Annotated in this window: 56 protein-coding genes and 1 pseudogene (2 of these 57 only partly in view); 38 read left to right on the forward strand and 19 right to left on the reverse strand. The window is 35.4% G+C overall.

From position 1 onward, the window contains the following. From NG806_RS04890 to NG806_RS04905, 4 genes are all read right to left on the reverse strand, one after another. Nucleotides 1-96: the start of a rhodanese-like domain-containing protein gene (locus NG806_RS04890; protein WP_214825053.1), read on the reverse strand. It extends 264 nt beyond the left edge of the window; the window shows 96 of its 360 coding nt (coding positions 1-96); the start codon lies at nt 94-96; its stop codon lies off the left edge, out of view. Beyond that, nucleotides 93-395: a DUF3817 domain-containing protein gene (locus tag NG806_RS04895; RefSeq protein WP_214825050.1), complete on the reverse strand. Its 303-nt coding sequence runs from the start codon at nt 393-395 to the stop codon at nt 93-95. The genes NG806_RS04890 and NG806_RS04895 overlap by 4 nt, the downstream gene beginning before the upstream one ends. A gap of 2 nt (nt 396-397) precedes the next feature. Then, nucleotides 398-856 carry a hypothetical protein gene (locus NG806_RS04900; RefSeq protein ID WP_214825047.1) on the reverse strand — a complete coding sequence of 153 codons (459 nt, stop codon included), beginning with the start codon at nt 854-856 and terminating at the stop codon, nt 398-400. 70 nt (nt 857-926) lie between these two features. Next, complete coding sequence (locus NG806_RS04905; protein WP_214825044.1) at nt 927-1517, reverse strand: TetR/AcrR family transcriptional regulator; 591 nt, start codon at nt 1515-1517, stop codon at nt 927-929. Nucleotides 1518-1714: 197 nt separating this feature from the next. On the opposite strand from NG806_RS04905, the gene NG806_RS04910 reads away from it, so the two are divergent. The 3 genes from NG806_RS04910 (at nt 1715) to NG806_RS04920 (ending at nt 4724) form a co-directional block, all read left to right on the forward strand. Then, nucleotides 1715-2944, forward strand: coding sequence for an MFS transporter (locus NG806_RS04910; RefSeq protein WP_261512153.1), 1230 nt, complete (start codon nt 1715-1717; stop codon nt 2942-2944). Nucleotides 2945-3067: 123 nt separating this feature from the next. Then, nucleotides 3068-3649, forward strand: a complete 582-nt coding sequence (locus NG806_RS04915; protein ID WP_261512154.1) for a 5'-methylthioadenosine/S-adenosylhomocysteine nucleosidase family protein — start codon at nt 3068-3070, stop codon at nt 3647-3649. A gap of 181 nt (nt 3650-3830) precedes the next feature. Continuing rightward, complete coding sequence (locus NG806_RS04920) at nt 3831-4724, forward strand: MBL fold metallo-hydrolase (RefSeq protein ID WP_261512155.1); 894 nt, start codon at nt 3831-3833, stop codon at nt 4722-4724. 21 nt (nt 4725-4745) lie between these two features. On the opposite strand, the gene NG806_RS04925 is transcribed toward NG806_RS04920, so the two are convergent. Then, nucleotides 4746-5204 (reverse strand): PPC domain-containing DNA-binding protein, encoded by a 459-nt coding sequence (locus tag NG806_RS04925; protein WP_261512156.1) that lies wholly within the window; start codon nt 5202-5204, stop codon nt 4746-4748. A gap of 710 nt (nt 5205-5914) precedes the next feature. On the opposite strand from NG806_RS04925, the gene NG806_RS04930 reads away from it, so the two are divergent. After that, nucleotides 5915-6256, forward strand: a complete 342-nt coding sequence (locus tag NG806_RS04930) for a helix-turn-helix transcriptional regulator (protein ID WP_214825034.1) — start codon at nt 5915-5917, stop codon at nt 6254-6256. A 7-nt stretch (nt 6257-6263) separates the two neighbouring features. Here NG806_RS04930 and NG806_RS04935 read toward each other — a convergent pair whose 3' ends face one another. Continuing rightward, on the reverse strand, nt 6264-6995 hold the full coding sequence (locus tag NG806_RS04935) for an MBL fold metallo-hydrolase (protein ID WP_214825033.1): 732 nt from the start codon (nt 6993-6995) through the stop codon (nt 6264-6266). Nucleotides 6996-7164: 169 nt separating this feature from the next. Here NG806_RS04935 and NG806_RS04940 point away from each other — a divergent pair, with 169 nt between their 5' ends. Continuing rightward, nucleotides 7165-7686: a GNAT family N-acetyltransferase gene (locus tag NG806_RS04940; protein WP_261512157.1), complete on the forward strand. Its 522-nt coding sequence runs from the start codon at nt 7165-7167 to the stop codon at nt 7684-7686. Between the two features lie 3 nt (nt 7687-7689). On the opposite strand, the gene pdeM is transcribed toward NG806_RS04940, so the two are convergent. The 4 genes from pdeM to NG806_RS04960 all read right to left on the reverse strand — a co-directional run bounded on the left by pdeM (nt 7690) and on the right by NG806_RS04960 (nt 13486). Further along, on the reverse strand, nt 7690-8334 hold the full coding sequence (gene pdeM / locus NG806_RS04945) for a ligase-associated DNA damage response endonuclease PdeM (protein ID WP_214825031.1): 645 nt from the start codon (nt 8332-8334) through the stop codon (nt 7690-7692). A gap of 100 nt (nt 8335-8434) precedes the next feature. After that, the gene (locus NG806_RS04950) at nt 8435-10885 is read right to left on the reverse strand and encodes a ligase-associated DNA damage response DEXH box helicase (RefSeq protein WP_251040451.1); all 2451 of its coding nucleotides are present in this window, start codon (nt 10883-10885) and stop codon (nt 8435-8437) included. Nucleotide 10886: 1 nt separating this feature from the next. Further along, entirely contained in the window at nt 10887-12467 is a 1581-nt protein-coding gene (locus NG806_RS04955; RefSeq protein WP_261512158.1) for an ATP-dependent DNA ligase, read from the reverse strand. After that, nucleotides 12464-13486, reverse strand: a complete 1023-nt coding sequence (locus NG806_RS04960) for a ligase-associated DNA damage response exonuclease (protein ID WP_261512161.1) — start codon at nt 13484-13486, stop codon at nt 12464-12466. Before NG806_RS04960 ends, NG806_RS04955 begins: the two co-directional genes overlap by 4 nt. Before the next feature lie 217 nt (nt 13487-13703). Here NG806_RS04960 and NG806_RS04965 point away from each other — a divergent pair, with 217 nt between their 5' ends. From NG806_RS04965 to NG806_RS04980, 4 genes are all read left to right on the forward strand, one after another. Continuing rightward, on the forward strand, nt 13704-14492 hold the full coding sequence (locus NG806_RS04965; protein WP_214825025.1) for an SDR family oxidoreductase: 789 nt from the start codon (nt 13704-13706) through the stop codon (nt 14490-14492). Between the two features lie 80 nt (nt 14493-14572). Next, a complete protein-coding gene (locus NG806_RS04970; protein WP_261512162.1) occupies nt 14573-14974 on the forward strand; it encodes a GlcG/HbpS family heme-binding protein in 402 nt (133 codons plus the stop codon). 18 nt (nt 14975-14992) lie between these two features. Further along, the gene (locus NG806_RS04975) at nt 14993-15796 is read left to right on the forward strand and encodes a helix-turn-helix domain-containing protein (protein WP_214825019.1); all 804 of its coding nucleotides are present in this window, start codon (nt 14993-14995) and stop codon (nt 15794-15796) included. 28 nt (nt 15797-15824) lie between these two features. Beyond that, entirely contained in the window at nt 15825-16328 is a 504-nt protein-coding gene (locus NG806_RS04980) for a hypothetical protein (protein WP_261512163.1), read from the forward strand. A 61-nt stretch (nt 16329-16389) separates the two neighbouring features. On the opposite strand, the gene NG806_RS04985 is transcribed toward NG806_RS04980, so the two are convergent. The 6 genes from NG806_RS04985 to NG806_RS05010 all read right to left on the reverse strand — a co-directional run bounded on the left by NG806_RS04985 (nt 16390) and on the right by NG806_RS05010 (nt 21042). Then, nucleotides 16390-17304 carry a helix-turn-helix domain-containing protein gene (locus NG806_RS04985; protein WP_214825013.1) on the reverse strand — a complete coding sequence of 305 codons (915 nt, stop codon included), beginning with the start codon at nt 17302-17304 and terminating at the stop codon, nt 16390-16392. A gap of 17 nt (nt 17305-17321) precedes the next feature. Then, complete coding sequence (locus NG806_RS04990; RefSeq protein WP_251040450.1) at nt 17322-17576, reverse strand: Atu4866 domain-containing protein; 255 nt, start codon at nt 17574-17576, stop codon at nt 17322-17324. A 9-nt stretch (nt 17577-17585) separates the two neighbouring features. Next, nucleotides 17586-18437 (reverse strand): SDR family oxidoreductase, encoded by an 852-nt coding sequence (locus tag NG806_RS04995; RefSeq protein WP_214825010.1) that lies wholly within the window; start codon nt 18435-18437, stop codon nt 17586-17588. A gap of 213 nt (nt 18438-18650) precedes the next feature. Continuing rightward, entirely contained in the window at nt 18651-19106 is a 456-nt protein-coding gene (locus NG806_RS05000; protein WP_214825007.1) for a PPC domain-containing DNA-binding protein, read from the reverse strand. Between the two features lie 18 nt (nt 19107-19124). Next, nucleotides 19125-19970: an NAD(P)-dependent oxidoreductase gene (locus NG806_RS05005; protein ID WP_214825006.1), complete on the reverse strand. Its 846-nt coding sequence runs from the start codon at nt 19968-19970 to the stop codon at nt 19125-19127. 88 nt (nt 19971-20058) lie between these two features. After that, nucleotides 20059-21042 (reverse strand): aldo/keto reductase, encoded by a 984-nt coding sequence (locus NG806_RS05010; RefSeq protein WP_261512166.1) that lies wholly within the window; start codon nt 21040-21042, stop codon nt 20059-20061. A gap of 250 nt (nt 21043-21292) precedes the next feature. Here NG806_RS05010 and NG806_RS05015 point away from each other — a divergent pair, with 250 nt between their 5' ends. Together NG806_RS05015 and NG806_RS05020 are read left to right on the forward strand one after the other, a co-directional pair. Beyond that, nucleotides 21293-21982, forward strand: a complete 690-nt coding sequence (locus NG806_RS05015) for a chloramphenicol acetyltransferase (protein ID WP_251040449.1) — start codon at nt 21293-21295, stop codon at nt 21980-21982. A gap of 103 nt (nt 21983-22085) precedes the next feature. Beyond that, on the forward strand, nt 22086-23273 hold the full coding sequence (locus NG806_RS05020; protein WP_214825002.1) for an MFS transporter: 1188 nt from the start codon (nt 22086-22088) through the stop codon (nt 23271-23273). 54 nt (nt 23274-23327) lie between these two features. Here NG806_RS05020 and NG806_RS05025 read toward each other — a convergent pair whose 3' ends face one another. Further along, nucleotides 23328-23693 (reverse strand): winged helix-turn-helix transcriptional regulator, encoded by a 366-nt coding sequence (locus NG806_RS05025; RefSeq protein WP_214825000.1) that lies wholly within the window; start codon nt 23691-23693, stop codon nt 23328-23330. Between the two features lie 159 nt (nt 23694-23852). Here NG806_RS05025 and NG806_RS05030 point away from each other — a divergent pair, with 159 nt between their 5' ends. From NG806_RS05030 to NG806_RS05055, 6 genes are all read left to right on the forward strand, one after another. Then, nucleotides 23853-24551 (forward strand): alpha/beta hydrolase, encoded by a 699-nt coding sequence (locus NG806_RS05030; protein WP_261512170.1) that lies wholly within the window; start codon nt 23853-23855, stop codon nt 24549-24551. A 25-nt stretch (nt 24552-24576) separates the two neighbouring features. Continuing rightward, entirely contained in the window at nt 24577-24798 is a 222-nt protein-coding gene (locus NG806_RS05035; protein WP_261512171.1) for an alpha/beta hydrolase, read from the forward strand. After that, complete coding sequence (locus NG806_RS05040; RefSeq protein ID WP_261512172.1) at nt 24795-25964, forward strand: MFS transporter; 1170 nt, start codon at nt 24795-24797, stop codon at nt 25962-25964. Before NG806_RS05035 ends, NG806_RS05040 begins: the two co-directional genes overlap by 4 nt. 70 nt (nt 25965-26034) lie before the next feature. Next, nucleotides 26035-26733: a DsbA family oxidoreductase gene (locus tag NG806_RS05045; protein WP_261512173.1), complete on the forward strand. Its 699-nt coding sequence runs from the start codon at nt 26035-26037 to the stop codon at nt 26731-26733. Between the two features lie 120 nt (nt 26734-26853). After that, entirely contained in the window at nt 26854-27648 is a 795-nt protein-coding gene (locus tag NG806_RS05050; protein WP_261512175.1) for a helix-turn-helix domain-containing protein, read from the forward strand. A gap of 71 nt (nt 27649-27719) precedes the next feature. Next, a complete protein-coding gene (locus NG806_RS05055) occupies nt 27720-28718 on the forward strand; it encodes a S41 family peptidase (protein WP_261512177.1) in 999 nt (332 codons plus the stop codon). A 98-nt stretch (nt 28719-28816) separates the two neighbouring features. Here NG806_RS05055 and NG806_RS05060 read toward each other — a convergent pair whose 3' ends face one another. Beyond that, on the reverse strand, nt 28817-29914 hold the full coding sequence (locus tag NG806_RS05060; RefSeq protein WP_261512184.1) for a Fe(II)-2OG oxygenase family protein: 1098 nt from the start codon (nt 29912-29914) through the stop codon (nt 28817-28819). Nucleotides 29915-30127: 213 nt separating this feature from the next. Here NG806_RS05060 and NG806_RS05065 point away from each other — a divergent pair, with 213 nt between their 5' ends. Genes NG806_RS05065 through NG806_RS05105 form a run of 9 tightly spaced genes read left to right on the forward strand, consistent with a single transcriptional unit; the run spans nt 30128 to nt 43899 of the window. Further along, nucleotides 30128-31651 carry a pyridoxal phosphate-dependent decarboxylase family protein gene (locus NG806_RS05065; RefSeq protein WP_261512186.1) on the forward strand — a complete coding sequence of 508 codons (1524 nt, stop codon included), beginning with the start codon at nt 30128-30130 and terminating at the stop codon, nt 31649-31651. After that, nucleotides 31623-34049, forward strand: a complete 2427-nt coding sequence (locus NG806_RS05070; protein ID WP_261512187.1) for a GNAT family N-acetyltransferase — start codon at nt 31623-31625, stop codon at nt 34047-34049. Before NG806_RS05065 ends, NG806_RS05070 begins: the two co-directional genes overlap by 29 nt. Further along, entirely contained in the window at nt 34042-35361 is a 1320-nt protein-coding gene (locus tag NG806_RS05075) for a lysine N(6)-hydroxylase/L-ornithine N(5)-oxygenase family protein (RefSeq protein ID WP_214824975.1), read from the forward strand. Before NG806_RS05070 ends, NG806_RS05075 begins: the two co-directional genes overlap by 8 nt. 8 nt (nt 35362-35369) lie before the next feature. Continuing rightward, nucleotides 35370-37184: an IucA/IucC family protein gene (locus tag NG806_RS05080; protein WP_261512188.1), complete on the forward strand. Its 1815-nt coding sequence runs from the start codon at nt 35370-35372 to the stop codon at nt 37182-37184. After that, nucleotides 37181-38584, forward strand: a complete 1404-nt coding sequence (locus tag NG806_RS05085; RefSeq protein ID WP_261512189.1) for an MATE family efflux transporter — start codon at nt 37181-37183, stop codon at nt 38582-38584. The genes NG806_RS05080 and NG806_RS05085 overlap by 4 nt, the downstream gene beginning before the upstream one ends. 1 nt (nt 38585) lies before the next feature. Beyond that, the gene (locus NG806_RS05090; protein ID WP_214824969.1) at nt 38586-38831 is read left to right on the forward strand and encodes an acyl carrier protein; all 246 of its coding nucleotides are present in this window, start codon (nt 38586-38588) and stop codon (nt 38829-38831) included. 4 nt (nt 38832-38835) lie between these two features. After that, nucleotides 38836-40224, forward strand: coding sequence for an AMP-binding protein (locus NG806_RS05095; RefSeq protein WP_261512195.1), 1389 nt, complete (start codon nt 38836-38838; stop codon nt 40222-40224). Next, nucleotides 40211-42697 carry a TonB-dependent receptor gene (locus tag NG806_RS05100; RefSeq protein WP_261512196.1) on the forward strand — a complete coding sequence of 829 codons (2487 nt, stop codon included), beginning with the start codon at nt 40211-40213 and terminating at the stop codon, nt 42695-42697. The genes NG806_RS05095 and NG806_RS05100 overlap by 14 nt, the downstream gene beginning before the upstream one ends. 2 nt (nt 42698-42699) lie before the next feature. After that, nucleotides 42700-43899: a PepSY-associated TM helix domain-containing protein gene (locus tag NG806_RS05105; protein ID WP_390882573.1), complete on the forward strand. Its 1200-nt coding sequence runs from the start codon at nt 42700-42702 to the stop codon at nt 43897-43899. A gap of 329 nt (nt 43900-44228) precedes the next feature. Here the strand turns inward: NG806_RS05105 and NG806_RS05110 are convergent, their stop codons facing one another. Continuing rightward, the gene (locus tag NG806_RS05110; protein ID WP_261512200.1) at nt 44229-45716 is read right to left on the reverse strand and encodes an aminotransferase-like domain-containing protein; all 1488 of its coding nucleotides are present in this window, start codon (nt 45714-45716) and stop codon (nt 44229-44231) included. A gap of 65 nt (nt 45717-45781) precedes the next feature. Here NG806_RS05110 and NG806_RS05115 point away from each other — a divergent pair, with 65 nt between their 5' ends. The 12 genes and pseudogenes from NG806_RS05115 to NG806_RS05170 all read left to right on the forward strand — a co-directional run. Continuing rightward, nucleotides 45782-46399 carry a hypothetical protein gene (locus tag NG806_RS05115; protein ID WP_214824954.1) on the forward strand — a complete coding sequence of 206 codons (618 nt, stop codon included), beginning with the start codon at nt 45782-45784 and terminating at the stop codon, nt 46397-46399. A 2-nt stretch (nt 46400-46401) separates the two neighbouring features. Next, nucleotides 46402-47513 (forward strand): annotated as a pseudogene (locus tag NG806_RS05120) (aminotransferase class I/II-fold pyridoxal phosphate-dependent enzyme). Between the two features lie 79 nt (nt 47514-47592). Further along, the gene (gene bioD / locus NG806_RS05125) at nt 47593-48201 is read left to right on the forward strand and encodes a dethiobiotin synthase (protein ID WP_261512203.1); all 609 of its coding nucleotides are present in this window, start codon (nt 47593-47595) and stop codon (nt 48199-48201) included. Beyond that, nucleotides 48194-49189, forward strand: a complete 996-nt coding sequence (gene bioB, locus NG806_RS05130; protein WP_214824947.1) for a biotin synthase BioB — start codon at nt 48194-48196, stop codon at nt 49187-49189. Before bioD ends, bioB begins: the two co-directional genes overlap by 8 nt. Before the next feature lie 143 nt (nt 49190-49332). Then, nucleotides 49333-50616 carry an adenosylmethionine--8-amino-7-oxononanoate transaminase gene (bioA, locus tag NG806_RS05135; protein WP_261512204.1) on the forward strand — a complete coding sequence of 428 codons (1284 nt, stop codon included), beginning with the start codon at nt 49333-49335 and terminating at the stop codon, nt 50614-50616. A 321-nt stretch (nt 50617-50937) separates the two neighbouring features. Further along, entirely contained in the window at nt 50938-51864 is a 927-nt protein-coding gene (locus NG806_RS05140; protein ID WP_261512206.1) for a helix-turn-helix domain-containing protein, read from the forward strand. A 111-nt stretch (nt 51865-51975) separates the two neighbouring features. Next, entirely contained in the window at nt 51976-52716 is a 741-nt protein-coding gene (locus NG806_RS05145) for an SDR family oxidoreductase (RefSeq protein ID WP_261512207.1), read from the forward strand. A 158-nt stretch (nt 52717-52874) separates the two neighbouring features. Continuing rightward, nucleotides 52875-53630 (forward strand): SDR family oxidoreductase, encoded by a 756-nt coding sequence (locus NG806_RS05150; RefSeq protein ID WP_214824942.1) that lies wholly within the window; start codon nt 52875-52877, stop codon nt 53628-53630. Between the two features lie 107 nt (nt 53631-53737). Next, entirely contained in the window at nt 53738-54577 is an 840-nt protein-coding gene (locus tag NG806_RS05155) for an SDR family oxidoreductase (RefSeq protein ID WP_261512210.1), read from the forward strand. 133 nt (nt 54578-54710) lie between these two features. Beyond that, nucleotides 54711-55631 carry a helix-turn-helix domain-containing protein gene (locus tag NG806_RS05160; RefSeq protein ID WP_214824938.1) on the forward strand — a complete coding sequence of 307 codons (921 nt, stop codon included), beginning with the start codon at nt 54711-54713 and terminating at the stop codon, nt 55629-55631. Nucleotides 55632-55679: 48 nt separating this feature from the next. Then, nucleotides 55680-56387, forward strand: a complete 708-nt coding sequence (locus NG806_RS05165) for a DUF421 domain-containing protein (protein WP_214824935.1) — start codon at nt 55680-55682, stop codon at nt 56385-56387. Nucleotides 56388-56566: 179 nt separating this feature from the next. Beyond that, nucleotides 56567-57671, forward strand: the 5' portion of a protein-coding gene (locus tag NG806_RS05170; RefSeq protein WP_214824933.1) for a chloride channel protein. 743 nt of this gene lie beyond the right edge of the window; the window shows 1105 of its 1848 coding nt (coding positions 1-1105); it begins with the start codon at nt 56567-56569; the stop codon falls past the right edge of the window.

Below are 57671 nucleotides of genomic sequence, written 5' to 3' on the forward strand. Positions count from 1 at the left end.
TTGGGGTAATCCGTTATCCAATGTTTGGTATCGGTAAACGCGATAGCTTACATAGATAACAAGGAGAATTCCCCAGAAAATCAATAAGCTTTTCATAACTTACTTAATATTTTCTTGTCGATATAAAAGGTTCCAAAGGGAATAAAACATGCAAGTAAAACTTTCCATGTGGTTTCTTTAAACTTCCAATGCTGTTCAACACCGACACTTAGGGTATTGAAAAGAAATAAAAGAAACAATGTCCCATGGATAGGTCCCATTATCCTTACAAAAGTGGGATTTCCCATCCAATGTTTCAATGGGACAGCGATGAACACTAACGTTAATAATGAAATTCCTTCCAGGATAGCGAGAATTCGGAGACGTCCGATTTTAGTTTTAAATAAATCTGTCATAATTATCTGAAATAAGGTCTGTTTGCAAGAGGTGAGAAGGGCCAGGGAATGGCGATAAAAATGATAAGCAACCCGATACCAAACCATATAAGCATCGTTTTAAACTTGTCCTTATCTGTTTGTTTACGTTTTGCTAAAGATGATCCTACTGTTATAAGTACAATGGAAATGAGCATCAGGAAAATGTGGATCAGTCCAAAAAATAACAGATCAAAACTTTCTTTTGCTGTCGCAAAGTTTTTCCAGAAATAGGAAACAATTGGACTTTGGGAGTAGAGTGTAATTCCTAAAACGAGCTGAATATGCGCAATAGTAGCTGTCCAATGTCTTAATGAATCATCACTTTTAGAAAACTCTTTGTCCGAAGAGTATCCTTTATAAGCTCTGAATATGGTGTAAATAAGACTTAGTAAAACCAACCATCGGAAGATGGAGTGGAGGAAAGTAAGCGTTTGGTACATAGATCATTTTTAATACGCAGACAAAGATATAACAAAAACATACTAATTAGTATGTTTTTGTTGAAAAAAATTATTGCATTGTGCTAAAATAAGCCTTAAGTTGCTTTAAATAAGTTACATAGACTGATTTGTTATTCTCCAGTTTTCCTAAATTTCTGACTCCCCAATACCCTGACATTACGAAAACAGCAATTCCTTTAGAATCCACATTTTTGTTCACCTTTCCGGTTTCTTTTGCATGATCAATGGATTTAATCATAGCTTCTTCCCATTGCTTTGAAAGATCATTCAATGCTTTTGTAAACTCAATATTCCATGGAGCCATTTCCTGAGTGAGATTAGCTGTAGGACAACCATATTGGACCTTCAAAAATTCATTTTCCATCAGCATAAAATTCATTAACTGATAAATAGTATCCAACGGATTATCGGTATTTTGAAATGGATCTATAAAAGTTTTCTTAAATGAAGATCTCATTAACTCATTAATGATAGCGAGCCCCATTTCATCTTTTGTTTTAAAATGATAATAAAAAGCACCTTTTGTTACCTGAGTAGTGGCAATGATTTCATCTACACTTGTCGTCTGATATCCATGAGAATAAATGAGCTCAAACGCCTTTTGCAGAATATTCAGTCGGGTAGCTTCAGATTTTTTCATTTAGATACTGGTTGGTATTTTCTACAAATAAACAATTTTTTTTAATCATTTCAAATTCAATTCACAGATAAAGCAGTAGTAGGCTTATTTTTTATCTATTATTTTTCTGATAATAAACTACTATTTAAGTTATTTTTATAATACATTAATTCGTCGGAAATTTGTCCTGTTAAAATAACAGTGAAAAACATAATACAATGAACTATCAAAATGAAATTTCAGTTTCTGATAAAACAGGAAACAAAAAGATAAGAAAAGGACTTCCTACTGCATTATGGGCATTAACGATCAGCGCATTCGGTATTGGAACTACAGAATTTGTTATTGTAGGGCTTTTACCTACCGTAGCCGGAGATCTTGGAATATCCATACCATCAGCAGGATTACTGGTAAGCTTGTATGCAATAGGAGTTGCTATCGGAGCACCTGTATTAACAGCATTAACAGGAAAGGTACCTCGCAAAACACTTTTAGTTTCAATCATGCTATTGTTTGTAATCGGAAACGGATTAGCTTCTATAGCACCAGGATTTGTCACTTTAATTTTAGCCAGAATCTTAACAGGTTTTGCACATGGCGTTTACTTTTCCATTGGATCTACCATTGCTGCATCTTTGGTTCCTGAAGAAAAAAGAGCGACGGCAATTTCCATTATGTTCGCGGGATTAACGTTGGCTATTGTAACCGGGGTTCCGCTGGGAACATTTATAGGGCAGCATTTTGGATGGAGAGCAACCTTTATTGGAGTGGCTATTCTGGGAATTATTGGTTTAATAGCCAGTATGATCCTTGTTCCTGGTCATTTACAAAACGGAAAGACAGCATCTCTCCAACAACAGCTAAAAGTATTGACGAATAAACGTTTGATTTTTGCTTTTCTAATGACCGCAATGGGATATGGAGGAACGTTCGTAGTCTTCACCTATTTGTCTCCAATCCTACAGGAAATTACAGGATTGAAAGAATCTTTAGTTACACTTATCCTGCTGATCTACGGTATTGCTATCGCGCTAGGAAATCTTATCGGGGGAAGATTAGCCAATAAAAATCCTTTGAAAGCTTTATTATGGATGTTTATTGCTCAAGGTATCGTACTTTTCTTATTTTACTTTACAGTACACAGCCCAATACTAAGTATTATAACATTATTTTTCCTTGGAGCATTATCCTTTGCTACTGTTCCGGGATTACAACTTTTGGTCGTTCAGATAGCAGAAAAGGAATTACCGGGAACAGAAGATGTTGCATCAGGAATTAATATTGCCGCTTTTAATATAGGAATTGCTATTGGTTCTTATTCCGGAGGACTTATCGTAACATCATCTTTAGGAATAGGTAGTACACCCTGGATAGGAGCCTTATTCCTTGTGATTACAGTATTTATTACATTGTATAGTATCAAGCTTGGTAAGAAGCTTTTGAGATAGTTATTACCATATTTTACAATTAAGGCTGTTCAACGATTTGTTCAGCTTTTTTTATGCCCTTTTTGATGAATACATCCTGTTATTATAATATATTTGCAACCGTTATTTCTAAATTATTCACTCATGATAACAATCAATACTGAACATACATATTCCATTTCTGATATCCTTTTTGTTTTTGCTCTGGAATCTGAAGCAGCTGATCTTTTTGATGACACTCACAAACTGATCACAGGAATAGGAAAGGTAAATGCAGCTTCGACACTTACAAAAGAAATCTATTTAAGGAAACCCAAGCTAATCGTTAATCTGGGTTCTGCGGGAAGTAAGACTTTTAGTAAGGGAAATGTCGTTTGTTGTACGAAATTTATTCAACGTGATATGGATGTAAGAGGACTTGGTTTTAAAAAATACGAAACTCCATTATCAGGAATTCCACCAGTGTTGGAATATGGATTGAAAATGGATAACGTAAAAGAAGGAACATGTGGAAGTGGAGACAGTTTTGAAATGGATCATGTAGAAATTGATTATAACATCGTGGATATGGAAGCTTATCCTTTAGCTCTTATTGCTATGAAAGAAGAAATTCCGTTTTTATGCCTGAAGTACATTTCCGATGATGCAGGAAGTGACGCTGCGGATGATTGGGCTGTACAGGTACATCTTGCTGCTGAAGCATTTAAGAAACTCTTATTTAAATAATTAAATATATTTCAAGAATTAACCCTTTAATTTTGAAACTTTGATAGACTTTAATAGCTGAAAATTATTTAATTTTACAGTATAAATAAACATTTACCACCAGATCATATCCGATCTGGTGGTCTTTATTTAAATCTGCTATTTAATATTGATAAGATAGTAATCAAATTCAGCAAAGTAAATGAGATCAAAAAGAAGTGCATCGGTCAGAATTCCAATGGGAGAGATTGAGATTTATGTTTTATCAGATGGATATTTTGGAATCGGAGATCCACAGCCAATTCTAGCTCCTGAAATAGAAAAAGAAAAGGTACAGAATGCATTGAAAACTCTCCACTTATCCGAATCTGATTATGAAATGCCTATCACGACACTTCTGATCAAAAAGGGAAATCAGTACATTCTTGTTGATACAGGAGAAGGTTATCATGATCCTGTTAATGCGGGATGGCTTCAGAACAGTATTTTAGAAATAGGAATTTCACCTGAAGAGATTACAGATATCCTAATCACCCATGCTCACCGGGATCATATTGGCGGAATTCTTTCAAAAGAAGGTAGAAGAATATATCCCAATGCAAAATATTATATTTCTGCTCCGGAATATAGCTTCTGGAATAATGATGAAAAAGACTTTTCCAAGAGTAAAATGTCTTCTTACCCAACAGGAAAACTACAGACAGAAATACTTAGGGCCATTAAAAATGATCTAGAAATCTTTGACCCCGGCGATATCCTTTTTTCATGTTTAAAAACAGAATTTGCACCAGGACATACACCGGGGCATATTATCTTTCATGTATTTTCAGAAAATCAATCGATTACCCATCTCGTAGATATTGTTCATTCCCCTTTATTGATCAATCATCCCGACTGGGGTACGCAGTGGGATATCAATTTTGAAGAAGGTGTTGCAACAAGAAAAAAGATTTTTGACAACTGCTATAATGATAAAAGACTGGTAACAACCTGCCATCTTCCATGGCCGGGAATCGGATATATCGGCAAAACAGAAGATGGCTGGCTGTGGATTCCTAAAGCACAATCCGATCCTTATATAATAAAGATCGATTAAAGATTATGGTAATGGGGATTATTAATTGAAACTCCAAGAACTTGTCTTGCCAAGGTTTAAACATTTCTCCGTGAACATTTCAGTATTATTAATGGAATAAAAAAGGAATTCTGTACATCCATACACTTTAGCATCCATTAACTGACCTGATAAAGTGGTTTCATTTTTCCATTCCATAGTAGCATTTAAAAATAATACAGGTTTTCCTTCACTTTCTGAAATACAACCCGAAATATCCTGAACATCTATTGGATTATTAAGATGGGTGTATAAATATTGTTTTACAGTGGGGTCTAAAAAGCGAAGCGTCATTTCTTTTACAATACCAACTCCCGAAATATTTCCGGATTTAATTTTCTCATACGCTATAAAATCATTTAAAGCTTCTGTGATATTGGCCTTATCCTGAAGCTTTACTATATAGCAATCTTCTATTTTGTGAGCCGTCCATAGGTTACCCGTAACGATTTGTGAATTCATGATGGTTAGTTTTTTTAAAATTAATAGATTTTTTTCTGTTCACAATTTTTTTTAAAGCTTTTCTTTCTTTATTTTTATAATTCTGACTAGTAAGTTCATCTAAAGTCCTGTAAAAGAACCACAATGTGATTTATTTAATACTCTAAAAGAGTAAGATATTTTAGACATACTATATCTTTTAAGCTAATCTTACATGAGCTTCTTAATTCATTTAAGTAAAGAGAAAATATTTTTTCCAAATTTCCTAAAACAGAGATACCACATAGGTACCATGCTTCGTATTTTTTTACTATTTTGCGGGCTTTAAAGAGACCAGTAAATTTTATATACAGTGATTGTAATCATAAAAAATAAATTAGGTATTGGTGTAAATTTGAATTCTCACTTTAAAAACTAATAAATTTTAGAAAAAATTAATTAAGATAAAGCAGACTCCGTGTATATAAGGGTTCGCGTGGTATCTATGTGGTATTTCAATTCAACAAAATTTTAATCATTTTTTCTTTCTTTGTCTTCATTATAGTAGATTTTATTTTTGAGACATGTTGAAATCTTAAATAGTAGATTAAAAACATCAATTGGTATCTTACTGTTTGTACTGGCAATATTAATTTGACACAGCGAAGAGACAGATAATAATAGTGAAAAAGTGGATTTAATTCTGTAAACAATAAAAAAGCTACAGAACTAGCAGAGATGAGAACAATATTATGAAAAACGAAAAACCTGGATTCAATTTAGAAGATTTAAACGAAAAAATTTTTGCTCAAGATGAAATTATAGCATTAGCCAAAGAAAATTCCCCCCGTCTATTGAATAAATTCAGACTAGTTTATCCTGGTTTTTTTGATAAAATATTCGCTATACAACCTAATCTGAGAAACTCAGAATTGATTTTCTGTATTTATTTAAAACTAAATTTATCTACAAAAGAAGTAGCAACCTATACGTATGTAACGCCTAAAGCTGTTCAGAACCGAAAGAACAGACTTCGAAAGAAACTGCTTATTCCATCTGAGGTAGATATTTATAAGTGGTTTAATAATTTATAGAATCCTGCTAAAATTGAATGAATGGCTTATTAAGATCGTGATAAAATAGTATTTTCCAATGGTTTTCTTCAGCTTCTTTTTGCCAGATCTGTCTTAGTTCCATTGCTTTTTTACCATCAAAATCACTTTTATAGGCAAGATGATACCGTAAATAAGCTTCTTGCGGAAGATCATCAGCACCATAAAAAGCAGTTTCTCCATCTTCGGTAATCCAGAAAACCTGCATAAAAGGCGTATGTCCACCAACCACTTCATAAGAGATTTCATCAGTAATAGATCCTTTGTCATCGTTCATCCAGATGATATTAGGAAGTTGGATCAGTTTTTCGAGTGTTTTAAAATCAAAAGAAGGATTTCCTTTATTCTCCATAGCATAATCAAGTTCACGCTTTTGAATATAAATATCAGCATTTGGAAATGTCGCTTCAAAATCGTCTTCCGTATATTGTATTGCTCCTTCAATATGGTCTTTATGAAGATGGGAGAGTAGGACCTTCGTAATTTGTTTTGGGTTAATATTTTCTCTCTCTAAAATCTCTGAAACGATTGTTTTACCGGTTTCACTTTTCCAGCCTAAACCAGTATCTAAAATAATAAAGTCATTTTTTGTGATAATAAGGAAGGGCTGTACAGACATTTTTATTCCCTGAGCCAGATCTGTTTTTTCTGTCGTTAAAAGACTAAAGTCTTTTGTTGGGCTGGCTACAAAATTGCCTTCTTTTAACGGGATGATTTTCATGATACAAATTTCCTGAATATTTCTAAATATTAAAAACTTTATTTTTCGATTTAAGCTATCGCCAAAACCGATTATGGCCTAAAAAAAATAAAATTTCATCAGGGTATACAAGACTATTTTATATGGTATTCGTAATTTTGTATGAGTAGAATTAAAACAATAAGTGAATATGAACTCAATAATCATAAATCAGGCATTTCTGGAGGATTGGGAAACGCTGCAGACCATTGGAAAAGAAACTTTCTCAGAAACATTTTCCGGAGATAATTCGAAGGAGGAAATGGATCTCTATCTTGAAAAAAGCTTTAACAAAGAAAAGCTGACAGATGAACTAAATAATTCGGATTCTTTTTTCTTTATCGCCTGGGAAGAAGACAACCCAATTGGCTACCTAAAACTTAATGCAGGCACTGCACAAACCGAACTGCAGGATAAAACATCTCTTGAAATTGAAAGGATTTATGTAAGAAGCAGTCATCATGGTAAAAAGGTTGGCCAGCTCCTTTATGACAAAGCTTTAAATGTGGCAAAAGAACAGAAAAAAGCTTACATATGGTTAGGAGTTTGGGAGGAGAACCTTAGAGCCGTGAATTTTTATAAAAAGAATGGTTTTGTCGAATTCGATAAACATATTTTCCGTTTAGGAAATGAGGAACAGACCGATCTCATGATGAAAAAAATATTAGAATAAAGTTTAGATTTGGTAGATCTCAGCATCCGTAAAAACATAGAATCTTCCTCCTTTAGGGAGATTTTTTGTATCTAATCCTGTAAACTCACTATAAGCGGGAAGTAATAATTGATGTGTAGTTTGTACAAAACAGGGTAGACGGATACTTTTAACAGTGGAATTAATGACAAATCCAGGATGAATATGTCCTGTAATCTGAAACTTCGGATTGGACCTATCAAAATCATGAATAAAAAGAATATCTGCCAATTCTAAAATTTTTGCTTTAAAATCAAGACATAATTTTTCTTCCAGCTCCTTTGAAATACGGTCATGATTTCCTTCAATAAGATAAAACTTCAGTTTGGAATATTGATTTCGCCATTCACAAAATTCTTCGACATCAGAATTGTTTCCCGCATGCAGCAGATCTCCGACAACAATAAATTTTTCAGGCTGAAAATAAGCGATTAGTACCGACAATCTCTCAAGGTCACTCTTCATCACATGATTTGCCAGTGCAATTCCATTTTTCCTAAAATGAGCCGTTTTCCCGATATGAAGATCTGACAGAATCAATGCTTTTTCTTTTTTCCAAAACAACGCACGCTGATTCGTTAAAGTAAAAACTTCATTTTGAATACTGATATTTTTTGTGGCTATATACATGTTTATTTTCGAAAGCTTTCTGAATTTCCAGACCGGGATTCAGGTATAGCTAATCTATTAAATCTAACTTCTAAATTGTCAATATCCATATTTCAACTCTTTATTCTCTTCTCTTACCCGCCTGTTCTATCAATTTTTGTATTCTCGCATCTAAACCTTCGCTTGAAAGAGTCTGACGAAGACTATCTACTTTAATTGGGAAGCTTAACGGTGTAAAAGTATTAGAATATTTTAAAATAATTTTCGATTTTTCAATTCTTTTGAAGGCTTCTACAAGTCTTTGTTCTTGTAGCTGCATATTAAAAACTTCTGTATAAGACTGTCTTACAAGAAAGTGATTTGGATCATAATCTTCAAGTACTTTAAAAATGAGTCCCGCTGAACTTTGTAAGGCTTTATTTGATCGTTGCTGTCCAGGGAAATTTTGGATAACCATTCCTGAAATAACGGCAATATCGCGGAATTTTCTACGTGCCATTTCAGCAGAATTAATACTTGAAATAACATCAACCATCAGATTATCACGGGTTAGAATCTTCTCCAGGTTGCCTTCATTTAAAGGAATTTCTTTATCACTGAACAGCTCAAAACCATAATCATTCATGGCCATTGAAAAGGAAATAGGAGCGAGTTTAGAAATTCTGAAGGCAATTAATGCAGCCATGACTTCATGCACCAGACGTCCTTCAAAAGGGTACATAAACAAATGAAACCCTTCTTTGTTTTTAATCAGTTCCACCAGAAATTCATCTTCTTTCGGAATATGGGATGTTTTTTCCTGACTGACAAGGAGAGGATGCAAAAATTTAAGTTCTTTTTCTGAAGAAGCAGGATTCAATGCCCCGGAAAGCTTTTCCCTTAAAAAAGTACTCAAATTGGAACTTAAAGGTAATCTTCCGCCAAGGTAACTGGGAACTAAGGCTTTTCCTTTCGACAGACGTACATAAACGGTCATATCCTTAACCATTGCTACTTCAAGAACTCTTCCGGCCAAAATAAATTTTTCTTCTTTTTTAAGCTTTGAAATGAAGTATTCTTCAATCATTCCAATATAACCACCAGAAATAAATTTAACCTTTAGCATTGCATCACTTACGATCGCTCCCATATTCATCCGGTGCAGCATAGCTATTTTTCTGGAAGTCACTTTAAATAACCCATCATCCATAATCACTACTTTATGAAATTCTTCGTAGCTTTTTAATGCACTGCCGCCAATAGTAAGAAAATCAATGATCTCTTTCCATTCTTCAGGAGTCATCTCCTGAAAAGTATAGACCTTTTTAATTCTTTCATAGGTTTCATCAGGAAAGAATCCGTCACCAACAGCTAAAGTCATCAGGAACTGTACCAAAACATCAAAGCACAACACCTGAGGTTCACGAGGTTCAATAACTTTTTGTTTTACGGCTTCTTTTAAGGCAGCCACTTCAATCAGTTCCAGAGAATGTGTGGGAACACAATAGATTTTAGAGGTTTCAAAAGGAGAGTGTCCACTTCGTCCGGCGCGTTGCAGAAATCTGGCCACACCTTTAGCAGAACCTATTTGAATCACAGTATCAACAGGTTTGAAGTCGATACCTAAATCTAAAGATGAAGTAGAAACAACAGCTTTTAATTTACCACTGCTTAAATTATCTTCGATCCAGATTCTTAAATGAGCATCAATAGAACTGTGATGAATAGCAATCTGGCCCGCAAAATCAGGATATGCATTAAGCAATAACTGATACCACATTTCACTCTGACTCCGGGTATTGGTAAATACGATCGTAGATTTAGATTCAAGAATAATAGGAACAATTTTATCAGCAAGCTTAGCCCCCAAATGCCCTGCCCATGGTAAAATTTCGACTTCATCCGGAAATACAGGAATGATGTCAATTTTTTTCTGCTGTTTCGCAGTAATTTTTGTTTTTTTGATATCATATGGAATTAAGACCTCCAGTGCTTCATCCAGATTACCGATTGTTGCTGTAATTCCCCAAATTTTTAATAAAGGAACATACTTTCTAACCTGTGAAATACCCAGTTCTACCATTACACCCCGTTTGGAACCCAATAGTTCATGCCATTCATCAACCGCAATGCAATGGAGATTTTTGAAAAATTTCAAATGATCTTTTTGACCCAAAAGAAGATGTAAACTTTCAGGAGTTACCACTAGAATATCTGGCATATTTCTGACCTGTTGCTGCCTTGTTTTGGGATCAGTATCGCCATTTCTCACTCCAACAGTCCAATCCAGTCCTATCTCATTGATAGCCTCTTCCATTGCCTTTGCAATATCTTTAGAAAGGGATCGAAGAGGAGTGATCCAGATCATTTTCAGTCCCTTTTTATACTTTTCAGGATGATTGAGAAAATCAGTGATCAGGGCTAAAAATACAGAATAAGTTTTTCCAAATCCTGTTGGCGCAATAACCATTCCGCTGTATCCATTTCCAAACTTCCACCAGGTATCTGTCTGAAATTTGAAAGGGGAATTACCTTTTTCAGCCATCCATTGCTGAATGACCTTAAATCCATTGGTATTTTCAAAAGCAGTCAAATTATTGTATCAGTTTTTTTATTTCTTCAAGATCATCTATTTCATTTACCGTTTTGTCTCTCCGCCACCGTACGATTCTTGGAAAACGCAATGCTACACCACTTTTATGGCGACTACTGAAGCCTATTCCTTCAAAAGCAATTTCAAAAACAAGCTCAGCTTTTACTGTGCGGACCGGCCCAAATTTTTCAATAGCATTCTTATTTACAAAACGGCTGACCTCCATAATTTCTTTATCCGTTAACCCTGAATAGGCCTTCGCAATTGTTACCAGAGAATCTCCATTTTTTACAGCAAAACTATAATCAGTATAATAAGCACTTCGCCTTCCACTTCCTTTCTGGGCATAGATCAATACTGCATCAATGGTCATTGGATTGATCTTCCATTTCCACCAGTCGCCTTTTTTCCGTCCTGAATGATAAGGAGAATTCTTTTGTTTAAGCATTAATCCCTCACTATTAATATCCCTTGAACTTTCTCTGATTTGATCTAATTCATCCCATTTTTCAAATTCAATAACCCTGGAAAGCTGAATTTTTTCAGGATCTTCATTAAGGAATAATTCTTCGAGCATAGCTCTTCTTCCAGAGATAGGCTTCACCCGTAGATCGTTGCCTTCAAGTTCAATTAAATCATAAGCAAATACTTCAACAGGAATATCAGTAAGCATCTTTTTAGTAACATTTTTTCTATTTAATCTTTTCTGTAATTCATTAAAATTTAAAACCTTACCATCCTTTACCGCAAGTATTTCTCCATCTAAAACAAAATTCCCTTTCATAGCCTTTACAGCTTCTACAATTTCAGGAAACTGTTCAGTGATCAGTTCTTCACCCCGGGACCAGATGAAAACTTCATCATTTCTTCTGATGATCTGACCACGTATTCCATCCCATTTATATTCGATCAGCCATTCGTTAGGTTCTCCCAATTCGGAAAGTTCTTTTTCCAAAGGATAGGCGAGACAAAATGGGTAAGGACGAGAGTTGTCAGCATTCACTTTTTCTGCTGAGATCAATTCCTGAAAAGAAACTTCACCAGGATTCCATTTTCCCATCATGCTATGCATTAATGCACTTGCTTCCTGCCCTGAATATTTTGTCAGAGCATTGATCAATGTTTTATCGGAAACACCTATACGGAAGCTTCCACCTAATAATTTATTGAAAATCAGTCGCTCCGTATAATCCAGCCCATTCCACGATTGTAAAACGAATTCTTTTTTTTCGGCCTCAGTTTTATCTTTCAGATTTACAATGTCATTCATCCACTGTGAAAGAGTCCGCTCTATTTTTTCTGTAGGCTGTGGCAGAATTAAGGAAAGTGTTTCACCAAGATCACCTACAGATGAATAACTCTCCTGAAAAAGCCAGAAGGGAAGTTGGGTAATTTCCAATGCCCATTCCTTCATTAAATTTGTATTGACATTTCTTTTGGGTCTTTTGCCGGTAAACAAAGCAATAAACCATACTTTATCTTCTTCAGGTGCACGCTCAAGATAATCGATGATCGCATCTATTTTAGCGTTGGTTTTATTAGTGCTTTCCAAAGCATTGATCAATTCTGCAAAATGTTTCATGGCTCAGGATTTTCAATGTTTTCTTTTTCAGCCTCTTCTTCATCCTCACCAAACTGAGTTTGTATAACATCAGCTTTAACACCTATTTCATTTAAGTATTTTGAAAAAACTTCCGTTTGCCCATGGGTAACATGAACAATTTCTGCTTCAGTAGCTTTTACAGCCTGCAGTAATCCACCCCAATCTGCATGATCACTCATTGCAAATCCTGCATCAGCACTTCGCCATCTTCTGGCACCCCGAACCTGCATCCATCCTGAACAGATGGCTGTCGCCGCTTCGGGTATTTTACGAATAATATTACTGTCTAATAAAGCCGGCGGAACAATAACAATTTCACTTTGCAGATGCTTGGTACTTTCTTTAAAGTCAGGAACCTCATATTCAGGAAGTTTTATTCCCACACTTTCAAAAGCTTCATTGAGCTTCCCAATAGAATAGTGAACATGGATTTTTCCTAATCCTTCTATTGCCTTCATAATACGTTGTGCCTTTCCAAGAGAATAGCCCACAAAAACAGATGTTTTCCCGTTTTCTTTATTTCTTAATACCCAATTTTGAAGTTTTTTATTAAGATCTTCAATTTCCAGCCAGTTGTAAATGGGAAGTCCAAAAGTACTTTCAGTCACAAATTCATGACACTTTACCAATTCAAAAGGAGTACTTAATCCATCATCCTGAACTTTATAATCTCCTGAAATTACACTTACATATCCTTTATACTCTAATCTGATTTGGGCAGATCCTATGATATGGCCTGCAGGATGTAGAGAAACCTTGACTCCATTAATTATTGTAACTTCACCATAACCTACGCTCTGGCATTCAATTTCAGGTCCTATTCTTTGGTATAAAATAGGTTTGGTAAAATGGTGGCAAAAATACTTTTTCATTCCCCAACGGGCATGATCTGCATGTCCATGAGTGATCACCGCCAGATCTACAGGCCGCCAGGGATCTATGTAAAATTGACCTTGAGGACAATAAATTCCTTTTTTTGTGAATGTAATTAGTTTCAATGAATAATATATTATGATCTATAAAAACTTTTGGTATTTATATGACTTTGGTTGATTTTATCATTCAAAAAGCTGACCAATCACCAATAAATATTTAAAAATAACATTTTTTTAGATTGAACTTTCCAGCAATAAAACATTGGGCTTTCCACCAATAACAAAAGCTCACATAAAGTTGAAATTTGTTTTACTAACTAAACAGAATAAAAAATACAAAATGAGTAAAACAATTTTAATTACAGGTGCTGCAAGTGGTTTTGGTAAAATTGCAGCTTTCGATCTAGCTAAAAAGGGACACCATGTCATTGCGACGACACAGGTTTACCCGCAGATGAGTGATTTAATAAGAGAAGCCAAAGAACAAGGTGTTCAGATGACTGTTGATAAATTAGATGTGACCAATCCTAAAGACATTGCTTATACTTTAAAAAAATATGATATTGATATTTTAATAAGTAATGCCGGTATCATGGAAGGAGGACCTATTGCTGAGCAGCCTCTGGATCTGATCCGTTCTATGTTTGAAGTAAATGTATTCGGAGCTTTGGAGCTGGCTCAAGGTTTTATTAAAAAATTTATCGACAAGAAAGGTGGTAAAATTGTTTTTACATCATCAATGGGAGGTCTTTGGACTGTTCCTTACGTTGCTGCTTACTGTGCTTCAAAACATGCTTTAGAGGCTATCGCAGAAGGTCTTAAGACAGAATTAGAACCTTTTAACATCAAAATAGCAACCTGTAATCCGGGAGTTTTTGGAACTGGATTTAATGATAGGGGAGTAGACTCTATTATGCATTGGTATGATCCTAAGGTAAATTTCACCCCAGAATCAGTTTTTGCAGGAACTACTGAAGCTCTTGCCAACCAACTTGATCCACAATCTATGGCTGATGTAATTGTAAATGTTGCATTAGATGATCATAGTAATTTCAGAAATTTACACCCTAAAGAAACAGAGGATTTTGTAAAACAATTACAAACAGAAGCCTGGAGTGTAAAAAGTTAAAACACAATATTCAATATTCAGAGAATGCGTAAATATTTTTGTTTACGCATTCATTTAACATCATTAAATAAAAAAAACAAATGAATATCACTTATTCTGAAGCAACAATTGCAATAAATGCATCCATAGAAAAAGCAAAATCTTTACATATTCCTGTAAGCCTTGCCGTAGTAGATACAGGAGGACATTTGGTCGCATTTGCAAGATTGGACAGCGTTTATGGCGTCATCGATTTTGCTATTAAAAAAGCCCGAACTGCAGTAATGTTCGGTGTCGACAGTGATACAATGGGCACTATTGTTTCAGGTGCTGACATTCATGGATATGGTATGTTAAATTCTAACGACGGACTTTTAACAATAGCAGGTGGCGTGGTTATTAAAAATAAAGAGGGAAAAATAATAGGAGCTATTGCCTCTTCCGGAGGTTCGCCGGAACAGGATAGGGAAATAGCAAACAAAGGGGCTGCTGGTATTTTTTAAATTTCAGATATTTGTATTATGACAAAAAGTTCTGAAATAATATTTGATCGATTGGTATACTCTTGTGCTTTTGAAAAATACAGGGGAATGGAAGAATTTATTCCAGATCATTTTTTAGGATTCCAATTATCTGGTGAGACTCATGCTTTTCATGATCAGGGCAAGACTATTATTAAAGAAAACACAGTCGTTCTGGTCAGAAAAAATCAACTTGTAAGAACTATAAAACATCCTTCTAAAGAAACCCAGTATCAATTTATTTCAATTACTCTGGATAAAAATACACTTCAGCAATATGCAGCAGAAAACAAAATTATTGTTGATAACGAATTTAAGAATAAACAAAAATTCTTTTTTGAGTCGGATGATTTTTTTACGAAGTATTTTGTTTCTCTGATTCCCTATATTGATAAAACTAAAAATGCAAGCTCAAAACTAGCTTCGTTAAAAGTAAAGGAAGCAATTGAGCTTCTTTTACAAAGTAATCCTGATTTTAAGAATTTGCTTTTTGATTTTTCTGAGCCTTATAAAACTGATTTAAAAGAATTCATGAATCAGAATTTTATTTTCAACTTACCTGTCGAAGCTTTTGCAAAATTAACAGGCCGCAGTCTATCTGGTTTTAAGCGTGATTTTCAAAAAGCATTCAGCATACCTCCCCAAAAATGGCTTAAAGAAAAACGATTGGAAGAAGCCTATTATTTAATTAAACATCAAAATAAAAAACCCACTGATATTTATCTTGATCTTGGGTTTGAGAATTTGTCGCATTTCTATTATTCGTTTAAAAAGAAATTTGGAGTAACAACCACTGAAGTCTGATTAGAATTAATTTATCAATTGTATTATAATGGATTTTATTCAACAGTTTAGTAATTGGACTAAAGGAGACTTAATTCAGGCTAAACTGATGATAGCCGGTATTATTATTTTTTGTGTTCCTCTTATTTTTTATTCAACTAAAACAAGTGATGTCTTTTTTAAAGGGCTTATTATCCCTTTAAGTATTTTATCATTAATGCTTTTAAGTTATGGAGGCTATCTTTTGGTAACCAAAGGTAAAGAGATACAAAGGGTTGAAAAAGAATATTCAAAAAATCATCAGCTGACTCTTACGAAAGAATACATCAAAGCGAAAAAAGATAGTAAGAGTTATGTCATTTTTAAAACAATTTGGGTTTCTCTATTCATACTTTCCATATTTCTTTATTTACTTTTTGACAGCTGCTACATGAAGGGTCTCTCATTTGGCTTTATTATTCTATTCCTGGTTCTGTTTATGACAGATACTTTCTTTCATGCAAGGTCAAAAACGTATCTTTCTTTTATACAAGAATCTAGCAGAATAAATTAGTTAAAAAAAGATGAGCTGCAATAAACAGCTCACCTTGTATATGGTCATTTCGTAAATGCTTTTACGAGAAAAATTTTCTGAATTCCAAAGGGGATTGGGTTGTTTTTTGTTTGAAAAGTTTACTAAATGATTGTGGATGTTCAAAACCAAGTTCATAAGCAATTTCACTAACAGACAAATTCGTGGTACTCAACCGCTCTTTAGCATATTCAATAAGTCTGTTCTGGATATGCTGTTGGGTGTTCTGCTGCGTATGAATCCGTAATAAGCTTCCAAGGTAATTGGGGGATATATTCATTTCTTCAGCAATAGCTTTTACCGTAGGCAAACCATTTTCCGGGATATGCCCATTATTGAAATACCGGGATAAGGTCTCTTCAAATCGTTCAAGAATCTCATGATTGGATTTTTTCCTGGTTAGAAACTGTCGCTCATAAAATCGTTCGGAATAGATAAGCAATAATTCTAATTGGGCAATTATCAATTCCTGACTGAACTTATCGATGTTGGATTGATATTCCTTTTCAATGTTTTTTAGAATTTCAGCGATTGCATTTTCTTCTTTTTCTGACAAAAAAAGAGCTTCATTTACTGAATATTGAAAGAACTCGTACGATTTTATCTTTTTTGCCAGTGAAGTATTCCATAGAAAATCAGGATGTATAAGAAGTATCCAGCCCGTTGGCTCTACTTTTACATTTTGATTGATCTCTACTTTTAAAAACTGAAGTGGAGAAACAAATGACAGAACCCCCGAATCAAAATCATACTGTTGCTGGCCATAGTTGAATTTGGCATTAACATTCCTTTTTAAGCCTACAGAATAGAAATTCTGAATCCATTTCATTTCATTATCATCTATAGGATAAGAAACCTTACTGTAATCAATCAGGCTGATCAATGGATGTTCAGGACCAGGTAGATTACAAAAGTTATGAAACTCGGAAATCGAATTAAAGCGAAACATCTTTTCCATCGTGCTAATTTAGTAAATCAATTTTCTTTATAAAAAACCATACCACCGTGGTATAATATCCCATCTTTAAAGTCGCCGTCTGCGGTAAATCCAGTATCATCTTTATAATCAATATGATCTCCTGAAACCCAATAACTTCCCTGGTAGGCACTTTCACGCGAACCACGGGCTTCGTCGTATCGATTGTCGGGTAATAATTCATGGCGGATGTGACCGTCTTTGGTTACCCACATTCCGATATATTCTTTTGTTTCTTCTATCGTATTGTTCATAGGTACTTTTTATGAAAGTTCAGTATAAGCTGTAGATAGGGTATAATTTTTCCATTTTTCAGCATCTTGGGTTAGGATATCGATTTTATTTTTAAGTAAATCAATCGTTTCATTTCCTAATAACAAATGTACAGGTGGATGCTCTTCTTTACTCATCGCAATGAGAACTTCTGCTCCTTTTTCTGGATCATTCATCTGATTTCCATTAATGGTATCAAGATGCAGTTGCTGAGATTCACGTGCCATTTTGTAATCTTCGATAGCATTTTCAGGAGTTCTGATTGATCCTTTTGTAAGAAATTCTGTACGAAAATATCCAGGATATACAACAGTAGCTTTTACGCCAAATTCTTTAACTTCCTCTGCCAGTGCTTCTGTAAATCCTGCCATAGCAAACTTGGTGGAACAATAGATCCCCCAACCTGCAAAACCTCCGGAGAAACCTGCTACTGAAGAAATATTAAATATATTTCCTGATCTCTGATTTCGTAAATAAGGCATTACATTTCTGACAACATTTAATGCTCCAAATACATTAACATCAAAATTTTCACGTGATTCCTCATCAGAAAGCTCTTCTAAAGAACCAACCTGCGCATATCCGGCATTGTTTACAATAACATCAAGTTGTCCAAAATGAGCTATACTTTTTTCAACAGCCTCCTTAACACTTGAATTCTCTTTCAAATTGACTTCCAGGGGTAAAAATGTTTCAGATGCACTACCAATCTCTTTAATCAGAGAATCCGCATTTCTACTCGTTGCTGCTACACGATATCCTTCGGCTAGTAATTTTTTAACTAAATTAAGTCCCAATCCTTTAGAGGCACCAGTAACGAACCATACTTTTTTTGTTTCCATTTTCTTTATTTTTTGATCTTAATTGATGATACAAAGATCATAAGGAAAACAAAATTCTACTTAACTGAATCCACCAAAGGTATAACCAAATCGTGGATGGCTTGATTTTCTGATGGCTTCAAAACCAATTTCATTGTTTGTATTTGTTAAGTTCTCTTTTTATGCATACAAAAGTGCATATATATAGTATCTTTTATGATTGGATTTGGAGCATTATTTTTCAAAATCATAAAAATTAATCCCAACTTCATCATCTTTAACTTTTACCATTTTTGTGTTCAAAGGATAAAAAATAAATTCTCCTGCACCGCGGATCTTTGCATCCAAGAGATGTCCTGCCAAAGCGGTATAGTCCTGTCTTCCCAACGTGATATGCAAATGGAGTAGTGGTTTATCATCCATTACTGAAACATTTCCTGAAATATTAGAGGCCTCCATTTGTTCATTGAAAGTCTTATCGACATAATTTTTTGTCGAAGGAACAAAAAACCGAAGTGTTGCCTCGCTTACTGCACCTATTCCTGTTATCTCTCCGGACTGTATTTTTTGAACCTTAACAAAGTCCGTCAATGCTTCTACAATACCTGACCTGTCTTTTACACTTACAATATAGATCTCATCTACTTTTTTAGCAGTCCAAAGAGTTCCTTTAAAAATATCCGTGTTCATACCATGTTTTTATAATGATTATTTTTTCAGATAATTGATAATACCGATCACATCATCTTTTCCAAATCCCGCATCATGAGCCGACTGGTAGGTATCAATTAATGTTTTTGATAATGGATAATCAGCTCCCGCTTTTTTGGCGAGAAGAATATCTTTTAACATAAGATCTAATGCAAATGCCGGTTCATAGTTATCATTCACCAGTAGTGGTGTTTTAACTTTTGTAGCACCACTACCACTTGCGCTCTCATTAATAATGTCCAGCATATCTTTACGTTCTATTCCTAGCTTATCCGAAAATAAAACAGTCTCAGCAAGTCCTTGATATAGGGTAGATATGAAATAGTTTACTGATAATTTTGCAGCAATTCCTTTTCCATTCTCTCCCAAATGCTTGATGGTTTTTCCAAGCTTTTGTAAATAAGGTTGTGCACGCTCTACATCTTTTTCTTCGCCACCTACCATAATAATCAGGGTACCATCAGCAGCAGGTTTTGTACTTCCGGCAACAGGAGCATCAATAAATCCGGCTTCTTTTATTTTAACAGCGGAAGAAATATCATTACTTGCCTCAGGAGAAATAGTACTCATATCAACGAACAGTTTACCATGAATATCTACTGATAGTATTTCTTCATATACTGCTCTTACTGCATCATCATTGGTCAGCATTGTAAAAATAACATCACTGTTTTTAATCACATCTGAAACCTTACTGTAAACTGTTGATTTTTCTTTAAAGTCTTCCGCTTTTTCAATTGTTCTGTTATAAACAGATAGCGGAAATCCCGCTTTTTCCAGATTTTTGGCCATTGGATTTCCCATATTTCCTAATCCAATAAACCCTAATTTTGTATTTTCCATAGCTTTTATAATATTAATGATAATGAGAGTAAAGAGTAAAGAGAAAAGACTATTATGGTCGATAATTTCAACTTTTAATCTTTAGTTTTTAAAAAGTATTTACCAGATCATCGATTGTTTTCAGTTCTTCTTTGCTTAAATTAATATGAATTGCATTTGCATTTTGAACAGCTTGTTCCACATTTCTGGCTCCTGCTAAGGCGATAGTGATTCCAGGTCTTTCAATAGTCCATCTTAAAACCAACTGACTCAAACTTGCATTATGCTGTTCTGCAATAGGTTTAATTTTATCTAAAAAGACATTTGTTTTTTCAACAAATTGGGGTTGAAAATGAGGTAAACTAGCTCTATGATCACCGGGTTTAAACTCATAACCGGAATGTATTTCCCCTGTTAGCAATCCTCTTTCTAATGGGCTGTAAGCCAACACAGACTTGTTGTGATCTATGCAGTAAGAAACTGTTTCGCTTTCAACGGTGCGGTTGACCATATTGAATGGAATTTGGTTAGAAACCAAAGGAAGCGTTCTTTCGGCTTGCTGTATCTGTGATGCAGTATAATTACAAACTCCTGCAAAACGCACTTTTCCCTGTTCTATTAATTTTAAAACAGCCTCAAAAGTTTCATCGATGGGAGTGGTAGAATCTGGCCAGTGAATTTGATACAGATCAATATAATCAGTTCCTAATCTCTTTAAGCTTTGTTCACATTCATAAATAATGCTTTCTTTTCCCGCATATTTATAAACTTCGATCGCATTTCCATTATGATCATAGCTTTTCATTGCAAAATCTCCTTTCTCCAAATCCCAACGCATCCCGAATTTTGTGAGAATTTGAACTTTATCACGAGAAAATCCTTTAATAGCCTCTCCAACAATTTCCTCACTGGCTCCCTGTCCATAAATTGGGGCAGTATCAATAGAAGTCACTCCAACATCATGAGACGCTTTAATTGCTTCAACAGCTTCCTTTCGATCTTTGCTCTTCCACATCCAACCTCCAGTAGCCCAAGCTCTAAGCGTGATCGCTGAGACTTCCAGTTCACTGCATCCTAATTTTCTGTAATTCATATTTTTTGTGTTAATGTATAATGTAAAAAGTATTGATGACAGACAGCAACTTATCATAAATTGACATCGATGATTTGTGTTAAAACTGCACATTTTGTACTCTGAAACTTTATCATTATTACATCATATAAATTTAGGGAAATATGTGGTTAAACAATATTTAAATCAGATCCTTTATTATTTAAATTCATTAATTAATATAAATATTACATATCAATCTTATGGTAGAAATAAGCTTAAATTTTTCATCTTGGAATTTTTTATAATCAGAAAACTTACGGAAATTTGCAGAAATGATAAAGCAGTAAGTAAAATGAAGATCATCGATGTTGAACAATGGAACAGAAAAGAACATTTTAATTTTTTTTCAAAAATGGCAAGTCCATATTTTGGTTTTACAACAGAAGTAGATTGTACTACGGCTTATGATACGGTAAAAGCAAATGGCTATTCTTTTTTTGCCTATTACCTTCATAAATCAATGGCCGCAATAAATTCTGTGGATGAATTAAAAATGCGGATCGTAGATGATCAGGTTGTTCTATTTGATGTCATCCACGCCGGAACCACCATTGCCCGAGCTGATGGAACCTTTGGTTTTTCATTTATTCCTTTTTCAGAACAATTTGAAACTTTTAATGCTGAACTTCAGGAAGAAGTTAAAGCGGTACAAAATTCTTCAGGGTTAAGATTGAGTACCGATACTGTGACTAAAGCTTTAATAAGACATTCTACCATTCCGTGGAATACTTTCAGTGCTTTGCTACATCCTACTAATCTTGATCCAACAGAATCTATCCCCAAAATTACGTTTGGAAAATTTAGTATCCGCGAGGGGAGAAAATACCTGCCTGTTTCTATTGAAGCACATCACGGTCTGGCTGATGGTCTTCATATTGCAAAATATCTGGAAGAATTTCAAAGACAGCTGGATCTTTAAGAAATATTTTTCATATAAATAGGTATCTTTGTGTCTATCTAAAAGATATTCCATTCTTTAGTTCACTAATTTCTTTCATTAAATTTAAATTTAAAATTTTGCTATGCAGACGAGCTCATCTCCTGGTATTTCACGTACTGTAATCTGGCTAATGGCTATTATTTCAGGACTGGTAGTTGCAAATAATTATTATAACCAACCCTTACTGGCTCTTATTTCTGACGACCTGGATGTTTCTGAAAGTGCAGCAAGTAAAATTTCTGTACTTACTCAGGTAGGATATGCATTAGGACTTTTACTAATTGTCCCTCTTGGGGATAAATTTCTACGTAAAAAACTGATACTGGCAGATCTTTTTCTGGTTTTCGGATCTCTTTTATGGATGACTTTTGCCACTCATTTGTGGATGCTTTATGCTGCCAGTTTACTAATTGGGATGACTTCTGTAATTCCCCAGCTTTTTGTGCCTATCGCTGCTGAGCTCTCATCTGATGAAGAGCGGTCTTCCAATATTGGAGTGGTGATGTCAGGTTTACTGATGGGCATTCTCTTATCACGTTTTGTAGGTGGAATTGTGGGTGAAATATGGGGTTGGAGAGCCATGTTTGGCATTGCTGCGGGTGTAATGATCGTTGTCTGGATCGCGGTATATAAAATGCTTCCGGATCTGCTTCCTAATTTCAAAGGGACTTATAAAGAACTGATGCGCTCTGTATTTCACTTAGCCAGAACACAACCTGTTTTACAATTGGCCTCTTTCCGTGGAGCAATGGCTTTCGGTTCAATGTGTGCATTGTTTACATCTCTGGCTTTTCATATGGAAAAAGCTCCTTTTAATGCCGGTTCATCTGTTGTAGGAAGTTTCGGATTGGCAGGAGCCGTTGGAGCATTAGCTGCCGCTAAAGTTGGGAAATTTCAAAAATTTATGGATCTGAACAGGATCATCCTGTATTCATTACTTATCGTACTGGGAAGCTGGGCATTTACATATTTTGCAGGTGAAACCTATTGGGGATTGATTGTAGGTGTTATCCTTGTTGACCTTGGTGTTCAATCAAGCCATATTATGAATCAGACCAATTATTTTTTAATTAAAACCAATGCAGTCAACAGATTAAATACCGTTTATATGGTTTGTTATTTCATTGGTGGATCACTTGGAACCTGGCTGGCTTCCATTGCCTGGCATTACGCACAGTGGAATGGAGTATGTTTTGTAGGGGCTAGTTTCGGACTTCTGGCTTTGATAGCCCACATATTATTTAATAAAAAAGTGACCAGTAATTCTTAATTGTGTCCGGTTAAAATACTATTTGTGATTTCCTTTAATTTTTAAGATCAGTTGTTAATGTCCGTTTTTTATTAATTTCCGGTGTTTCTCACCCCATTTTTCCAACACTTCCCATATCGGGATCAGTTCTCTGGCAATATCTGTCAATTCGTAATCTACTCTTGTTGGAACTTCAGCATACACAGTTCTCTTGATAAGACTCTCTTTTTCCAGCTCTCTCAATTGTAGCGTCAGCATTCTTTCTGTGATTCCGCAAATTCGGTCGCGGACTTCACTGAAGCGCAATTTATTATCCTTTAATTGATTTAATATCAATAATTTCCATCTTCCTCCAATTTTACAAACTGCATACGACAGATCACATTCCTGTATGTATTTTCTATTGATGCTATTTGTCGAATTTTCTTTTATTTCCCCCATGGCTTACAAATTTGTTAGTCCCATACAATTCACTGTATACAGTGCAAATGTAAGATTTGAAAATTAATTTTGTCCCTGCAAACTGAAAATATTCAGTAATGGGAACAATAGCGCTAAAGTTTCCTGCAATAAAATATTTAACATAAAATAAAAAGAAAAATGCAATTAACATTACCGATAACTCAAATTTTAAATCATTTAGAAAAAATACAGCTATTCAATGCACTTAATCCATTAGAAGAAACCCGAAAATACCTTGATACCATGACGTTTCAATTGAGTGAAAAAAAAGAGGCTGTAAAGATGATTGAGGAATTCAATATTACCCACGGAAAACATGAAATACCAACTAGAGTGTATCGTCCAAAAGGAAGGGAAAATCCAAGCTCTTCAGCCATCATCTATATACATGGAGGATGGTTTATTGCGGGGGGCTTTGAAACCCATGATGCTGTCGTTCGGAAATTAGCCAATAAAACTGGGTCAGTTGTCATTTTTATAGATTATAGATTGGCTCCGGAGCATCCTTTCCCTGCCGGACTCAATGATTGTACTCATGTGGTAAAATGGGTTGTTGATAATGCTGTATCTCTGGGGATAGACAGGCATCAGATTGGGATCATAGGTGACAGTGCAGGTGGAGCACTTGCTACCAGTGTTTCAACACAGCTAGGGGAACTGTTTAAGTTTCAGATCTTAATTTATCCTGCAGCTGATAATAAACTCAATACAAACTCCTGGTCAATCTATGAAAATGGACCTGTTTTAAACAAAAAAGGTGGAATTGAAGCCTGGAAACATTATTATCCTACGGGAGAAAACCAACCTGCTCCTTTAGCAGTTCCTATTACTAATTGAAGATTTTAAAAATACACCCCCTACTATGGTTATTTTAGCAGAGCATGATCCATTAAGAGATGAAGGAGAAGAACTGGCACAGCATATGAAAGATACAGGGATTCCTGTCCATATCAGCTTCTATAAAGATATGGTTCATGGCTTTATGCATATGGGAGAAATTCTAAATGAAGTTCAGAAAGCTGTAGATGAGATGGCGATTTTTGCCAGTCAGAATTTTGAAACCATCACAGAAAAGCAGGGATGAAAAAGTATGCATATATTGGATGTCTGGGGTTTATTGCAGTCATTACGACCGAATTTGGAGTCATTGGAATCTTACCACAAATAGCAGACTATTACAAAATAAGCATAGATAAAGCAGGCTATTTACTAAGTGCTTTCGCTTTAATCATTGCTTTAACAGGACCTTTTATGACCTTATTGACATCAGGATTTAACCGTAAAAGTGTAATGTTTACTGCGATATTTATATTTCTTATCACCGGAATTGTCTCTTATTTTTCTCCTCCATTTTGGCTTTTAATACTTGTAAGAATCTTACCTGCTTTCTTACAGCCTGTTTATATTGCAACAGCATTGTCTGTTGCGGTATCACAGGCTGATAAAAAATACAGTAATCAACTTATGGGTATTGTATTTAGTGGGGTAGCTATTGCAATGGTTACTACGGTTCCTTTTGCAACCTGGATTGCTAGTTTGTGGTCATGGGAATATTCATTTCTCATCCAGTCCATTGTAAGTTTAATTGCACTAATAGCCATTTATTGTGTATTGCCCTCTATGCCTGTAAAAGAAAAGAAAACATACGGAAGCCAGATTAAAATACTTACACAGCCTACTTTTATAATCAGCACAGCAATGAATTTTTTTATGATTACCGCTTGGTTTTCTACCTATAGTTATTTTGCAGATTATCTGAATAAAGCTAAGGGGATGGATTCTACCATGGTGAGTTATATGCTTTTTTTATTTGGAATTATCGGGGTCATTGCCAATTGGATCGCGGGAAAAATGCTTAGCAAAAATATAACACTTACTACAGCTTTTTTTCTTTCAGGAACTATTATTATTATGCCTGTACTTCTATATTGGTCTGATGGAAGTATGATCATGACTATTATTGCCATTGGAATTTGGGGGTTTCTGTATTCCCCGAGTTTTCTTAATGCGTCCACTTATATGATCTCTTCAGCACCGAATTCTTTGGAGTTTGCCAATAGTCTGGCTACTTCGTTTGGTAATTTGGGAGTAACTCTTGGAACAACACTCGGAGGCTGGATGATTATCCGTTATGACGTTCAGTATAATCCATGGATCGGGCTTTTTTTTGGACTGCTAGCCTTACTGATGATAGGGTTAAGAAGCATGATAGAGAGAAAAAAGAAAATGGTGACAGCAAGAAACAGTTAAATGTAATAAATTTTGTTACATTAAAAATATTTGGTAACTTTGCAGGATTAAATTTATCAAAAGAAATACAATGAAAATAGAAATCTGGTCGGATGTTATGTGTCCGTTTTGCTATATAGGAAAGAATAATTTTGAACAGGCTTTAGAAAAGTTACCCTTTAAAGATCAGGTAGAAGTAGAGTGGAAGAGTTTTCAACTGGATCCGACACTGAATCCATCAGAAACGAAAAACACCCTTACTTATTTTAGAGAAAAGAAAGGATTTCCTGAGGCTCAGGCTAGTCAAATGATCAGCCAGGTAGCACAAATGGGTAAAGGTGCGGGAATTGATTTTAATTTTGAAAAAGCTTTAATCACCAATACTTTTTCTGCTCATAAACTTCTACACTTATCAAAAAAGTATCATAAGTCTAATGAAATGGAAGAAGCATTATTTATTGCTCACTTTATTGACGGTAAGAATGTAGGTGATCCTGACACTTTAGTATCTATTGCAGACTCATTGGGTATTGACAGAGAGGAAGCAAAGCAGGCTGTAACTTCAGAGGAATTTACTCATGAAGTGAATGAAGATATTCAACAGGCAAGAAATAATGGAATTACAGGTGTCCCGTTTTTCGTTTTAAATGGTAAATATGCTGTATCAGGAGCCCAACCTGTTGACGTTTTTGAAAATGCACTTCAGCAAACATACAAAGAAACTGTTTCATCATTTACAGATCTTTCTAATGGAGAGAATGCCTGTGATGCTGATGGATGCAGTATTTAGTGAGATATTTAAAAAAAAAAAGAACCATTACATAAAACCTGAAGAATTTCTTCGGGTTTCTTCTTTTCTATTTGTATTTTTACCATAAAGACCTTTATTTTATTTCTGTACATAATATTAATGAAAATCCATTTTTACCAACCTGCGAATCCAGTACTAAGAAAATATATCCAGGGATATTATTTTATGTCTAAAGATGATCCTGATCATGCATTACGGTATCTTACATTTCCCAATAACTTTTTTATTGTATCGGCTTGCCAGAATGCTGAAGTAATGGAGAATGAAAATAAAATAGAAATTTCCCAATCTCCTGAAGAAAATGTACTTGTTGACCTCGTTTCGCGGTGTACCACCTCTACTGAGATATACTACATACAAGCTATCAATGAAATTACGATTTATTTTAAACCATTAGGAATATATCATTTTTTCAGTAATGAGAATATTGTATTTCTTGAAGATGAAATCATTGCCTCTGACTTTCCGGAAATAGTGAATTCTATTCTCAATGAATCAGACCGGGAAACACAAATACAAAAACTAGAAGATTATTGGCTTTCAAAATTTATAGAGAAGGATCTGAGCTTTGTAAAAAAGATAACGCAGAACCTTGAAACTGATATTAGTATCGAAGATATCGCTCAGAAGAATGGAATAACTCGTCAGTATGTCAATAAAATTTCTAAACGCTATCTCGCTAAATCTGCTTCTGAATATCGGAAAGTACATCGTTTTAGAAAGGCACTGATACAGAATAAACAAATAAAAAACCTGACAGAACTATCTTATGAAAATCTTTTTTATGACCAATCTCATTTTATAAAGGATTTTAAAGAGCTTACCAAAATAACTCCGGGTACTTTTTTTAAGAAAGTTAATACCGAACAGAAAAATATATGGTTGTTTATTTGAATGAGTTTCCTTTTTTACAATTCTCACTTTGCCTACGAAAGTATTTTTGCCATACATTAAATTTTAATCTAATGAAAAAAATACTAATTCTTGCTTTTTCACTTTACTCTTTATCTTCTTTTTGTCAGAATACAAATAGCCCGGTCATAAAAGAGATTTTGGGAAAGGTCAAAGACCACTATTTAGACAAAGATCTTTATAAAAAACTGGATTCTGAACTTCAGTTGAAAAATTTCGAATCTCTTAATGGAAAAAATCTTGCCGAAGAACTTACGAAACAATTAAGAATAATATCTCAAGATCAACACTTTTTTGTTAAATACGTGGAGAATTTCAATCCTGAAGATCGGAAAATTACAAAAGAAATAACCGCTTCAAACAATTTTCACAATAGTCTTGAGAATTTTGGCTTTGAGAATGTAAAAAGATTAGAAGGTAATATTGGTTATATTAATTTCAAAGGATTTGCAGAGCCCAATTCGAGTGCCAAAACGTTAGCATCAGCAATGGATTTTGTGGCTCATACTAATTCATTAATTATTGATCTTAGAGAAAATAGAGGTGGAGATAATGGAATGCTCTTGCTATTTTGCAGCTATTTCTTTAAAGAGAAAACCAATTTGTATTGCACCTATTTCAGAGATAAAGAAAAAACAGTACAGAATAACACGCTATCAAAAGTGCCTGGTCAAAAATATCTCAATAAGAATGTTTACATTCTTACCAGTAAACAATCTTTCTCGGCGGCAGAAGGATTGGCTTACTTTTTAAAAGCATATAAATTAGCCCAGGTAATTGGTGAAAATACCGGTGGAGCAGCTAACCCTGTAGATCCGTTTATAATTGGGAATAAATATCTTCTATTAATTCCTACAGGAAAAGTAACAGCAGCAATAACAGGTGGAAACTGGGAACATACCGGAGTTAGTCCGGATATAAGCACAACTTCTGAAAAGGCTTTTAAAACCGCACATGTTTTGGCACTTAAAGAGATTCTGAAGAACAAAACAGAAACAGATTTAAATAAAAGTGATCTAGAAAAAGTAATACGTCAATTAGAAAATGAATAGATAAAAAAATACTATTTCTTTTATTATTTAAAGCAAAAATCCTTTCGAACAAATGCTCAGAAAGGATTTTTTATTAAAAATTTAAATCTTTCGATTACTTAGAAGTTCGCAAAGTTTTTACCTAAATGCTCTTCTATAACAAAGAATGGATCTTCTTTCAGTGTATGTCCTCTCATATCAAGAAGACTTACCTTACTCATCATCCTTAGCATGATTCTTCTTTCACAGGTATGTTCGACACCGTTGATACTTTTCACACCGGCACGGAAAGCAGATCGTCCGTGAGCACACAAATGGTTATTCACCACGATAACATCTCCAGCCTGAGGAGTAAAATCTGAATAGATCAGGTTTTTTGCTTCCTGCCAGAATTTGCTAAGCGCATGATGTGCCAGATCAGTCTGCTTGATATCTGGATTAAACAGTTGCTCTGCAGCATCGAAACGCATAAAAGGAAGATCTCTATTACCGTACAGAACCGCATCCAAAGTGTCTACTTCTTCTGCTTCGGTTTGTAAATTGGCATCCTTAGGGATCTTAAAAATAGGATCGAATAAAGGTCTGTACTCCTCCCGGATATTTTCATGGGAACGGATAGAGTATAGGGTTGATGGCACCTGCTCCTCATTACGGATATACATAAAGCTTAAAAAGTCAGCCTGATGTTTAAGGAAAGCATCTTCAGTATGTACATATAAATCAGTTGCAGATCCCGATCCGGTCTGTGTTTCACGCATTTTTTCATCCGGAATGATCGCATGGATCAATCCACCTCCTTTACGTTGTGAATAATATTGTACCGGTTTAGACGGAAGAGCTCCGTGTATCAATGCACAGGCAAATCCATATTGATTGAATTTTGAATAATCTGCTGATTGCCAATTAGCAGGGGTACTGCCTATTTTTTCCTGATCAATATCAAAAAGTCCCTGGAAAATAAGAGCCCCATACTGATTTTCAGAAAAGTCACTGGCAAAAGAAGCCAATACTTTTAGCAATCTCTCCGGTAAAAAGTAAGAGGCAAGCTGATGGACCTGCATTACAAATTCACGGTTTTCGAAATTACCATATTTTTTCTCAAGATAATCCACTGCCTCCATGATCATCTTGCGCTCGCCATCTGTAATTTCAATAGCTACAGGAAGTAGCCGCTCTGCAGTCAAACTGCTTTTTTCTAGAATTTTTAAAGAATTCATTAAAAAAAATTTTGTGTTAGGATTAAATTATTATATTTGTTTTTAATTATTCTAAATAACAATAGGGTTGTCAAATTTATGAATTTTTAATTAAGTACCAAACAAAAAATGAAAAAATTTAAAACTTAACGTATTGATTACGAGATGGATACTTCATCTCTATATAGAAATAAAAAAACCACAATTTATTCAATCAACGTTATAAATAAATATATGAACAACGAAATTTTGCCTCACGGGGAAGTGATAAATAGCACTTTGAATCACTTTTCGGGGAAATTTGAAAACATTTTTCATCAAGATAATTATGATCACTATCGTTCCGCTATCAATGACACTTTAAACCTAGTTGGAACTTTTCTTCATAGAAACGACAAACCATTTAGCGGTATCGAAGCTAAAACAATGAAAAAGAAGGTTCAGCACATCGATCTGAATCAAAAACTCTCTTCTTATGAAGAGTTATTAAATGAGGTAGATGATATCTACGTAAAGCATGCCACAGCTTTTCATCTTCCTCAATATGTTGCTCATCTTAATTGCCCAATCGTCATCCCTGCATTGGCCGGAGAAATCCTTGTCAGCGCCATCAATTCTTCCCAAGATACTTACGACCAAAGTGCCGGAGGTACTTTTATGGAAAGAAAACTGATCGACTGGACTGCAGAAAGATTAGGTTATACAACTGAAAGTGATGGTGTTTTTACCGCAGGAGGATCTCAAAGCAACCTAATGGGATTGGTGATGATGAGAGACTGCTATTCTCAAAAGAATTTAAATCACAATATTAAACAGGATGGTCTTCCACCTGAAGCCAGCCGTTTTAGAATCTTTATTTCTGATAAAGCTCATTTTAGCAACTCAAAGAATGCATCAATAATGGGATTGGGTGAGAAATCTATCGTCAAGGTTCCTACAGACAATGAGTTCCGTATGGACATCACTTTACTTCAAAAATACATGAAGAGGGAAATTCTTATGGGGAATATTCCTATCGGGATTATTGCTACTGCAGGAACTACAGATTTTGGAAATGTAGATCCTTTAGAAGACATTGCCAATATTGCAGCACATCACAATATATGGATGCACGTAGATGCAGCATATGGTTGTGCATTGCTTTTAAGTGGTAAATACCGCCATTTATTAAATGGAATAGAAAAAGCAGATTCTGTGACTATAGATTATCACAAATCATTCTTCCAGCCGATCAGCAGCAGTGCTTTTATCGTTAAAAACAAGAGAGAATTGCGAATCCTGAAACATCATGCAGATTACCTGAATCCAGCAGAAATGGATGAGGAGGAAATTCCTGCACAAATCAATAAGTCGATCATACAGAGTACCCGCAGATTTGATGCATTAAAATTATGGTTCACTTTAAGAATGATGGGACAGGAACAATTAGCTGAATACACAGACCGAGTAATCGATCTTACTAAAGATGTAGCAGAGATGATCACGGAAGATCCTGAATTTGAACTTTTATCTCATACAGACCTTAGTGTATTGGTATTCCGTTATCTGAGATCTGATATTGAAGATCTGAATGCCCTGAATCTGCATATTAAAATGAAACTTTTCTATAGTGGAGAAATCCTTGTTGCCAGTACCAAGGTTGATGGTAATTTCTACCTCAAGTTTACCTTCCTTAATCCGATCACTACAACTGAGGATGTTCATCAAATTTTAAATAAAATAAAAACTCATGGAGAAGACTTTGGAACAACAAACTAAGTTTGCAAAAAAAGCGCAGGAAATTACTGCGAGAATCCTGTTAAACGGAATGTTTCGTGAACTTGGAAATGGAAAATTCTACGAAGGGGTTCCAAAATATGATACACTTACAGCTAAAGCACTCCAAAACAGTAATTATCCATTATACCTAAGATTCGACTTAAAGAAAAGCGAACTATTTTTGTTTGCTCCTGTTTCTTACCGCTCTGAAAGTTCTTTCCATGATTATGGATCTCCAGTATGGGCTGTTGATCATAAAAACCAAAAGATTTTTGAAGTGGATCTGGATCAGCTGACTGCATTTGTATATAAAGAATTCTCAGAAAGCTTTAACGAAAAAGGATTTGATCAGTTCATTGATAGAATTCACAGCAGTTTAAAAAATATGGAATTGACCATCGCTGCCAATTCACAAAATGCTGAAGCATTAACCTATTCTTTTTTAGAATCTGAACAACAGCTTCCAATAGGTCATAACCTGCACCCTTTTACAAAATCCAGAATGGGTTTTTCAGAAGAAGAGCAACTTCATTATGGTCCTGAATTCGGTAAAGCGATCCAGCTTGACTATTTTTTGATCGATAAATACAGTGTACGGGAAAATTCTGTCCTGGAAATGTCATGTAAAGAGTTATTGGAGAGCATCGTTTCATTACCTGAAAATATTGAAAAAGAATATCTGACAGATGGCGAGGTACTTTCTGATTTTTATATCGTTCCATGCCACCCCTGGGAAGTACAGTATCTTCTGTTATCACAGGAGGGTAAAGAAATGGTACAACTCCGAAAACTAATTCCTATCGGAGCATTAGGAGATGAATTCTATTCTACATCTTCTATAAGAACTCTTTACAACCTGGATAGTGCCTGGATGCCTAAGTTCTCTTTGCATGTTCTGATGACAGGGTCTATAAGAATAAATAGTTTTAAAGATCTTAAAAGAGGTTACGCTTCTTCTTTATGGTGGAAGACCGTAGCTCATTCTTTTGAGAAAAACTTCAGTCATTTTAAATTATTATTGGAACCTGCTTCATTAGGGGTACATCATAACGGAAAAAATATAGAAAGTCTAAACTTATTACTCCGTGAAAATACCTTTAAACCAAAGGACAAAGTATTATTACTGGCAAGGCTATGTCAGGATGAACCTGCCGATGAATCCAGCTTTGTACAACGTTTTTTCAAAGATGTTGCAGATTGTCTGGAGACTACCAAGGAAGAAGCTATCAGCGTTTGGTTTGAGGCTTATATCAAGCTTCTTATTGCGCCTTTAAACCACCTTTACAGTCAATATGGCATGGCTCCTGAAGCCCATCAGCAGAATTTACTGATTGGATTGAATGATAATCTATTGCCTGAAACTCTTTTTGTAAGAGACGGACAAGGGTATCTGTTGAGAGAAAGCGCAAGAGACCAATACCAGGATCTTTTAAAAGATCATATTGAAATTGAAGAACTTTTTATCAGAGATGAAAGACTTCTTGATATTATTTCACATCATCTTTTGGTAAGTAATTTATCTGCACTGATTACATCATTGGGTAAAACAGGATGGGTAAAAGAAAGAGATCTTATCGATAAGGTTTATAAGGAATTTGTAAAGCTGAATCATGAAGATCCATCTGATATCACCCGCTATGCATTAACAAATCGCTATTGGGGAACAAAAGCCAATTTACAATCAGCCATTCTTGATATGGATGGTGGCATCAATGCTTCTTCTCTTTCATACGCCAGAGTACCCAATCTGCTTCATAAGCACTTCTTTTCAGATCAGCTGATTAATCCGAAAGGAAAAGAGGTTTTCTTCAGACGCTATTTTGAGAAAGAAGATGTTACCATTACCATGCGTCCGATTGATCTTGATGAGGATCTTGAAATGCTTCATGAATGGTTCAACCGTGAACATGCAGTAAAAGTATGGCAAATGAACTGGCCGATTGATGAACTGGAAACCTATTACCGTCTGATGTTACCAAGCGAGGAAGGACACAGTTATATCGTATTAAGCAATGGCGAACCTTCATGTAATATTGAAGTATATTGGCCATGCAGAGACATAGTAGGAGATTACTATGAAGTACTTCCTACAGATTATGGAACACACCAGTTCATAGCCCCTACAGATCCTAAAAAGAAATATGTCTCTCCTTCCACACAATCGATGGTTGATTACGTATTTGCTCAATCAGAGGTAGGAAAAATGGTTGGTGAAGGTTCTGTAGATTCTCTGGCGTCGATGATGAATAAAGCACATGTAGGTTTTAAAGTCGAGAAAGTTATTGAAATGCCTCATAAAAAGGCCAACCTTAATTTCTGCTACAGAGAATGGTACTGGGAAAAATTCCCTCAAAACAAAGATGTACAAATCAATGCAACAATCACTGAAAATGAATAACGAAACAATATATAATGTAATTGGAATAGGTATCGGACCTTTCAATCTGGGTCTTGCCGCTTTATCCAATCCAATTTCTGAATTAAAAACACTTTTCCTTGACCAGAGAGACGGTTTCGACTGGCATCCGGGGTTGATGATCGATCATGTAACGCTTCAGACGCCTTTTTTATGCGACTGTGTATCCATGGCCGATCCTACGAATCCTTTAAGTCTCCTGAATTACCTTAAAGAAACGAACAGGCTTTATAAATTCTTTATCAGGGAAGATTTCTTCATCCCTCGTAAGGAATATAACCGTTACTGCCAATGGGTGGTGAGCCAGTTACCGCAGTGTCGTTTTTCAACACAGGTAGTGGATATTATATATGAAGATGGACTTTATCTCATCACAACAGTTCATACCAAAACTAAAGAAGCGGTAGTTTATAAAGCAGAAAGACTGATCCTTGGAACAGGAACACAGCCACATATTCCTTCGTTTATTCCAAAAGAAGATTCACGCATCCTTCATACCAGTTCTTATTTATACCGAAAAGAGGAACTTTTGGCAAAAGGAAAAAAAATAGCTGTGATAGGTTCAGGACAAAGTGCAGCAGAGGTTTTCTATGACCTGCTTCAGAGCCGTAACGAAAATACAGAACTAGGTTGGTATTCCCGACCAGATCGATTCTTTCCAATGGAATATGCTAAACTAACCTTAGAGCTAACCTCTCCTGACTATGTAGATTATTTTTACGGCAGGGATGAAGCAGCAAGAAAATCAATTTTAAGCAAGCAACAGGCTCAGTTTAAAGGCATCAATTATGACCTGATCAATCAGATCTATGATTTCATTTATGACCTGAACATTGATAATGCTGATCCAAAGCTCACGATTATTCCAAACAGTCAGCTGGATAGGGTAGATAACAGCAGTCCGGATCGTCTTACCCTTGAATTTACACAGAAAGAACAAGGGATTCCTTACGAACAGGAAGCTGATTATATCGTAATAGGAACAGGATATCGTTATCAAGAGCCTTCATTCCTAAAGAATATTGAATCTAGAATTAAAAGAGATTCATCTGGTTTATACGCTGTCAACAGAAATTATTCTATAGATCATAATGGTGGTGAAATTTATGTACTTCATGCAGAAGTTCATACTCACAGCTATATTTCTACGGATCTTGGAATGGCTGCATACCGAAATTCTTACATCATCAACGATATTCTCGGAAGAGAATATTACAAAGTCGAAAAGAAAATCGCTTTTCAGGATTTTGACGTCGAAAAATATTCTACTATACCCACAACTGCCACTATTTAATACTTATTATGAACAACACATTAAACAATACAATAATCAGCCAGGAAAACTGGAAGCAAGCTAACAGAGATCTTATGGCTAAGACCATTGCAGAATTAATGCATGAAGAACTCTTAAAACCAACAGCCGATTTTGAAGATGAAAAAGGATATACTGTATTCAGACTTGAAACAGGAAATGAAAATATAGTTTACAGTTTCCGTGGCCAGGAAAGACTTATGGATTACTGGTTTATTGATAAAAACAGCATTAAAAGACATGAAAACGGGAATGTAAGTTCGTCAATCGATGTTCCTCAGTTCTTTTTGGAAATGCAGCCAGTATTCGATCTTGATTCCAATACGTTAGCAAGATATACAGAAGAGCTTTTACATACTTTATACTGTGATGCACTGATCCTTGAAAAAGGAGTAATGTCCTCAAAAGATTTAGCTGAAGCCGGTTATCAGGTTATAGAGCACCATATGAAAGGACATCCATGGGTGATCGTTAACAAAAGCCGTCTGGGTTTTTCTCCTACGGATCTACAAACTTACTCTCCTGAAGCTGATCAGCCTTTAAAAGTTCTATGGTTTGCTGCACATCAGGACAGATCGAGTTTCCAGGCTTTGGAAAACATTCAAAAAGAAGAGTTCTACCGTTCAGAAGTCGGTCATGAACTGTATGAAAGCTTTAAGCAAAAACTTTCTGAAAGTGGAAAATCAATTAGTGACTTTAATCTTATTCCTGTACACCCCTGGCAATGGGAAAATAAATTAAAGATCCATTATGCAGGTGATATCGCAAACGGACTTCTTATTCCTCTGGGAGAAGGTAATGATGAATACAGTGCACAGCAAAGTATTCGTACTTTATTCAATACTAAAAATCCTGAGAAAAGATATTTAAAGACAGCAGTATCTATTTTGAGTACAGGAAACATCCGTGGACTTTCCCCTAAACAGATGAAAATTGCACCTTCTATTACAGACTGGGTAAAAGGATTGATCAAAGATGATACATATTTAGCAGATAAGGGAACTATATTCCTGGGAGAAGAAGCAGCAACTACTTATTTACATCCACAATATGGAGCTATTCAGAATGTTCCTTATCAGTATAATGAATTCCTGGGTGCTTTATGGCGTGAAAGTGCATCTAATTATTTAAAAGGAGATGAAGAAATGGTAACCATGGCTTCTTTGCTGTACGTAGATGAGGAAGGAAATTCACTGGTAGAAGCATTTGCTAAAAAAGCGGGAATAAGTATTGAAGAATGGATAACCCTTTATCTTGATGCTTATCTTACTCCATTACTTCATATCTATTATACCCATTCTTTATGTGTTACCCCTCATGGAGAGAATATCATGGTAGTACTGAAAAATGGACTTCCACAAAGAATCGTGATCAAAGATTTTGTAGATGATATTGTTTTAACTACAGAAGCAAGAGAAAAATTACCGGATCATCTGGCAGATGGATTGATCCAGTCTTCAAATAAAGAGAATATTCCGTTATTTATTCTTCTGGGTGTGTTTGATGCTTTCTTCAGATATTTATCGGATGCCCTGCACACGCATTCAGACTTTAAAGAAAATCAATTCTGGACCCTTGTTCACGAATGTATTGAAAGCTATAAAAATGACAATCCTCATTTGCAGGAACGTTACGAAAAATATGATCTTTATGTTCCAACATTCAAAAGATTCTATATCAACAGCCTGCGTTTAAAAAATAACGGATACAGTGAAAATAAGGCATTTGCTATTCCAAAGAAAGATGGAGCACTACCAAATCCACTGTATCAGATAGCGAATAAAAATTCTGTCGCGGCAATATGAGAAAGTTTCTGCATCTTGTAAAAGATGGTTCTGTATTTGCGTATGGAGCATTAGCCGGGAAAAAAACCGAACTGACAACCGGAAGCATCAACCGTTCTATCTTTAGCCTGGCCATTCCCATGGTCATGGAGCTTGTAATGGAATCTCTTTTTGTCAGTATCAATCTTTTAATTATTGCCAGGCTAGGAGATAAGGTCCTTGGGCTTGTAGGGATCACAGATAACTACATCAATTTTGCTAATGCTATTGCCATTGGCCTTGGTATCGCTGCTGCAACATTAACAGCAAGGAGAGCCGGAGAAAAAGACAGAGAAGGCATGAGCAGAACCGCTCATTATATCATATTATTAGCAGCAGCTTTCGCATTGTTAATAGGTGGGTTATCTTTTATTTTTGCATCCGATATCATCAGTTTTCTTGGAATTAAACCCAATAGTGTTGACCATGGATTACTTTTTTCCCAGCTCGTATTTTTAAGTATTGGCCTGGTTATCCTGCGTCTTTCTATTAATGGACTTTTCAGGGGAGCCGGTGATGCAGCTCTTGCGATGAAATCCCTTTGGCTTTGTCATATCTCCAGTATGGTATTCGCAGTGATTTTTGTTTTTGGAATTGGTTTTATTCCCGCTTCCGGATTGATGGGGTTAGCTTATGCTACCGTTTTATCCCGACTATTAGCTGTTTTGTACCAATTCTTTATTCTTCTTACAGGCAAAACCAGTATCAATATTCTGGTAAAGTTTCACTTTGATGTGCCTTTAATAAAGAAAATACTAAAAATCACCTTTGGCGGACTGGTGCAGTACATTATTCCTGCTTCCAGCTGGCTGATCATGGTTAAAATTATAGCTACTTTCGGGACAACTGCTCTCGCAGGCTACATCATTGCCCAAAGGATTGCTTCCGTAGCGACAATGCCCGCCTGGGGAATAGGAAACGCTGCAGGAATTCTTACAGGACAGAATTTAGGAGCTGGAAATCCGGACCGTGCAGAAAAAACGGTGTGGAGAGCTGGAGGGATCAATATGACTTACCTGGTGGCAGTTGCCTTATTCTGGCAGTTTGCAGCAGAGTATGTGGTAACATTCTTCACTTCCGAAACTGAAGTCGCACGATATGCAATACAGTACATCCACGTGGTTTCTATGGCTTATTTATTACTTGGCTTTACAATGGTGATCAGCCGTGCTCTAAATGCAGCCGGCAATATTATGCAGGTAACGCTGCTGTATATGATCATGTTCTATGTTATTCAGCTTCCTTTAGCTTATCTCCTTGGAGTAAGACTTCACTGGGAACTGAAAGGAATATTTACAGCAATCGTTTCTTCAGAAATCGTATTGGCTGTATTATTCTTATTGATCTTCAAAAATGGTAAATGGAAAACTATAAAAATTTAAAATGCACACAACAGACGAATTTTATGAAATAATTGCTTCAGCAATTGCGGTAAAGAAAGAAATGGTAGATGAAAATCTTACGTATCAGGAAATCCCTGAATGGGATTCTATGTCTCACTTACTTATCGTAGAAGCATTGGAGCAGTTCTATCAGGTAAAGTTTGATTTTAATGACATTCTTGAAATGGGAACGGTCGGTAAAATCCGTGAAAAAATGAAAAAATACGATGTACTCGTAGAAAACTAAGTATATGAAAATTTTAGAAAATGTAATTGCCAATAGAAGCCTCTCTTTCACGGAGGCTTCCAGCGGCAAAAGTGTCCCGATAGGAACACTATATCGGTCATTGGGTTTAAATCCTGTAGAAAAAGGATTGATCTTTTTATACAATGACAATCAGCTGTCAAGTATTGAGGTTCTTCTCAATTTTTATGGTACAGCACATGCTATTGCAGTCTTAGGACAAAAACTGCATACAGATTTCAAAGACCGTCTGGAAACAGAGTATCGTCCGAAATACATCTTTGACCCATCAAGGGAAGAGGTTGAGGGATATGTTTTAAAGGAATTCTCAGAAACGGTAAAGATCTTTGTTAAAGAAGATTATAAACCCGAAGTTGCAATTCATCCTGACATCAAGATCCTCTTGAGTACCTCAGGAACAACAGGAGTTCCTAAACTGGTTAAGCTTTCTGATGAAAATCTTTATCAGAACGCATTGAGCATCCTTCAGTATATGCCCATTCTCGAAACTGATGTTGTCCCATTAAACGTACCGATTAATTTCGTGTACGGATTTTCTATTTTTACCACCAACTGTATGCGTGCTGCGAAAATAGTATGTACAGATAAAGATATCATGCAGAAAGCATTCTGGGATGAAATGGAAGAATATGGATACAGTACATTGGGTGGTGTTCCTTATCTATATGAAAATCTTAACAGAATAGGATTCTTTAGAAAAGACAGCAGCAGCCTGAGATACATGACCCATACGGGAGGAGTGATTAATGGTGAATTGAGAAAGACCATTTTCAATTATTGCCAGGAGTTTGGAAAAGAATTCTACGCCCAATACGGACAGACTGAAGCAGGTGGAAGAATGGCCTATCTTACAACAGAAGGCCTTCTTGAAGAGGAAACTTCTATTGGTACTCCAGTACAAGGTGGAAGTTTTCAGATCGATGAAGAAACGGATGAACTTCTATTTCTTCACCCAAGTATTTGTGGCGGTTATGCCAACAAACTCGAAGACCTTTCTTCTTATGAACGACCTTCAGTTCTTCGTACAGGAGATACAGCAAAAAGAGGAAAGAATGGACTTTATTATATTACAGGAAGGATAAAAAGGATCATGAAGCTTTTCGGAATTCGTCTTAACCTGGATGAAGTTGAATTTATCCTTAAAAATGAACTGGAAGGAAATACGTTTGTATGTCTGAATTCTAACGACAAAAAGATCATTGTTCTTTATGACAACAATGAGATCGATCCTCAGATCATTACGGATACCATTAAGAATAAACTTCGTATCAATCCGCAGTACGTACGCACCGAACACATAGAATCATTCCCATTATCACAAAACGGCAAAATAAACTATCCACTGTTACAAAACTTACAGCATGAAAACATTTAGAACCATTATATTACTTTTACTTCTTGTCAGCTTTCCTCTTATTGTCTCTGCACAGCAGAGTGAACGCGTAAACGGCAAGATCATGCTGTCTGATAAAGCGCCTGTAAAAAATGCACTTTTAAGATTAGTAAATACGCCATATCAGGCGAAAACCAATAATTTAGGAGAATATTATTTTGAAAATGTACCCGCTGGAGACTATACGCTTCAGGTGGTTTTAAATGATATTGAACTGACTCGTGAACCCATCCGTATTGAGAAAGATGTCTACGAAATCCCGGTGATCTACACCGCAGTAGAAAACAATGTTATTGAAGGAATTACGGTGTATGCTTTTAGCAGAAATAAATTTCTGGATAAAGACAGTACCTCAATTTCAAAAATGCCATTGAAAAATTTGGAAAATCCACAGATGTACACCAGTATCAATCAGCAGATCCTGAAAGAACAGCTTGTTTATGATGTATCGGATGCTTTAAAAAATGTTCCGGGTATTGTAAAAATGCAGGGCAGCCCGGGAAGAGCAGGAGATGGTAGTTTCTATTATAATTTAAGAGGATTCCCTACAAGGGTTTCTATGGTAGATGGTGTTCCAGCAACAACTAACTCGGAAATTGATCCTGCTGATATTGAGCGTATCGATGTCATTAAAGGACCTTCCGGAACATTGTATGGTGGTGCGGTTACCTCTTTTGGAGGGTTGATCAACGTAGTAACAAAAAAACCGAAAGATTATTTCGGAGGTGAGGTTTCTTATCTTTTGGGAAGCTATAACCTTAACCGTGTTACAGCGGATGTTTATGGCCCTATTACTGACTCCAGAAAAACACTTTTCCGTTTGAATGCTGCTTATCAGTATCAAAATGGATTCAGAGATTCTGAGTTCAGAAAGTCAATGTTTGTAGCTCCAACATTCAGCTACCAGGTAAATGACAGATTAAAGTTCAATCTGGGTGCACAGATTTACACCTATGAAGGAACTAACACGCCGATCATCTTTTTGCCGAGAAACAGACAGTTTACCTCGAGGACTCCAGATGAACTTGGGTTTGACTGGAAAAAGTCTTATTCAAATAATGATATGACCTTAAAAGCTCCATCAATCAATGTAAAAGCTGAGGTGAATTATAAAATTTCTGATAACTGGAGTTCTCAGACTTTGATCTCAAGAAACTACAGAAAAACAGAAGGATTATACCAGTATCAGTTCATGAGAGGAAATACTGATAACCTATTGGAACGAAATGTACAGTGGCAGAATTCTGAAGGGGCATCTACCAGCATTCAACAGAACTTTAATGGAGAATTTAAAATTGGTAACATCAAAAATAAAGTACTTGTTGGGTTAGACTACTTGAATCAGTCTTTAAACAATAATAATTCTCCAATTGTTGTATTTGATCAAATTGATGGTAAAAATCTTACAGCGCCAGTACAAGTGCAAACGCCAGGGTCACCGCCAGTAACAATAACGGGGACATATGGAGGTATATCTAAAGATCTAGCACTTAAAAAAATACAAGAATTTACTGATGCTGCTATCAAACTTAACAAATCACCGATGATCAGAAATACGGCAATGTCTAATGTTTATGGGGCATATGTTTCAGATGCGGTTTATATTACAGACCGTTTGATTACTTTGCTTAGTTTACGTTTTGATCATTATGAAAGTAAAGGACAACTTAACCTAAACAATAATACCCGTACGGGAGACTTTAATCAGAATGCCTGGTCTCCTAAAGTAGGCTTATTGTATCAGGTCTTTAAAGATCGTTTATCTGCTTATGCCAACTATATGAACGGTTTCAGCTATACAGCCCCAGTTACACAGCCATTACCTGATTACAGTGGTGTTTTGAAGCCACAAATGGCTAAACAATGGGAAGTAGGAGTAAAAGGAAATTTGTGGAGAAATAAAGTGAATTTCACAGTTGGGTATTATGATATTCTTGTTGACAATATGCCTCAGGAAATTGTAGTGAATCGTGATGGAACCGATTATAGAATCACAACACAAGATGGAGAGCAGAAAAGTAAAGGGATTGAAATTGAAACTATCCTGAATCCGATTCAAGGTCTTAACATTATGGCAGGATATACCTATAATGACAGTAAATTTGTGAGATCAGCTGCTGCTACAGAAGGTCGCCGTCCATCAACTGCAGGCCCAGCTAATATATTCAATTCATGGATCAGCTATATACTTCCAATCAACGGACTTCAAGGGCTAGGCGTAGGTTTTGGAGTTAACCGTGTTGGTCAACAGATCACTGTCGATAATGCAGCTACAGGACAATTTATATTCCCGGCCTATACTTTGGTCAACGCTTCTATATCTCTTGAAAAAGAGAAGTACAGATTAGGATTTAAAATGAATAATTTAGGAAATGCACAGTATTTTTCAGGACAGGGCGTTGTAGTAGCTCAAATGCCTCGTAACTTTGTTGCGGAGGTAAGTCTTAAGTTTTAACAATGAATCCCAGATTTAGAAAAATTACATATCAAATACATCTATGGCTCGGACTAACGTCCGGGCTTATAGTTGTAATAATGGCAGTCACAGGTTGTATTCTCGCTTTTGAAAAAGAATTAAAACATACATTCTATCCGGAAAAGTATTTCGTAAAAAATATAAAGAAGGAAAAACTACAGTTTTCTGAGCTTAAATTAAAAGCAGAGCAAGCATTGCCAGACAGCCTAAAAGTCAGCAGGGTAGAAATATCTTCAGACCCATCCCGAAGTTATGCATTCCGTTCTTTAAAAATGAATAACGAAGCCTTGACTTATTGGGGTACTTATGTTCATTATTACAGGGTTTATATTGACCCTTACACCGGAAAAGTTCTAGAAGTTGAAAATGCAAAAACAGATTTTTTTGAGATCGTCATGGACCTTCATCGAAGACTTTTACTTGGAGAGAAAATAGGGAAGACCATTACAGGATATTCGACACTAATTTTAGCGATTATGCTCTTTTCAGGACTGGTGATCTGGTATCCCCGAAAGATGAATAAGAATGCTTTAAAAGGTATGTTTTCTATTAAAACATCTGCCAATTGGAAAAGAATTAATTACGACAGTCACAATGTTCTCGGTTTCTATGCTGTTATTCCTCTGCTTCTTATTTCATATGCCGCAGTGATATGGAATTTTGAAGATATTGATAAATGGGTAAAGAAAACATTGAATGGAAAAACCCATACTGAACAAAAAGCTAAAAGTAAAATACCATCTGGAGATTTTTCAAATCAAAAGGACATTTTAAATATTGTTGGAAGTCAAGTAGAAAAAACTTTAGCCGGTAAAGAATCAGCACTTATCACCTTTCCTAAGAAAGAGGAGGGAACCTATTATGCTGAAGTGACTTACGGTAATAAACAATACCAGAATGAGCAATTCAATTTTGATCAATATTCCGGAGAAATTTTAAAACATCAATCTTATAAAGACAAGAATATAGGCTATGGAACTGCATTAAGAGAAAGAAACTATGATCTGCACACCGGAAGTATATTCGGACTTGCAGGGAGGTTTTTATTTTTATTTGCAGGGATGATCGCTGTTTCACTTCCTATCACAGGATTTATCATTTATTTAAATAGAAAAAAGAAGCGACCTCAAAAAAGAAAGCATTATCATATTCATAAAAAAAGACATTCTTTTTCAAAATAAAAAGAAACAAGACCTAAGAAAGTGCAAATTATATTTGCTCTTTTTTAATTTAAAATCTAAATTTTCTCTCGCAGATTTCACAGATTACGCAGATTAATAAAACCTAAACATCTGCCAGATCTCCAAGATATAATTATTTAAAATTTTAGATTTTCGCTTCTTCAATCAACTTGTTGATTCATCTTTGCCTTCTTAAATTCAAAAGTATCAATTATAAATCTTTGCGTTAAAAATTAATAGTTTTTTCTCTCGCAGATTTTACAGATTACGCAGATCAATTAAAATACAAGGAACAGTGAGAGATTATTTAAATACAAAGAATTCCACGTTTAAATAAGCTTTCTCACATTTTCAGACAATATCTTTATACTTTGTTTCATTTCTTCAAAATCCAGATTACCGAAACCCAATCTCATTGCAGTAAGATCTTTACTCTGATATAATAAAGTTTTAGGGATAAAAAGATTGTTCTGAGCACAATTTCGGCTTAGCTGCATCAGGTTCATCGAAATATTCCATTCTGTCCAGATTGCCAAACCACCTGATGGTTTTTGAAACTTTATGAATTCTCCTAAATATTCTTCCAGTAAAAGAGCAAATTGATCTCGTCTTTCCTGATAAGTTTTAACTGATTTTTTAAGATAACGATGAATTTCGCCTTCGGCAATCATTTCTCCCAAAACCTGTTCCATCAGAATATCTCCCTGCCGGTCTATAATTCCTAAATATTTCCGCAGTTCTGCCATCAGATTTTCTGGTGCTACAATAAACCCGGTTCGAAATCCCGGTGCCAATGATTTCCCAAATGAACCGATATAGACCACCATTCCGTTCGTATCTGCACTGGCTAATGGAAGGATAGGACTTTTATCATAATGGAAATCATAATCGTAATCATCTTCTAGGATAATAAATCCAAATTCATTCGCTAAGTTCAACAATTCCAGCCTTCTCTGTGCACTCAATGTTACTGTGGTAGGATAGTGGTGATGGGGTGTAAGATACAGCATGCGTATCTTTTGTTTTTTGCAGGCTTCCCGTACATTTTCTACCATAATACCTTCTTCATCAATCGGTATTGAAACAATATTTACACCTGCTTTCTGAAAGATCATATTAACGGAAAAATAACTCAAAGCACCTACCAATACAGTATCTCCCTGTGACAGCAAAACTTCTGAAACAATATAAATACTCATCTCCGTACTTCTTGTAATGAGCAGGTTATTTTTTGAAATAGGCAAGCCCCGCGAAAGATTCAGATATCTGGAAAGATTCTTTTTAAAAAATTCACTCCCGTCATGGTTGTAATGGCCAAGCATTTTATGATGTGCTTTTCGCTTCAAAATAGCACTGTATATCTTAGAATGCTGATCAATCTGTGTCAGTCTGATATCCGGCACCCCATCATTAAAAAGATATTCACAGGCAGAATGTTCAAATGGATTGTCCAGAATATTGGATGTTTTAAAAGAAAAACCGGTTATTTTAGGATAATGTTCCAGATCATTTTTTCCGAATTCTTTAAAAGGTAAAGGTTCATCATGATTTTTCCCGATAATAAAAGTCCCTTTATTTGGAATACTTTCTACCCAACCCTGGGAAAATAATTCATCATAGACCGCTACAATCGTATTTCTGTGAACCTCAAGGGTCTGACTTAAAGCTCTGGTTCCAGGAAGCTTAGTTCCAAAAGGAAGAAAACCTCTCTGAATTGCATTAATGAGCTGATTTGCAATCTGCATATAAATTGAAGTATCTGAGGTTCTGCTGATTTTTACAAAACTTTGATACGGAATTTCAACCGGACTATCCATAATATTAAAACTGGCACCATTCAACCATCCGGCAATATACTACATTTGATCCAAAATAAAAATACATGGAATTTTACAATCTATTAGAAAGCATTGTAAAGAATAATGAGATTCACGCCAAATGGCTGAACACATTATCTTTTATGGAGAATGCAGGGGCCAGAAAAATCTCCAGCTGCGAACATCCCACACAGGTTAGTCAGATCCAGCTAAAACATGCTGCAGAGGAGCACCGCCATGCTTATTACCTGAAAAAGCAGATTGGAAAACTGAATCCTGATTATTGTAAAACTTATGAAAAAGAAGAGCTATTGGCTTCATTAGCTACACGACAGTATCTTCATTCTTTGGATATTAAAGCCTGTAAATATTTACAGAAAGCATTTACGCTAAATAAAGAAGAGCTTAAATATGCTGCTTACCTTTTTGTGACCTACGCGATAGAGGTACGCGCCGACGAATTATATCCCGTATATCAGGATATCCTTACTAAAGAATCTTCTAAAATTATGGTAAAATCTATTATTCTGGAAGAAGAAGGGCATCTTGAAGAAATGATCAATCAGCTGAATGAATTTTCAGAAGACTGGCAGGCTCATGCTGAAAATATCCTGAAAATAGAACATGAATTACACGATCAATGGATTAATTCTATTGCTAAAGAAGTAATACAGCTTAATTAGAAATGTCAGCAGGTCAGTTTGTTCAATGGCAACAGGCATTAGATAAGAGAAAGGAACAGGGAATCTTCAGGTCTTTAAAGAATAGAACTGAAGGAGTTGATTTTTATTCTAATGACTATTTAGGTTTAGCCAGAAATAAGGAGCTTCAACAATTATTGCTTGAAAAAGTTCAGGACAATCCAGCATTATTATCTGGAAGTACAGGATCAAGGCTGATTAGTGGCAATAGCATAACAGCTGCAGAAACTGAAGAATTTATTGCCGCACAACATCAATATGACTCAGCATTGCTTTTCCCCTCCGGATATAATGCTAATCTGGCGTTATTTTCAACACTGCCCGGAAGGCAGGATACGATTATCATTGATGACCAGATTCATCGGTCAGTACACGATGCTTGTATGATGTCTCATGCAAAAAAAAAAAATTCAAACATAATGATCTTGATAGTTTAGAAAATAAACTTCAACGAACTGATGGCACATGTTATATCGCAATAGAAAGCTTGTATTCGATGGAAGGAGATTTTGCTCCACTTCAGGAAATTGTTCAACTCGCTGAAAAATATTCTGCAGGTTTATTGGTTGATGAAGCTCATGCTTTTGGAGTTTTAGGATATGGAATGGTTACAGAACATCAATTACAGGATTATGTCTTGGCTACCGTAATTACCTATGGTAAAGCACTTGGTGCTCACGGTGCAGCAATACTGACCAATGAACTGGTCAAAACCTATCTTATCAATTTTGCTTCTCCTTTTATCTATACTACTTCTGCTCAGGATATACAGTGGATGTCCATAAAAATTGGGTATGATTTTCTTCAGATGCATCCTGAATTATCACTAAAGCTCCAGTATAACATAAATATTTTCAGGGCACAGGCTATTAAAACTCCTTCTTCAGAAAACAGTCCTATACAGGCAGTTATAATCCGGGATAATCAAAAATTAAAAATCTTACAAAATAATTTATCTGAAAAAGGAATGCTTACATACCCTATCTATAGTCCTACTGTAAAAGAAGGTACAGAAAGGTTACGTGTTTGTCTGCACAGCTTTAATACCGAAGAAGAAATTATAGAGCTTGTCAGAACACTTAAAGAATTTATATAAGAAAGTAAAATCGTGAAACAATAAAACAGATGGTCAATTCTGGACTTTTATCATTTCACATTTACGAAAATATTGAAACATGAAATTATTTATCACCGGAATAGGAACCGAAATAGGAAAAACCGTTTGTTCCGCTATTTTAACTCAACATTTTAAAGCAGATTATTGGAAACCAATACAATCGGGAGACCTTCATAACACGGACAGTATGAAAATCAAAGATTGGGTAGGAAGCGGGGTAGTCTGTCATCCTGAAACCTATCGTTTACAATTGGCCGCATCACCCCATCAATCTGCTGCGGAGGAAGGAATACAAATTCGGGTTGATGATTTTCAATTACCGGAAACATCAAATTCTCTTATTGTAGAAGGAGCTGGGGGATTGATGGTTCCCGTCTCAGATAATGAATTAATGATTGATCTCATCGAAAAGTTAAGACTTCCAGTGGTCTTGGTCGTCAGAAATTATCTGGGATGTATCAACCATACTTTATTATCAATAATGGCATTGAAAGAAAAAGGATTATTGCTCGAATACTTAATCCTAAACGGAGAATTTCCTCCTGATACTGAAAGAATAATACTCAATTACACGAATAAAAAAACAAAAATAATCAGAGTTCCGGATGTAGATTTTATTACAAAGGAAAAAATAGAATTAATCGCAAACAATTTACAAAATGGATAAAAAAACAGAACTTAGAAATGACTGGACCAAACAGGAAATAGAAGAGATATTTAATCAGCCTTTAATGGAGCTTATTTACAAGGCGGCTACTGTACATCGCGAATGGCATAATCCGGAAGAAATACAGATATCTACTTTATTATCTATTAAAACAGGAGGTTGTGTGGAAGACTGTTCCTACTGTGGACAGGCAGCACGTTATCATACCAATATCAAAGTACAGGCTTTATTGCCTACAGAAAAAGTAATTGAACATGCCCAGAAAGCAAAAGACTCAGGCTCTTCAAGATTCTGTATGGCTGCCGCATGGCGTGAAGTTCGTAATAACCGTGATTTTGACCGGGTTATTGATATGGTAAAAGGGGTGAACGAATTGGGATTAGAGGTATGTTGTACACTAGGAATGCTCACAGAAGAACAGGCGATAAGACTTCAGGAAGCTGGATTATATGCTTACAATCATAATCTGGATACATCCGAACAATATTACGAAGAAATCATTTCTACCCGAACATTTGACAATAGAATTAACACGATCAATAACGTTAGAAACGCAGGAATTACAGTATGTTCCGGAGGAATTATAGGTCTTGGAGAAACCAATGGTGATCGTATTTCCATGTTATTGACATTGGCAACAATGCCCAGACACCCGGAATCAGTTCCAATTAACGCTTTAGCGAGAGTACCTGGAACGCCTCTTGAAAACAATCCAAAAGTAGATACCTGGGAAATGGTAAGAATGATCGCTACCGCAAGAATTGTCATGCCTTCATCAATGGTTCGTTTAAGTGCCGGCCGAATCGAAATGACAGAATCTGAACAGGCATGGTGTTTTATGGCCGGAGCCAACTCAATTTTTACAGGAGAAAGAGAAACGTTACTAGTAACACCAAATCCAGGCGTATCTGAAGATATGCAGATGCTGAATAATCTGGGGCTGAAACCAAAGAAAAGAGCAGAAGAAGTTTGGATGAACAGTTTATAATAGTTGAAAATTGAAAGTGGAAAGTTGAGAATTCCGAGATTCGAAGTTCGGGGTTTGAGAGCATTAGGGTTTAATTAATCTAACTTCTAATATCTCCAATTTTTCATAAATACATTTTACATCAGTACATAAATACATTTTAAATGGACAACGAATTAAAAAAAAGAGACCGGGCTGTCAACTGGCATCCGTATACTCAGATGAAAACGGCTGATGATGCTATTCCTATCATCAGGGGAAAAGGAGTATACCTTTATGATAATGAAGGAAAAAAATATATTGATGCAGTTTCTTCATGGTGGGTTACCTTACACGGACACTCCAATCCATATATTGCTCAACGTGTATTTAACCAGCTGAATACCTTAGAGCAGGTTATTTTTGCAGGTTTTACTCATGAACCGGCTATACAGCTTTCGGAAAATTTACTAAACCTGCTTCCTGAAAATCAAGGGAAAGTTTTCTACTCGGATAATGGATCAACGGCTGTAGAAGTAGCATTAAAAATGTGTATCCAATATGCTTATAATCAAGAAAAAGCAAAAACGAAAATACTGGCTTTTAAAGATGCTTATCATGGGGATACTTTCGGTGCCATGTCTGTAAGTGGAAGAAGTGTATGGACGCAGCCTTTTGGAGACATGTTGTTTGAAGTTATCTTTATTGAAACTCCTAATTCTGAAAATCTCGAAGCATTAAAAGATCAGATTGAACATATCGCTGATGAAGTGGCATGTTTTATCTATGAACCTTTAATACAGGGAGCAGCAGGAATGCTTATGCATTCTCCGGAAGACCTGAGTGAATTGATGAAGTTTTGCAGGGCAAAAGAAATTATTATGATTCAGGATGAAGTTTTTACAGGATTCGGAAGAACCGGAAAGCTGTTTGCGGCAAACCATCTTTCCGAAAAACCTGATATTATGTGTTTTTCAAAAGGATTAACAGGCGGTACCATGCCAATGGGTATAACCACTTGTTCAGGTGAGATCTTTAGTGCGTTTTTATCTGATGACAAATATAAAACGCTATTTCATGGTCATTCATTTACGGCCAATCCTCTGGCATGTACTGCAGCATTAGCCAGTATGGAACTTTTATTACAGGAAAATACGCAATTTGCGATACAGAGAATAAGTAAACAACATACTGATTTTACAAAAATCCTTAGTCAGCACCATCTTGTTAAAAATGTACGTCAGACTGGAACCATTTTAGCCTGGGAATTGAGTACAGATCATGAGACTTCTTATTTTAATGAAATAGGAAAGAAGGTGTATGATGAGTTTTTATCAAGAGGAATTATTATGCGCCCGCTTGGAAATGTAATGTACCTGGTTCCTCCATATTGTATCACTTCTGAAGAGCTGGATTTCATCTATACAAATATCGTAGAAGTCCTTAACCTATTTCTAAAACAGAAATAGTCCATACTCTCGCTGCTGGCATAAACTCAACAGATTAAAAAACACAAAATCCAAATCTGCTCAATCTGCCCGATCTGCGAGAGTATATTTTTAAACTTATCTTTATTTTTTATTTCCTGTAGATCTGCAGATGGCGCAGATCTTATCTAAAATCACAGAATTGAAATCAATCTATTATTACACTTAAGCAAGGCGAAATCTAATTTAAAAACCTGCTTAATCTGCAAAATACGTGATAACTGTTGATCAATTACCCTTTTCTTTGTAACAATATTCATAATTTTGCTTTCTACAGAATTCAATAATTTTAAACGATTGACTATGGAAGATCTTAATTTTGAATCCAATTCATTACTTGAATTATATACTCATTTAAACCTGACGGTAAACCTGATTGATGCCACGGAGGGATTTTCTGTTTTTAATTTAAAAGATATTGGTTTTAAACTTCCTTATCAATCAACTTCCTACCGTCCGAACTTTTTTTCCTTTCTGTTTATAAAAGATGGTTCCGGACATTATACGATCGATGAATATACATTTGAAGTAAAACCTCATTCTGTATATTTTACAAACCCCAGCAACTACAGGACTTTTGGATGGGATAAAATTGAAGAGATCTACCTGATCACCTTTGATGAAACCTTTCTGAAAAAGTATATCAGCAAAGAAATCTTCGATTATTTTCCTTTTTTATTGACTGAAAAGATCAAACCTAAAACCGTTACAGATGAATTCTATGAAAAAGCAGAGCATATCTATCTTCAGATTCACTCTGAATATATGACCAATTCTTCAGAGAAGTATAAAATTATCGGTCATTTACTTGCTGTTTTATTTTATAGGATAAAAGAATATTTCTGGCAGGATTACGATCCTATTTATGAAGGTAACAGAAGTTCACAGATTGTAAAATCCTTCAAACAGCTTTTAGAAAAACATTATCGGGACTTAAGCTCAGATCAGGTAGAAACAGTCTTCAGAGTCCAGGATTATGCCAACGCACAAAATCTACATCCTAACTATCTAAGTTCTGTTATTAAAACCAAAACAGGAAAACCTATTGCTACATGGATTGCTGAAAAGACAATTTCTGAAGCTAAATCTTTATTAAAAAACTCTAGCATATCCATTAAGGAAATCACATATAAACTTGGGTTTTCTGAAACAGCCCACTTCAGCAATTACTTTAAGAAACATACCCATACTACACCAGTTCAATATCGAAAAGAACTGAAAGTAAAGTAATAATACTTTCCAACACATTTGAAATTTGCAAATAATGCTTTATTATTTGCAACAAATACCACTTGTTCTCAATCTACCTTTGTCATGTAAAATTAAAACATCAAAAAAGACATGAACAATTTATCAGGAAAAGTAGTATTAGTAACAGGAGCTTCAAAAGGAATAGGAGCTGAAGTTGCCAAAAAACTAGCAGAAGCCAATGCGAAAGTAATCGTAAACTACGCAGGAAGTAAAACGGAAGCTGAAGCTGTAGTCAGTTATATCAAAGAAAATAATGGTGATGCTATTGCAATACAGGCAGATGTAAGTAAGACGGAAGACGTAAAATCACTTTTTGATCAGGCTATCGCTCATTATGGTAAAATAGATGTATTGGTAAACAATGCAGGAGTGATGATCACTAAAACCATTCTCGAAACTACAGATGAAGAATTTGACCGCCAATTTAATATCAATGTAAAAGGGGTCTTCAATACCCTTCGTGAAGCGGCGACTAAATTAGCAGACAAAGGAAGTATCATCAATTTTTCAACATCTGTTAACCGATTGATGTTACCAGGATATGCAACATATGTAGCAACAAAATCTGCGGTAGAACAGCTCACAAGAGTTTTCTCAAGAGAGGTCGGAAACAGGGGAATTAATGTTAATTCAGTATCTCCCGGACCTACAGCGACAGCACTTTTCCTTAATGGAAAACCACAGGATGTGATCGACAGACTTGCTTCATTAAATCCTTTTGGAAGAATTGCAAAAACCGATGATATCGCAAGTGTAGTTGTATTTCTCGCTAGTGATGAAGCCAAATGGATCAATGCTCAAAATATTGGAGTAAACGGAGGAATGGCTTAAATAATTAAGAGATGAAAGTTAAGAGTTTCGGAATCCGGGTTTAACTAATCTATTAATATTTAACTTCTGATTTTTCAATTACTATCTCTTGCTTTTAACCCTCTGCTTTCAATTCTTTATTCTTTATTCTCTCTACTAATTAATATAAAAATAAAAAAATGAACAATAATTTACACGGCAAAACAGCCTTAATAACTGGCTCTGCCCGAGGATTGGGAAAAGCTATCGCAGAACGATATGCCGCTTTAGGAGCAAATATCGTTATCAATTATTCTAAAGACAAATCATCAGCAGATGAAGTGGTTTCCAATATTAAAGCGATGAATGTAGGCGTAATTGCAGTACAGGCAGACGTAAGCAAAGTAGCTGAAATAGAAAAACTTTTCAATGAAGCTAAAAAAGCTTTTGGAAAAATAGATATTGTTGTTGCTAATGCAGGAATAGAAATGGTAGAAACTCCTGTAACAGAATTTACTGAAGAGCAGTTTGACCGTTTATTCAGTATCAATACAAAAGGAGCCTATTTTACCATGCAGCAGGCAGCTAAAAGTGTAGAGAATAATGGCCGTATTATTTATATTGCTTCCAGTACGACAGCTTTTCCTGTTCCCGGGATGGCAGTGTATGGCGGAAGTAAAACAACACCGAGGTATATGGTAGATGTTCTTTCGAAAGAAATTGGACACCGTGGCGTAACCGTTAATTCTATTATCCCTTTTGCAGTAGACCACTCCGGTATTTTTGCTGAAGAAAACAGTTATCCCGAATTAAGAAAATCGTTAATAGACAGCTGTCCAATGGGTAGACTGGCTGAAGTAGAAGATGTAGCCAATGCTGCAGAATTCTTTGCCAGCGAGATGTCCTCATTTGTCAATGGGCAGCATTTATTAGTAAACGGAGGAGCTACTCAGTAGTTTTCAAACTTTTTTCAGAGCCCCGTTTCGGCTTGTTTTTCGCTCATTTCGGTTTATTCAGACTTTGTGAAAGTATAGAAATTTGCAGTGTACTTAAAAACAAAAAAATGAATAAAACCGTATTAATCACCGGAGCATCATCAGGTATTGGAAAAGCTGCTGCACACTATTTTGCAAAGAATAACTGGAATGTTATTGCCACTATGCGAAATCCTGAAAAAGAAAAGGAACTGAATCTATATGAAAACGTACTGGTTACTGAGCTTGAAGTAACAGAGGAAGATTCCATTCATAGTGCGATCCAGCAAGGAATCGATCAATTTGGAAAAATTGATGCTGTCATCAACAATGCGGGATATGGGCAACAGGGGATTTTTGAGGCCGTAACTCAAGAAAAGATCAAAGCTCAATTTGATGTTAATGTTTTTGGAGTTATGAATGTTACCAGAGCTATTTTACCTCATTTCAGAGCCCATAATTCGGGTACCGTTCTAAATATTACCTCAGGAGCAGGTAGGGTAACAACACCGTTACTTTCTATTTATAGTGCTTCAAAATTTGCTGTTGAGGGGTTTTCAGAATCATTGGCATTTGAACTTAATTCTCAAAATATTAAAGTTAAAATTGTAGAACCCGGATATATTGCTACCTCCTTTTATGAAAGAGCCAATGAAGAATTTGCATTCGATCCTACATTGGAAGATTATAAAGATTTCTCTGAAGAAATGGCATCATTTTTTAAATCATTTGAAGGAGGTGACAATTTATTCTCATCAAATGATGTGGCCAAAGTGATCTATACAGCAATTACAGATGATACCAATCAGCTCCGTTATACTGCAGGTCCCGATATCGAACCATTATTTGAGATCCGCAACAGCAAACCGGATCAGGAATATGTAGATTATCTTAGAAAAATATTTATGCCTAATGGGTTTAAAAATTAATATAAGACTTATAAAAGTCTGCAATAAACATATTGCAGACTTTTTAGCTTATTTTCCTACTTTTGTAGGTAGAGTCTGCAATGGGAATGAGATTAAAATTACATTTTCTTATTATAATTAAAACGCTATCAAAATGATTGATCAGTCTATAAAAAAGAGCAATCTGACTTACTTTGATTCCATTTCAGAATTGACCAAGGCTTTTGGTATTCCACAACCATTACACCCTTTAATTGTTTTGTTTGATCATGACAAAGTTTCTTCAGAATCAGAAGTGCAACAATTGGTTACAAATTTTTATATGTTATCTTATAAAAGTAACCTTAAAGGGAAATTAAAATATGGACAGGGACATTATGATTTTGATGAAGGAGGATTAATTTTTGTTGCTCCCAATCAGGCATTATCAGTGGTCGATGGAAAAGACTTGTGCAAAGGCATGAGTATCTTTTTCCATCCAGATTTCCTACTGTCTTATCCGTTAGGAAAGACCATTGCCAAATATGGATTTTTCTCTTATCACATTAATGAAGCCCTTCATTTATCGGAGCGTGAAAAATTAAAAATCATCAGTATTTTTGATGATATAAAGCAAGAGCTGGATTCATCAATTGATGAGGTAAGTCAGGATCTTATCGTTTCCTATCTGGAGGTACTTCTTAATTACAGCAATAGGTTTTATAAACGTCAATTTATTACAAGGAAGCCTGTAAATCATACCATTATCGAAAAATTTGAAGATCTTTTATCAGATTATTTCAATGATGAAATATCTTTAAATAAAGGTTTGCCAAGTGTGAAATATTTCTCAGATAAACTGAATCTCTCTTCAAACTATCTGGGAGATTTATTAAGAAATAACACAGGTTTAAATACTCAGCAACACATTCATTTAAAGCTCATTGACAAGGCTAAAGAAAAATTAACTTCAACTGATCGCAGTATTTCTGAGATTGCTTACGAATTAGGTTTCGAGCATCCGCAGTCTTTCAATAAATTATTTAAAGCAAAAACAAAACAGTCTCCGCTACAATACAGGCAGTCTTTGAATTAGATATCGGGTGTGGCTCATTTTTTGGATATTCCTTCTAAATTAATTTCTATGTTATCCATATTTCTCTTAGAGCTTAACTGGAAAGAATTATTAATGGGACACGAAGAATGGTCATTTATCCTGGAAATCATTCTGCGTACAGCCATTATGTTTTTAACAATCATTATTGGACTTCGGATTTTAGGTAAAAGAGGAGTGAAGCAGCTTTCTATCTTCGAACTTGTTGTTATAATTGGTTTGGGTTCTGCAGCCGGTGATCCTATGTTCAATAAAGATGTTGGAATTATATCTTCCATTATTGTTTTTATAGTTATTATTCTGCTTTACAGCATTGTCACTTTCTTAATAGGGAAGTATAAAAAGATTGAACAGATCATCGAAGGGAAATCTATATGTCTGGTTCAGAACGGTCAATTTTCAATTGATAATTTCAAAAAAGAAAACCTGGGCAGTGATGAATTTTTTGCTGAATTAAGATTAAAAGGAATCTCCCAACTTGGACAGATTGAAATGGCTATAGAAGAAATTTCCGGAGAGATCAGTGTATTTTATTTTGAAGATATCAATGTAAAATATGGGCTTCCGATCATGCCCGATTCCCTGGAACAAACAATCAAATATATTGATACAGAAGGGCATTATTCCTGTACTTTTTGTGGTCATACAGAAATAAAACACCCAGGAAAGGCTGGAAATTGTTCTGTTTGTAAAAAAGATGAATGGGTATTGGCAAGCAATAAAAAAAGAATCACATAAAAAATCCCTGCTTTTTTCCATATATTTGTTATTCTTATGTACGTCTATTTAAAATCGGCGTAAAAAAGTCACTAATTATTAATCCTTTTTTTAACATTAGTTCTATCTTTATATGGTCTTTCTGTATAAAGTAATGGAAGAATACTTATAAAAAACAGTCAAATACCCAATAGCCACCCGTGAAGATTCACAATAAAAGAAAATACCTTAGTTTTCTTAAATTTAAAAGAGACTTTCAAAAATATGGTCTCGAAAAAGTTCGCAGTTATGAGCTTATTCTTCATTGGTTAAGTAGCAGGTTAAGCCGTAGCCAATTTCTTATTCTTTCGGGTATTTTAGTAGGATGTACTGCCGGACTGGCAGGTGTGATTCTAAAAACTTTAGTCCATACCATCCACTATTTCATTGTCAACAAAGTTCATTTTGAATATCAGATCCTTTTCTATATTGTTTTTCCTTTTTTAGGGATTGTACTGACAACGAGTATTGTACTTACCTTATTTAAAGGGCAAGACAGAAAAGGGATCGGAGCCATTCTTTATGAAATTGCTCAAAATTCCAGTATTGTTTCTTCTGTAAAAATGTATTCACAGATAGTTCAGAGTGCAATCACAGTTGGACTTGGGGGATCTGCCGGATTGGAAAGTCCAATTGCTGTTACCGGTGCCGCTATTGGCTCTAACTATGCTCAGACCTACCGGTTAGGATACAAAGAAAGAACTTTACTCTTAGCGGCGGGAGCTACGGCGGGTATTGCATCTGCATTTAATGCTCCGATAGCAGGGGTGATGTTTGCATTTGAAATACTGCTGACAGGAGTTGTTTTTTCAGACTTTATTCCATTAGTGGTTGCTGCAGTATGTGGAAGCCTTTTATCAAGGATATTACTTCAGGAGGACATCCTTTTCAGATTTCATACCAGAGAATCATTTAATTATCATAATGTTCCATATTATTTAATACTTGGAATAGTAACCGGTTTATATGCGCGGTATTTTGTGGTTATTTCCCAAAAGGTCGAGCATTTTATTAAAGCGCTTAAAGTTTCCCGTATCCGTAAAGCTATGATCGGAGGAGCCGCACTGTCTTTACTCTGCGTATTATTTCCGCCATTATTTGGAGAAGGCTATGAAACTGTAAAAGACTTCACCAATGGAAATGCACACTCGATCATAGAAAATAGTCTTTTCAGATATTTTGAGATAGGAAACTGGACTGTTATTTTATTTCTTGTTCTTATCTGCCTCTTAAAAGCTTTTGCTACTTCTATCACTATTTTCAGTG

This window comes from Chryseobacterium paludis (assembly GCF_025403485.1).
Classification (GTDB): Bacteria; Bacteroidota; Bacteroidia; order Flavobacteriales; family Weeksellaceae; genus Chryseobacterium; species Chryseobacterium paludis.

What these genes read in the sequence shown, in the direction of transcription:
- NG806_RS04895 (WP_214825050.1), bottom strand. Translation starts at nt 395, where the DNA reads ATGACAGATTTATTTAAAACTAAAATCGGACGTCTCCGAATTCTCGCT.
- NG806_RS04900 (WP_214825047.1), bottom strand. Translation starts at nt 856, where the DNA reads ATGTACCAAACGCTTACTTTCCTCCACTCCATCTTCCGATGGTTGGTT.
- NG806_RS04905 (WP_214825044.1), bottom strand. Translation starts at nt 1,517, where the DNA reads ATGAAAAAATCTGAAGCTACCCGACTGAATATTCTGCAAAAGGCGTTT.
- NG806_RS04910 (WP_261512153.1), top strand. Translation starts at nt 1,715, where the DNA reads ATGAACTATCAAAATGAAATTTCAGTTTCTGATAAAACAGGAAACAAA.
- NG806_RS04915 (WP_261512154.1), top strand. Translation starts at nt 3,068, where the DNA reads ATGATAACAATCAATACTGAACATACATATTCCATTTCTGATATCCTT.
- NG806_RS04920 (WP_261512155.1), top strand. Translation starts at nt 3,831, where the DNA reads ATGAGATCAAAAAGAAGTGCATCGGTCAGAATTCCAATGGGAGAGATT.
- NG806_RS04925 (WP_261512156.1), bottom strand. Translation starts at nt 5,204, where the DNA reads ATGAATTCACAAATCGTTACGGGTAACCTATGGACGGCTCACAAAATA.
- NG806_RS04930 (WP_214825034.1), top strand. Translation starts at nt 5,915, where the DNA reads ATGAAAAACGAAAAACCTGGATTCAATTTAGAAGATTTAAACGAAAAA.
- NG806_RS04935 (WP_214825033.1), bottom strand. Translation starts at nt 6,995, where the DNA reads ATGAAAATCATCCCGTTAAAAGAAGGCAATTTTGTAGCCAGCCCAACA.
- NG806_RS04940 (WP_261512157.1), top strand. Translation starts at nt 7,165, where the DNA reads ATGAACTCAATAATCATAAATCAGGCATTTCTGGAGGATTGGGAAACG.
- pdeM (WP_214825031.1), bottom strand. Translation starts at nt 8,334, where the DNA reads ATGTATATAGCCACAAAAAATATCAGTATTCAAAATGAAGTTTTTACT.
- NG806_RS04955 (WP_261512158.1), bottom strand. Translation starts at nt 12,467, where the DNA reads ATGAAACATTTTGCAGAATTGATCAATGCTTTGGAAAGCACTAATAAA.
- NG806_RS04965 (WP_214825025.1), top strand. Translation starts at nt 13,704, where the DNA reads ATGAGTAAAACAATTTTAATTACAGGTGCTGCAAGTGGTTTTGGTAAA.
- NG806_RS04970 (WP_261512162.1), top strand. Translation starts at nt 14,573, where the DNA reads ATGAATATCACTTATTCTGAAGCAACAATTGCAATAAATGCATCCATA.
- NG806_RS04975 (WP_214825019.1), top strand. Translation starts at nt 14,993, where the DNA reads ATGACAAAAAGTTCTGAAATAATATTTGATCGATTGGTATACTCTTGT.
- NG806_RS04980 (WP_261512163.1), top strand. Translation starts at nt 15,825, where the DNA reads ATGGATTTTATTCAACAGTTTAGTAATTGGACTAAAGGAGACTTAATT.
- NG806_RS04985 (WP_214825013.1), bottom strand. Translation starts at nt 17,304, where the DNA reads ATGGAAAAGATGTTTCGCTTTAATTCGATTTCCGAGTTTCATAACTTT.
- NG806_RS04990 (WP_251040450.1), bottom strand. Translation starts at nt 17,576, where the DNA reads ATGAACAATACGATAGAAGAAACAAAAGAATATATCGGAATGTGGGTA.
- NG806_RS04995 (WP_214825010.1), bottom strand. Translation starts at nt 18,437, where the DNA reads ATGGAAACAAAAAAAGTATGGTTCGTTACTGGTGCCTCTAAAGGATTG.
- NG806_RS05000 (WP_214825007.1), bottom strand. Translation starts at nt 19,106, where the DNA reads ATGAACACGGATATTTTTAAAGGAACTCTTTGGACTGCTAAAAAAGTA.
- NG806_RS05005 (WP_214825006.1), bottom strand. Translation starts at nt 19,970, where the DNA reads ATGGAAAATACAAAATTAGGGTTTATTGGATTAGGAAATATGGGAAAT.
- NG806_RS05010 (WP_261512166.1), bottom strand. Translation starts at nt 21,042, where the DNA reads ATGAATTACAGAAAATTAGGATGCAGTGAACTGGAAGTCTCAGCGATC.
- NG806_RS05020 (WP_214825002.1), top strand. Translation starts at nt 22,086, where the DNA reads ATGCAGACGAGCTCATCTCCTGGTATTTCACGTACTGTAATCTGGCTA.
- NG806_RS05025 (WP_214825000.1), bottom strand. Translation starts at nt 23,693, where the DNA reads ATGGGGGAAATAAAAGAAAATTCGACAAATAGCATCAATAGAAAATAC.
- NG806_RS05030 (WP_261512170.1), top strand. Translation starts at nt 23,853, where the DNA reads ATGCAATTAACATTACCGATAACTCAAATTTTAAATCATTTAGAAAAA.
- NG806_RS05035 (WP_261512171.1), top strand. Translation starts at nt 24,577, where the DNA reads ATGGTTATTTTAGCAGAGCATGATCCATTAAGAGATGAAGGAGAAGAA.
- NG806_RS05040 (WP_261512172.1), top strand. Translation starts at nt 24,795, where the DNA reads ATGAAAAAGTATGCATATATTGGATGTCTGGGGTTTATTGCAGTCATT.
- NG806_RS05045 (WP_261512173.1), top strand. Translation starts at nt 26,035, where the DNA reads ATGAAAATAGAAATCTGGTCGGATGTTATGTGTCCGTTTTGCTATATA.
- NG806_RS05050 (WP_261512175.1), top strand. Translation starts at nt 26,854, where the DNA reads ATGAAAATCCATTTTTACCAACCTGCGAATCCAGTACTAAGAAAATAT.
- NG806_RS05055 (WP_261512177.1), top strand. Translation starts at nt 27,720, where the DNA reads ATGAAAAAAATACTAATTCTTGCTTTTTCACTTTACTCTTTATCTTCT.
- NG806_RS05060 (WP_261512184.1), bottom strand. Translation starts at nt 29,914, where the DNA reads ATGAATTCTTTAAAAATTCTAGAAAAAAGCAGTTTGACTGCAGAGCGG.
- NG806_RS05065 (WP_261512186.1), top strand. Translation starts at nt 30,128, where the DNA reads ATGAACAACGAAATTTTGCCTCACGGGGAAGTGATAAATAGCACTTTG.
- NG806_RS05070 (WP_261512187.1), top strand. Translation starts at nt 31,623, where the DNA reads ATGGAGAAGACTTTGGAACAACAAACTAAGTTTGCAAAAAAAGCGCAG.
- NG806_RS05075 (WP_214824975.1), top strand. Translation starts at nt 34,042, where the DNA reads ATGAATAACGAAACAATATATAATGTAATTGGAATAGGTATCGGACCT.
- NG806_RS05080 (WP_261512188.1), top strand. Translation starts at nt 35,370, where the DNA reads ATGAACAACACATTAAACAATACAATAATCAGCCAGGAAAACTGGAAG.
- NG806_RS05085 (WP_261512189.1), top strand. Translation starts at nt 37,181, where the DNA reads ATGAGAAAGTTTCTGCATCTTGTAAAAGATGGTTCTGTATTTGCGTAT.
- NG806_RS05090 (WP_214824969.1), top strand. Translation starts at nt 38,586, where the DNA reads ATGCACACAACAGACGAATTTTATGAAATAATTGCTTCAGCAATTGCG.
- NG806_RS05095 (WP_261512195.1), top strand. Translation starts at nt 38,836, where the DNA reads ATGAAAATTTTAGAAAATGTAATTGCCAATAGAAGCCTCTCTTTCACG.
- NG806_RS05100 (WP_261512196.1), top strand. Translation starts at nt 40,211, where the DNA reads ATGAAAACATTTAGAACCATTATATTACTTTTACTTCTTGTCAGCTTT.
- NG806_RS05105 (WP_390882573.1), top strand. Translation starts at nt 42,700, where the DNA reads ATGAATCCCAGATTTAGAAAAATTACATATCAAATACATCTATGGCTC.
- NG806_RS05110 (WP_261512200.1), bottom strand. Translation starts at nt 45,716, where the DNA reads ATGGATAGTCCGGTTGAAATTCCGTATCAAAGTTTTGTAAAAATCAGC.
- NG806_RS05115 (WP_214824954.1), top strand. Translation starts at nt 45,782, where the DNA reads ATGGAATTTTACAATCTATTAGAAAGCATTGTAAAGAATAATGAGATT.
- bioD (WP_261512203.1), top strand. Translation starts at nt 47,593, where the DNA reads ATGAAATTATTTATCACCGGAATAGGAACCGAAATAGGAAAAACCGTT.
- bioB (WP_214824947.1), top strand. Translation starts at nt 48,194, where the DNA reads ATGGATAAAAAAACAGAACTTAGAAATGACTGGACCAAACAGGAAATA.
- bioA (WP_261512204.1), top strand. Translation starts at nt 49,333, where the DNA reads ATGGACAACGAATTAAAAAAAAGAGACCGGGCTGTCAACTGGCATCCG.
- NG806_RS05140 (WP_261512206.1), top strand. Translation starts at nt 50,938, where the DNA reads ATGGAAGATCTTAATTTTGAATCCAATTCATTACTTGAATTATATACT.
- NG806_RS05145 (WP_261512207.1), top strand. Translation starts at nt 51,976, where the DNA reads ATGAACAATTTATCAGGAAAAGTAGTATTAGTAACAGGAGCTTCAAAA.
- NG806_RS05150 (WP_214824942.1), top strand. Translation starts at nt 52,875, where the DNA reads ATGAACAATAATTTACACGGCAAAACAGCCTTAATAACTGGCTCTGCC.
- NG806_RS05155 (WP_261512210.1), top strand. Translation starts at nt 53,738, where the DNA reads ATGAATAAAACCGTATTAATCACCGGAGCATCATCAGGTATTGGAAAA.
- NG806_RS05160 (WP_214824938.1), top strand. Translation starts at nt 54,711, where the DNA reads ATGATTGATCAGTCTATAAAAAAGAGCAATCTGACTTACTTTGATTCC.
- NG806_RS05165 (WP_214824935.1), top strand. Translation starts at nt 55,680, where the DNA reads ATGTTATCCATATTTCTCTTAGAGCTTAACTGGAAAGAATTATTAATG.